Consider the following 52,819-nt stretch of genomic DNA (forward strand, 5'->3'; position numbering starts at 1 on the left):
TTTGTCGTAATTCACAAAATAAACAAGGAGGTTTTTATTTGGCAAGCCATCCACAAAATTCGGGATGACTCATGTTTTATGTTCTTCTAACAAGTATTCTATCTATGCTTGAGGGACATTCTCTTCCTCAGTAACAAACTGAATACCTTCGTATATATCATCTAAAGTAATTGATGTTTCTAAGGCTGGTAATTGAATTACGTCTGCCAATTTATCAAAAAAGTTAAATTCAAACGTTTGAGAATTTTCTTTTCGCTGATAAAATTCTACCAAAGCTGTATTTTGATGCACCATCAAATAATATTGTAGCGAAGGCAAAGCTGTATATTGCCTAAATTTTTTATTTCTATCTACCTCCTGTGTACTTTCAGAAAGTACTTCAACAATCAGTACAGGTTCTGTTACATGTCGAATATCTTTGATAGTATCAGAAGCTGAAACTACAACGTCTGGATAACGGTAAATTCTTCTTTCTCGAACAATAGTACGAACATCGTGTCCAAACATTCTGAATCCTTTTTTTCTCAAAGTTTTTTGCAAGGCTACAACGAAATTTTGGGCAATTTCATTGGCATCTAAGGTTTCTCCAGGCATAGGTATTAATATTCCATCTTCATACTCATGACGGATTTCTGAGTGATTCTCGATTTCGAAATACTCCTCAACGCTATATATTCGTGCTGAAACTTCTATTAAATCGCTCATTGTAGATGTTAATTAATGTTTTTAAAAACAAAAAAGTTTATGAATAATAAGAATGAGAGACATTACCTCAAAAACTTATCACTCATAAACTAAATTAATACTTTTTATCTATAAAGTCAATATCAACCTAAAACCACTGGCCCAGCTTGATTTATGCCCGATACATAACATTCAGAACCAATTCCTACTTTTGCAAATCCATCTTGCATGGCTTTGCCTACCCTATTTGCTGTAAATAAATCCTTCGACAATGCAAACATTGATGGCCCTGAACCAGAAATAGAACAGCCTAAAGCTCCATTATCTAAAGCGGCATTCTTCACGTCGTCAAACTGAGGAATCAAGATAGAACGAATTGGTTCAATGATAACATCCACCAAACTTCTCGAAATCAAATCATAATCTGGCAGCATAAAACCTGCCACCAAACCCGCTACATTTCCCATTTGAGTAATCGTATTTTTCAGAGAAATCTCACGCTTCAAAATATTACGGGCATCCTTCGTATTAACTTCTATATGCGGATGAACAATAGTAGCATATAATTCTTTTGGCGTACGCAATTGGATAATATCCAATGGGTCATACGAGCGAATGACAACAAAACCACCCATCAAACTTGGGCCGACATTATCAGCATGAGCAGAGCCACAGGCAATGAATTCGCCTTCCATCGCAAAAGGAAGTAAATCTTTTTGAGCTAAAGGCTTACCAAGTAATTCGTTTGCTGCAAAAACGCCAGCTACAGCCGAAGCCGCCGAAGAGCCTAAGCCAGAACCAAGAGGCATTAACTTTTTAAGCTCCATTTCAAACCCTTGCCCTTCTTCACCAATCGCTTCTAAAAATTTAATAATAGCAATACCAGCCGTATTTTTTTCAGCCGCCAAAGGCAAACGCCCTTCATCGCCTTCAATCTTTAAAATTTTGACACCCTTTGTATCAGATTTTCTTAATATGATTTCGTCGCCCGGGTTATCTACAGCAAAACCGAAAATATCAAAACCACAAGCCACATTCGCCACCGTAGCAGGGGCAAAAACTTTTATTGAATTTGTCATATAATCAAAGACCTACTTGTGTTAAAAGTTGATCTAATTCTTTTTCATGAATATTCTCTTGCTCACTTTTGTCATAAATCGTCAAGAGATAAATCGTTTCATTTACAATTTTCACACAAGTAATTACTCTTGCGCCACCTGATTTGCCTTTTCCTTTAGCTGTAATTGCCATTCTTACTTTATGGCAATCTTTACCTATTGAAACACCTTGAAAAGCATTCTCTTCTAAAGAGTCTAACAGTTTTTCAAAGTCCATATCAATTGATTTGTACTTTTTGAAAAGAGGCTTAAATACTTTTTTAAACGAGGGTAGAATAACAACTTTCATTAGGCCTCATTTCTAATTTCAGTTAAAAAATCTCGCGCAGACTGCAACTCAATCTTACCCTGCTGATGCAAATCAACTTGTACTAACGCTTCTTTTAAGTCCTTAACAAATTCTCTTTGTTCAGAAGTAAGTTGCTTTTTAGTCTTCTTAGTACTGCTGTCTTCCTTTACTTGGAAGTGCAAAGTCTTCGCTAATTCCTGAATTAACGTAATATGTTTGGGCTGAACATTTTCTAAAATAAGGTTCATAATCGTAAGATTTTAACTGTAATTAAGCCAAATAACTCCCAATCGCAACAATATCTGCAAATACGCCTGATGCCGTTACCTCTGCCCCTGCTCCTGGTCCTTTAATCACCAAGGGGCGGTCATGATAACGTTTTGTAGTGAATGAAATCACATTGTCAGCACCATCCATCATATAAAATGGATGTGTTTTTCCAATACTTCTTACACCTATCGTAATCTTATTGTTTTCCAATGTAGCGATAAATCTCAATACTTCTCCTTTTGCTTCGGCTTCGTTTACCATTCCTTCAAAATAACTATTAGATACTTCTAACTCCTTGAAGAAATCTTCTACCGTAGGTGCTGTTTCACAATTCTCTGGCAATAATTTCAAGATTTCTACATCTTCTGGTTCAAGACGTAAACCAATTTCTCTGCCTAAAATCAAAATCTTACGAGCTACGTCCATACCACTTAAATCTTCACGTGGGTCTGGTTCTGTATAGCCTTTAACTTTCGCTTCACGAACGATGTCGGCAAATTTTACGCCTGCTTTGAAATTATTGAAGATATAAGATAAAGTACCAGATAATACACCTTCTATCTTTTCAAACCTATCTCCCGACGCAATCAACCCTTGTAAAGTATTAATAACAGGTAAGCCTGCTCCTACATTTGTTTCATACAAGAACTTCACTCCTTTTTTCAAGGCTGTTCTATGCAATAGAGCATAGTCGTCATAACGACCAGAATTGGCTACTTTATTAGGTGTTACTACCGAAATATTGGCTTCGAATAAGCCTAAGTAGTAATTATGAATCTCTTTATTGGCTGTACAATCTGCAAAGATTGAATTAGGTAAATTTAATCTTTTTGCTTCTTCTACAAATGCCCATATCTCAGCAGGTTTTCCTTTTCCATCACGTTCTTCTTCCCAATTTTCCATCGGAATTCCTTGTGCATCAATCAGCATTTTCTTAGAATTCATGACTCCTACTAAATTTACCTTCAAGGCTTTGTATTTAGAAAGATAATTTTCTTGTCCTTGTATTTGTTCCAAGAGTGCTTTTCCTATCAAACCTGTTCCTACTAGGAAAAGGTTCAATGTTTTTGCTTGCGAGAAGAAGAAAGAATCATGGATAACATTCAATGCTTTTGAAATGTCTTTCTTCTCAATTACTACTGAAATATTTAATTCTGAAGACCCTTGGGCTGTCGCTACGATATTAATACCGTTCTTTCCTAATACCGAAAACAATTTACCACTGACACCCGTATGACGACGCATTCCCTCTCCTACCACGGCTATTACCGAAAGGTTTTCTTGAATGTCAATGCCTTCTACATCTCCATCAGCAATTTCAGTTTTGAACTCATTTTCTAATAACGCCTTTACTGCTACTGATGCAGAAGGTTCTATAGCAAAACAAATAGAGTGTTCAGAAGATGCTTGAGAAATCAGGATAACCGATATTTTGTGTTTTGCTAATACTGTAAATAGTTTAGCAGAAACCCCAGCCACACCAATCATCCCTGAACCTTGTAGGTTGACCAAAGCAAGATTATCAATCGAGCTGATACCTGTAATGATGTATTCAGACGATTCGGCAGTACGGTTAACAACCGTTCCGATAAAGTCTGTATTAAATGTATTTAAAACCCTGATTGGGATATTTTTTGTAAAAGCAGGTTGCAATGATGGTGGATAAATCACCTTTGCCCCAAAGTGGGTCAATTCCATTGCCTCCGCATAAGTAATCGTTGGAATGGTAAAGGCATTTTTCACCTTTCTAGGGTCAGCAGTCATCATTCCATCTACATCAGTCCAAATTTCAATTTCTGAAGCATTCAAAGCCGCCCCGAAGATAGAACCTGTATAATCAGAACCTCCACGCCCCAATGTTGTTGTTTCTCCTTTTTCGGTTGAACCAATAAAGCCTGTAATCAACTGAAGAGACCTTGTTTTTGAAAAATGTTCCTGAATCAGGCGATTGGTCACTTCAAAATTCACTGCTGCCATGCCAAAATTGGCATCAGTTCTTATTACCTTACGGGCATCTAAAAACTGACAGTCAACACCTTGAGCATGAAGAATTTCATGAATTAATGTGGTTGAAAGTCGCTCTCCAAAACTTACAATCAAGTCGGATGTTCGGGCAGAGATTTCACGAATCAAAGAAACACCTTTCAGTAAGTCTTCTAATTCATTAATAATGGTACGAATATTAGCAAATACTTTCGACTGAGATTTTACGTCAATTAATGCACGTACAACTGTGAAATGACGGTCTTCAATTCCCTTTACAATGTCGAAGTAAGATGTATCATTCGTAGAAGCTAAGTCTCCTGCTTTCAACAATTGGTTGGTTACCCCTCCCATTGCCGAAAATACGGCTGCAATTCTTTCCTCTTTAGCTTGCTTGCTTTTAATAATCCCTAATACTGCTTTGATACTTTCAGTAGTACCACAAGAAGTTCCTCCAAATTTTAAAACTTTCATAATGATTTAATTGATTGAGTGGTATGGGATGAATATTTCCTCCTATATTCACTCCGACTGCTTTACAACAGCAGGTTTTTTATTTGATAATTTTATGAGCGACAAATATACCAATACTCTACTAGTTTTAAAGAATAAAGGGCAGAATCTTACTTAGATTTATCGCGATTCTTGATAAAATTCATTCAAAGTGATTGTTGACTTGAATATTGTTTTGGTGTAACCTTAGAAAATTTCTAACCAATTGATTCCTTCTGATCATTTTCCAAAGCCATTTTCATTTATTAGGAGGTTGTAATGGTTATAAAAAAGAAAAAAGCTCCACATTGAATGTGAAGCTTTTCTGAAAATTTTATTTTTACACATTACTACCACTTATACGCTACAGTAAGTGATAACATTCTTGGTGCTATCGGATTCACAGAGTTATCGTCATGAATATTGTAGCTCATTTCATTTAGAATATTGGATACTTTCCCTCTCACTGAATACTTTTTGAAATTGTATCCGATACTTGCATCTATTTGTGTATAAGCATTTACTGCAATCAATTTAAAAGCATCGTTCGCAACAGTTAATCTTGTTGAGCGACCAGCAACTCTTTCTCCAAAATACATTGCTGTTAATCCAAGATTTAATCCTTTTAATTTAGTACCCGAGAAGGTATAATATATACTCGAATTGGCTGTATGATTTGGATTGTATCTTAATAAACTTCCTACTATATAAATATTACTTTTAGTATATTTTGTTTCGTTATAACTGTAACCAGCCATTAATGAAAACCCTAAAAATGGCTTACTTTTCAAATCAACTTCAACTCCTTGGCTAGTTACTTCACCTGCTAGCTCTTTGATATTAGTATTGCTATTAGCTTTACCGTCTTTATCAAACAATGCTGTTTGAGCCAAATTACTGTTTTTGATTTGATAAACCGTGACGTTTGCAGAAACTAAACCATTGAACAATTCATTTTTCATACCCAATTCTACTTGGTCAATCAATGATGGTTTCAAAGCTGTTCCATAAATATCAACACCAGTATTCAAGGTAAACGAATTTGAGTAACTACTGAAGAAAGCCATACGCTTGTTCGGTTGATATACCAAGCCTAAACGTGGAGAAAGGGCATCATCATAAGCAGAAGATTCTGCTGTTGCATTTGTTTTTACTGTAAGTACAGAACTTTTTGTTTCTTGATAGCTATAACGTAAACCAGCTAAGAATTTGAATTTATCTGAAAAACTTATCAAATCTTGTGCATAAACACCTACACGATTCACAGGTGCAGTAGTAATTGTAGTAGTTGCCAAGTTTGGTCTATCGCTACGTTTGTCGATAATTTCAGCACTAAATACATTGATGGTATCATAAACTGCTGAAGTAAATGATGTAGTTTTAGTGTTATAGCTATCAACATCAGAACCTATCAAAACATTATGTTCAATTTTCCCTGTTTTGAACTGCCCTGTTAAATCAACTTGCCCCATGAAATATTTTTCATCAACTTCAGACCGTTGGATACTTCTTACCAAGTTACCATTTGCTGCAATGGTAGTTGGGCGAGTTGTAGCAAATAATTCACTTTGATAAGCTCTATAAGCACCAGTTCCTGAAATTTTCCAGTTATTATTAATTTGATGATTGATGGTAACGTTAGCAGATTGTTGTTTAATGTCGAAATAGGACCATTTTACACCGATGAATTTTTCACGAGGTAAATCTGTAATAACATAATTAATAGCCCCAACACCAAAATCAGCAGTTCTACGGTCTTTCATATAGTCTCCCTCTACGATAATTTCAGTTTTATCACTCAATTTGAACAATAAAGAAGGATTAACATATACTCTTTCTGAATTTACATTTTCACGGAAACTATTCCCTTTTTCATAAGTACCATTGATACGATAAGCTACATTTTTACTTCCAAGTATAGAACCGTATAAGTCGACAGTGGGTTTATAAAAGTCATAAGAACCTAAACGCATTGAAACCGACCCACCCGATTCAAATTTTGGTTTTTTAGTTACTAAGTTTAAAATACCACCTGCTGCAACGTTTCCGAATAAGATAGCAGTACTTCCTTTCATGATTTCAATTTTTTCTATTGAAGACATTTCAGGTAAAGTTCCATTAAAATATCTAGCTCCATTTTTAAAAGTATTTGAACTTCCAAAAGCAAAACCACGTCCTGCAATTTCTTCTTGATAACCACCCGTATTCCCCATGATATACACGCCGTTGGCATTCATTAAGGCGTCACTTAAACGTAATACTTGTTGGCGTTCCAATACAGTTCTATCAATTGTGGCCACTGCTTGAGGTAAATCCATTGGTTTAATAGCAATTTTACCAATAGTTACGACTTTCTCATTTGCCGATTGTACACCCATTACAGTTACTTCAGATAGTTCATTTGACCCTTCTTCTAAAGAGAAATTAGTTTCACTTACTGCACCGGCTTTAACATTTACTTTACTTTCTAGGGTTTTAAGCCCTACAAATTGCATCACTAATGTTACTTGTCCAGCATTTATATTTTTAATGAGAAACTCGCCATCTTCGTTAGAGACGGCTCCTTGTTTTGTTTCCTTAATACTAATATTTACAAATTGAATGGGTTCGCCGCTTTTATCAGTTACTTTTCCTTTAATACTTCCAGTCTGAGCAAAAGAAACAGCACTTCCAGCAACTAAAAAAAGAATTACTAAGTAGAAAGATTTAATAGAGTTTTTCATGTTTATTATTTTATTTGGACTAATTCTAAGCATTTAATCAAAAAATATATTTGTGATAAGGGGTTTTGGCCAACAAAAAAAAATGACTAAGAAAATCCTTTTTTATCGGTTATGGATTATAAGAGTAGGTTTAGAGGCTATTTAAGATATTTTCTTCTAATGAGCATATCGCTTTCTTCAGCGCTCAATTGATTTGTGATTATTTACTGATGCAAAATTATAGTCTATTTAGACTAAATACAAACAAACGAAATAATTTATTTAGACTTAATTTAAACAATAAGCAATAACGTACTTTAAATCAATCATTTAATATCAAAATGAATTATAAATAATGATATAATCCTTACAATTTTAGCGTTTTCGGGAGATTAATTAACCCAAAATTAACCTACAGTTAACAAGCTTATTTTTTGTCGAACCTAGTTTTGCAGAAAAAAAAGAAATGAAAAGAACATTCCTATCCCTTTCCCTCTTACTAACAACCCTATTAATAAGTTGCAATAAAGATGAAGCAGAGTTTTTTGTAAATGAAGATGCTGCTACTTTTGCAGAAATAGGAAGCATTGATATTGGTGATGTTGGTGCGGCAGAGATTTCGGCCTATGACCCTCAAACCAAACGTTTATTTGTGGTGAATAATGGCACAGTCAATAAAATCGATGTAATTGATTTTGCTGACCCAACCAACATGAAAGTCATCAGTTCGATTAGCATGGCACCGTATGGTGGAGCAGTAAATAGTGTTGCGGTTTCAAACGGTAAATTAGCAGCAGCGATTGAATCACTGAATAAGCAAGAAAATGGTAAAGTAGCAGTATTTAATACAGCTGACTACAAGGAAGTAAAAGTAATTACGGTAGGTGCTTTGCCTGATATGATTACTTATTCACCAGATGGAAACTTGATTCTTACGGCCAACGAAGGAGAACCAGATGCTACTTATAAAAATGACCCTGTTGGTTCTATTTCAATTATTTCAGTAAATGATAATTATTCGGTAACAACGTTAGATTTTTCTGGTTTTGCAAGTCAGCAAACGGCTTTAATGGCTAAAGGACTTAGAATATTTGGCTTAAATGCTACTTTTGCGAAAGACATCGAACCTGAATATATTGCAGTAGCTGATGATTCAAAAACTGCGTGGGTGACACTTCAAGAAAATAATGCTATCGCAAAATTGAATCTTGAAACTAAAACGATTACGGCTATTCTTCCTTTAGGTTTCAAAGATTATGGTGTGGATGCGAATGCTGTTGATATTAGTGATAAAGATAATGTTATCGCACTTAGCAAATGGACTAATATAAAAGGAATGTATCAACCTGATGCTATCGCTTTTATGCAACATGCAGGAATTCCTTATTTATTTACAGCCAACGAAGGTGATGCTAGAGAATATGATGCTTTTTCTGAAATCAAAAGAGTAAGTGCGTTGAAATTAGATGCTACTGCTTTCCCAAATGCAGCTAATCTTATTAAAGCTGAAAAAGCAGGTAGATTAAACGTAACAACTACTTTAGGTGATACAGATGGCGATGGCGACTATGATTTTCTTTATTCTTTAGGCGCTCGGTCCTTCAGTGTTTGGAATGGTAATGACGGAGCATTAGTATTTGATAGCAAAAATGAGCTTGATACCAAAGTAATTGCTGTCCCTAATCTTTATGATGATACAAGAAGTGACGATAAATCTGTAGAACCAGAGGGCATTACAGTGGGTACTGTTGGTAACAAAAAAGTAGCCTTTATTGGCATGGAACGTGTTGATGCGGTAGCCGTTTATGATGTTACTATTCCGACAAGCCCCATATTTTTACAAATTTTGAAATGCGGAGATGCTCCAGAAGGCGTATTATTTATTCCTGCGAAAAATAGCCCTACCCAAAAAAGTTTGCTAGTAGTTAGTAGCGAAAATGATGGTGTAATCAAGGTTTATAAGCCAAATACCCTATAATTTTACTGAGTCTCTAAATATTTTTTATTAAAACCATACGTTTAGTTAAGGCTAAAAGTATGGTTTTTTTTATTTATTGTAATTAATATCGCCCATAATTAAACCCATTCGATAAAGTTTTTGTTTTATATTTATACTGTGCAAAAAAAATAGCACTCAATTTTCATCAATTCCAACTTAAATATGATTGGCTATCGTTTTTCAGAATATATTCCTCAGGAAGCCGAAGACGGCAAAAAAGCCAAATTCGACCAGCTCTTAGACATTTTTAATCAACTAGTTACCATGACTGCCGGCAATGTTTCAGAGGCTTTAACATGGTTGACTTCGTTAGATAAACAATATAACCTTACTGATAATTCATATGGAATAGCCGATTTTATTGATGACTTGAAATCAAAGGGCTATATCAAAGAAGAAAAAAATGAAGAAGGTGAGGAAGAACCAATCCTTACTTCAAAAGGTGAGCAAAGTATCAGAAAGCAGTCGTTGGATGAAATTTTTGGTAAATTAAAGAAAACAGGCTCAAACGGGAACCATAGAACGCCCTATCAAGGTACTGGCGACGAAAACAATACCGACCGCCGAGAGTTTCAATTTGGGGATGCGATGGACCAAATCGCGATGACGGAATCTATCAGAAATGCACAAATCAATAATGGTGTAGAAAACTTTATGTTGACGGAAAACGACCTCGAAATCGTTGATAAGGAATATAAAGCCCAGACTTCTACCGTTTTGATGATTGATATTTCACATTCGATGATTTTGTATGGCGAAGACAGAATCACGCCTGCTAAAAAAGTTGCGATGGCAATGGCGGAGTTGATTATGACAAAATACCCAAAAGATACTTTGGATGTTATTGTTTTTGGGAATGATGCTTGGCAGATTCAAGTAAGAGATTTACCCTATTTAGAGGTTGGCCCATATCATACTAATACTGTGGCAGGGTTAGAACTAGCCATGGATTTATTGAGAAGAAGAAAGAATAAAAACAAACAAATTTTTATGATAACCGACGGCAAACCTACTTGCTTAAAAGAAGGGATTCGTTATTATAAAAATTCATTTGGCTTAGATAAAAAAATACTAAACAAAACGTTAACCTTAGCGGCGCAGTGTCGTCGTTTAAAAATTCCAGTAACAACTTTTATGATTGCTCGTGACCAATATCTAAAGGAATTTGTACAAGAATTCACTAAGATTAATAACGGACGGGCATATTATTCTTCATTAAAAGGACTCGGAGAGTTTATTTTTGAAGATTATGAAAAAAACAGAAAGAAAGATGTGAGGTAATTTAGCTATTAGCTTTGAGCGGTAAGCTTTGAGATTTGTTGTTAATTAGTTTGGAAGTGAAATGTTTTCAAATTAACACATCTTCAAATTTTCAAATCACTAACACGTCCTTAAATCCCAAAATTTCAGAAATCATGAATTTAAAACCAATTTATATAGCCGCTGAAAAGCACGAATCGTATCTTCAATGCATAGACCATGAGGCAAAAGCTAAAATTTTGCCCTATAGAGCGCAAGGAGAGGCATTTTCAAGAGAATCGTCTGTAGTAAAATCCTATGATGACGAGACTTATGCAGAAGCATATTCGGAAGTAATTAAATTGAAATTGAAAGGACAAAATATACAAAATAGAGATGTTCTAGGTTTTATTGCTAATCGCAGTTATGGTTCAGCAATTTTAAATAAAAAGAACCTCTCTCACTTAAAATAAATCTCATTTTTCATAAGATACAACAGCATAATGTCATACAAAACAATCGATTCAACAGAACTGTTAAATATTCACACACTCGGTCAATTAAAAGCATCAGGCTACCAACCAAAATCAATAAAGGATGAATTAAGGGATAACTTAATCGTTAAAATTAAAAATAAAGAGAATGTTTTTGAAGGAATTTGGGGCTATGAAGACACCGTGATTCCTGATATTGAAAGAGCAATACTTTCGCAACACCATATTAATTTGTTGGGTTTACGTGGACAAGCCAAAACACGTATTGCCAGATTGATGGTGAATTTATTAGACGAATACATTCCTGTAGTAAAAGGTTCAGAACTGAATGACGACCCTTTACAGCCTCTTTCGCGTTTTGCGAAAGATTTAATCGAAGAACACGGTGATTTAACGCCTGTTAGTTGGATGCACAGAAGTGACCGTTATACTGAAAAATTAGCTACGCCAGATGTATCGGTGGCCGATTTGATTGGAGATGCCGACCCAATTAAGGCTGCAACATTGCGTTTGCCTTATTCGGATGAAAGAGTAGTTCATTTTGGGCTAATTCCACGCTCGCACCGTTGTATTTTTGTAATTAACGAATTGCCTGATTTACAAGCGCGTATTCAGGTATCACTTTTCAATATTTTACAAGAAGGCGATATTCAAATTCGTGGTTTCAAGATTCGTTTACCGCTTGATTTGCAATTTGTATTCACGGCCAATCCAGAAGACTATACTAATCGTGGTTCAATTGTAACGCCGCTGAAAGACCGTATCGACTCTCAGATTGTTACCCATTATCCAAAAACATTGGAAATTGGGAAAAAGATTACGTTACAAGAAGCAAAATTAAAAGGCGAGCAAGAAGAATTAGTAACGACCAACCATATCATGGACGATTTGATTGAGCAAATTGCTATTGAAGCGCGTTCATCTGAATTTGTTGATGCTAAATCTGGGGTTTCAGCACGTATGACTATTTCTGCTTATGAAAACTTGATTTCTGCTGCTGAAAGACGTGCATTATTGAATGATGAAGACAAAACGTATGTACGTGTAGCCGATTTGGTTGGTGTTATTCCAGCGGTTTGTGGCAAAGTAGAATTGGTATATGAAGGCGAAGTAGAAGGCCCAGTAATTGTAGCACAAAACCTGATTGGAAAAGCTATCAGAACACAATTTCTGAATTTCTTCCCAGACCCTGAGAAAATCAAGAAAGCTGCTAAGGATAAAGCTGGCAAAAACCCTTATAAACCAATTATTGATTGGTTTATGGATGGCAATGTCATGGATATTTTAAATGATTGTTCTGACAAAGACTATTCAGCTCGTTTGCGCACGATAGAGGGCTTGGATGAACTCATCGAAAAAGTTTATCCAGCCATGCAAGGCAGAGAAAAGCTGTTCATGATGGAATTTGTACTACACGGACTATCTGAATTTTCTATTATCTCTAAAAAGAATCTTGAAAAAGGGCTTCAATTTAAAGATTTGACAGATTCACTGTTCGATTTGGACAAATTCAAATTTGATGATGACGAAGAAGATTATAAGTAAGTAACGTTAAAAAGACTTGGCAAAATTGCCAAGTCTTTTTATCTTGCATTAGCTAAACAAATTGCTATTTATGGTCATAGCAGATAAAATACCTCAGAAAATAGCGCGCGTACGCAAGCCCAAAGAGATTCCAGACGCTCTCGTTTATGAAATTATAGACGGGCGAAAACTGTATTATAAAGGTTATAAAGAAGTTCTATCCAAAAAGAAAAAAATTGAAGATATTATGGGAGCGAGTGGTTTACAATCATTTATAATCCAATATTTACTGGGAATCCTTTATAGAAATATCAGTTTAAATCAATATTATTTTCTTACAAATGAGATTGGTACTCATATAGAACACAAGACTAATTTATCGGGTGATATTTATATCATTGAAAAGAAAAACCTTCCTCCTACTAAAATCAATAATCATTATATTGATGTTCCTCCTAAAATTGCGATTGAAGTTGACATAAGAATTGACCTTTCTGATGAGAAAGATTTTGATTATACTTTTACAAAAACCAATAAACTCTTAGAGTTTGGCACAGAAAAAGTAATCTGGATTTTCACAAAAACACAGAAAGTGGTTATTGCTATGAAAGACGAGGATTGGATTATTAGAGATTGGAATAAAGACATTGAATTATTAGACGGACACCTTTTTAATATCGGAAATTACCTTAAAGAACAAGGTGTAACATTATAAAAGATTGATTTTTACTAATCACTTATTATCTAATCACTCTATTATGCCTTTGGATGTGCCTGTTCATAAATCTTCTTAATTTTCTCCATTGAATTATGCGTGTACACCTGCGTAGCTGAAAGCGATGAATGACCCAATAAATCCTTGATTGCGTTCAAATCGGCACCATTATTCAACAGGTGTGTAGCATAAGAATGTCGTAAAATGTGTGGTGATTTCTTAGCAAGTGTTGTTACTAATGATAAATACTTTTTAGTAATTCGTTGAATCATCACGGGATAACTCTGTTCCCCCTTGTCGGTCACAATCAAAAAATCATTACCTAAACATTCAGAATTTTTATACGATTGATAAGCTTGTATTAATGATACCAATTGCTGATTAATCGGTATTATCCTTTGCTTATTCCGTTTTCCCAATACTGTTAGGGTTCGGTTATAGAAATCAATATCTCGCTCTTTTAAATCAATCATTTCTGACAAACGCATTCCTGTGCCATACAATAGCTCTAAAACAAGTTTATCACGTACACCAGCAAAATCTTCTGTAAATTCCACATCATCCAGTAGCGTATCTAATTCTGTTTCACGGACAAAAGAAGGAATTGTTTTCTGGGTTTTCATGGCTGAAACCTTAAACATCGGGTCTTTTTCAATGATTTTCTTCTGCAAAAGAAATTTATAGAAGGTTCTGAGCGTAGCTATCTTTCTATTGATTGAACGATTCTCCACTTTAGCCTCTGCCAATGAAACTATCCACGAACGAATCATCTGAAAATCTGCCAATTGAGGATGTTGAAAATCATAAGATTTACTTAAATATTCAGTAAACTGCTTCATATCTGTTCGGTAAGCCGTAACTGTATGTTCACTACTGCGCTTTTCAAACTGAATGTATTTAATGAAAAAATCTATAATTTCTGGCATCGATTTTCTTGGAGGTTAATAGATTTAACAACAATCCTTTGTTAGTAATCGCTTTGAGTGAATAATTTACAACAAAGCTAGTCTAAAAACAAAAGCGTCTGAACAAACATTGTTTATTCAGACGCTTTTTTATAATGCTGACGGTTATCGGCTTAATTCACGATTAAATTGATAACAAAATACTTCTGTTATTTGGAAATAAATCAATCTATGAACTATGCTTCTTCGTTACCGTACATTCTTTGTTTGTATGAAGCACGAATGATTTCAGTACGACGACCAACTGATGGTTTTTCGAATGCCGCACGTTTACGAAGTTGCTTTACAACGCCAGTTTTTTCAAATTTTTTCTTGAATCTTTTTAACGCTTTGTCGATTGACTCGTTTTCTTTAATATTGATAATCAGCATATTATTTGTTTGTTTAAAATCTTTTTTTGTAATAGAGGTGCAAAGATAAAACTTACTTCTTTAAATGTCAAGTTATTTAAGCAATAATTGCCTGATTGACGAATAGTTGAATACTCATTTTGTACTCAAAATACTACTCAATCTTCAAATTTTCACAATTGATTATTTTGTTTTAATTATATTTACCTGATTCATAAAGGTTATATCTTTAAAATACTAAGTATAGAAAACCATTAATATCCTTTTGATAAAAATGTTTTAACCTACTTACATAGGGCGTTTAAGGAAAAAAGAGTCTTAGTTTTAATTTTAAGTGAGAATATAACCAAATACTGATTTTAAAAAATTTATCTCAAAAAAGGATAAACCATACATGGCAAATGGTTAGGTTTATCTTATTATTTATCTTATCCAATTAATCAAACTATGACATTATTTATTATTTTCTTGTGTATCGGTCTTTTGGTACTTCTCATTACTTGGGGAAAACTCAATCCCTTTCTCGCTTTCTTAATTGTTTCTATCGTTGCAGGTATCACAACTGGCATTCCACTAAGCAGTATCGGGAAATCTTTGCAAAAAGGTGTGGGCGATATGCTAGGCTCATTGATTATCGTCATTGCTTTAGGGGCAATGTTAGGAAAAATTGTTGCTGAAAGTGGCGCAGCCCAGAAAATTGCTTCTGTAATGATGAAAATTTTCGGCAGAAAATATATTCAATGGGGGTTGGTGTGTACTGGTTTCATCATCGGGATTCCATTATTTTATAATGTAGGCTTCGTATTGATGATACCATTAATTTTTTCAGTAGTTAATCAATATAAGTTACCTGCCGTATACATTGGTTTACCAATGCTGGCTTCTTTATCGGTTGCTCATGGTTTTTTACCTCCTCACCCCTCTCCTGCTGCCTTGGTTGCTCAGTTTAATGCAGATATGGGGCTTACGCTGGTTTACGGTATCATCATCGCCATTCCAACGATTATCATTGCGGGGCCTATTTTCTCTTTGACATTGAAAAAAATCCCTTCAACACCTTTAGAGACTTTCCAAAGCAAAACCCTTCCGGAAGACCAATTACCAAGTACTTTAAATAGCTTTTTAACGTCACTTTTACCTGTAATCTTATTAGCCTCTACAACATTGATGTCTACCTTCTGGAAAGGAAGTGAATCAATGAAATCATTCGGCGTATTCATTGCCGACCCTTCTATCGTTATGCTTATTTCGGTAATTGTAGCCACTTTTACTTTGGGAAGAAACATGGGTACTTCTATGAAGAACATTATGTCTATCTACACCGAAGCTGTAAAAGATGTATCGATGATTGTCTTGATTATTGGTGGGGCTGGTGCTTTAAAGCAAATCTTGATAGATGGCGGGGTAAGTAATGAAATTGCCATTATTCTAAAAACATTACCTTTAAACCCATTGATTTTAGGTTGGTTAGTAGCAGCTATCATTAGGGTTTGTTTGGGTTCCGCAACTGTAGCGGGACTAACAACTGCTGGGATTATGGCACCATTGGTGGCTCAATCTGGTGTAAACCCTAATCTAATGGTATTATCAATTGGTGTTGGTAGTTTAATGTTCTCGCACGTAAATGACCCAGGCTTCTGGTTATTTAAAGAATATTTTAATTTGAGTATCAAAAATACAATTAAGTCTTGGTCGATAATGGAAAGTATTGTTGCCGTTGTAGGCTTGGCTGGTGTATTAATTCTGAATGCTGTTATCTAATAATTTCCATACTGGTATTAGCAATAAAACATTGCTAATACCAGTAAAATTAAAATTCTAATTCTTTAATTGAAGCATCTGCCATCAACCTCTTTACCAACTTAGCGTGCTTAGTGGAACGCCCTCTAACAGACCAATTACTAACTAAAATATTGTTTCGGATAATTTGTTTTTCTCTTTTAGCAATCAGGTCACAGTCTTCAAAAATAGCTTCTAATTTAATAAAAGCATCAGGGGTATAATCGCAAATGATTCGATAAGCATGCGTGCGACCGTATCTTTCCATGATAACTTCTAACTTCACGAAAAGTCCAAGTACTACATATACGACACTCGTTCCTAAGAAAGACAACAGGATATGTCCGTCGCCAATAGCCATTCCTAAAGATGCTGTTACCCAAATAATTGTTGCGGTAGTAAGCCCTTTTACTCGGTCATCCATTTTGAAAATCACGCCCGCTCCCAAAAAACCTATACCAGTTACCACATTGGCAGCAATACGGTCTGGAGAAGTATTGACACCCATTTTCTCTGATAAAATTGTATAAATGGTACAACCTACCGAAATCAAGGTAAAAGTTCGTAAACCCGCTGATTTACTTCTATATTCTCGTTCAAGACCAATCAAAGCCCCTACACCTGTAGATGCTAATATTTTGATGAAATCATCATTATAAAAAATATGTTGTAATAGAATTTCTATATCATCCATTTTTAGATAACATTTTATGTGCTTTTCTCTTTTTAGAAGTACGGTGTTTATAGTCGTTTGATAACACACTAATATTACCATCTACTTCTAAAATCGCTAAATCTACTTTTTCTACTTTTTCAACGCCGTGTTCACGAATAGCGGCATGAAGTTCGTCCAAAGTTAATCCAGATTTTTCTAAGGCATTCTCTTTTATTTCCCCTTGATAAACCAACATGAGGGGTTCACCTTGAATTAATTTGCTAATAGACTCGTGTTTGAACATTACCTTTTTCAAGACAAAGTTCATGACAAACAAACTGCCTGCGGCGGCAAAGCCTCCTAAAAGCGAGGTATCGTCTCCGACCATCGCATTTTGAACGGCATTAGAAATTAGCAAGATAAAGACTAAATCAATTACAGATAATTGAGAAAGCTCTTTTTTGCCAAACAAACGAATAGCCGCTACGATAAATACGTAAACGGCTATTGATTTTAAAGAAATAATAAGAAAATTCATTGTGAAATACGGCAAGCCATCAGCTTTGAACCTTTAATTAATATCATCTAGTACAATAAATGTCCTTTAATAAACTGACTTATTTATAACTTATCGGTTGCCATTACCATTCCAAGGTTCAAACGGGCTACAATATCATGGATTTTTGTCAAATCCTGAACTGTTCTATCTTTGGCTATTCTCAAAATTACGGTTTCAGAGCCTTTCTTTTTGGCTTCATCACCAAGGTATGTTTCCAGTTCTTCAAAAGGAACTGGATTATCATCTACAAAATAATTGTTGTTTTCATCAACTGTCAATCTGATATTTTCTTTCGTTGCCGTTTGTTGGGCGGTTGACGATTCTGGTAATAACAACTTGATGGCATCTGGACTAGCCAAGGTTGAAATCATCAAGAAGAACATCATCAAGAAAAAAAGTATATCTGCTAATGCGCCAGTTTCTACTTCAGATTGTTCACGAGTACGTTTTCTTATATTCATATATTTTCAACAATGAAGAATGAATGCTTAATTTTTGCAATCAGCCATTAAAAATTATTTAGTTGATGCTGGTTTATGCAAAATGTCTAAGAAATCAATCGCTGTAACTTCCATTTTATTCACAGCACGATCAATCATCGTAGTAAGAATGGTATAGAAAAAGTAAGCGATAATACCCACCATCAAACCTGTTGCCGAAGTAACCATTTTCTCGTAAATACCACTTGCAATAGTACTAATATCAATTTTATTGGCTACTGAAATATTATGGAAAGTACGAATCATCCCTGAAACAGTACCCAAGAAACCGAACATAGGGGCAATTTTAGCAATAGCTGAAAGAAAACCAAGGTTTTTTTCCATGTTATAAATCTCTACTCTTGCCGTATTTTCAATGGCTGTTTCTATATCACGAATAGGCGACCCTAAACGGTTCAATCCTTTTTCTAAGAGTCTAGCAATCGGGAATTGTGAGTTTTTACAATAAGCAATAGCCCCTTGTACATTGCCTACATACAACATTTCACGGATTGAAAACAAAAAGTTATTATCAAGTTTGGCAGTTTTACGGATATAAAAATATCTTTCCAAAAATAAAAATAAGGCAATAGCAAACAATATAAAAATTGGAATCATTACCCAACCTCCTTTTTCCAAGAGGTTCAAAATATTCATTTCTTGGTCAGCTTTTGTCGCTCCATTAGCAAGCGAAGTAGTTACAGAGTCTGGAGAAATAACGTTAGTTTGTAATAGGATACTTAGAAAGATCTGCATAGCTTTTACGGATTACGAAGAGTCAAGTTTAAAATTTGAGCTTGAATCGTTGAAAAAAAATGTTGGAGATTAATTAATTTTTAACAAGTTTAACGAAAAAAAATGACTTATGTGATATGCCTTATCTGAAAATTATTGGTTAATCAATAGCTTATAAAACCTTAAAATTCTCAGTATTAAAACATTATACAACTGTATGTTAGCAGGTATATAGGTCAGTTTTTTTCTTTAAAATGAGTGAAGTGCAAGCTGTTTGCTCAGTATTCCCTCCTTTAACGCAAAGTTCGATACTTTTATTTGATGAATATCATAACGTTTTAATACAAACTCTATCAAACAAACTGCTACTACAATCATATCTACCCGAAGTTCTATCATTCCAGCCAGCGCCATTCTTTCATCATGATTAGCCGAAACTATTTTCAAAAATGAATCATAAAATTCGGCAATGGGCAGGTCAAAAGAAACCTGTTCTGTGGGTGGTAAATGCCCAAAGGTCTTCATGAAATATAAGTCAATCAGGGTTTCGAATGATCCTGCTGAACCAATGACACAAATTGGTGCGTATTGATGCACAGCATTAGTTAATGGTAGCAATTTTTCTTCTAAATACTGCTTCAATAATTGTACTGAACGCGGTGTGATAGGGTCTGAAAGGAAAAACTTATCCATCAATCTTTGTCCACCTATTTCAAAACTCTGTTTCCAAAAAACTCTATCATGATTACAAATGATAAATTCAACCGACCCGCCACCAATATCAATAATCAACGACGTTTCTTTTCCAATCTGTGTCCCTAACTTTACGCCTTCATAAATCAATGCGGCCTCTTCTTCACCAGAAATCACATTGATACTGATGCCAGTTTCTGTAAATATTTCTTTACAAAATTCTTCTCCATTCCTTGCATTGCGAACAGCGCTAGTGGCAGTAGCAAAAATATTTTCAGTAGCTACTTCTTCATGAGTTAGTTTTTCCTGAAAGTACTTTAATGCTACAATGGCTCTTTGGATGCCTTCTGGCGTAATTACTCCAGATGAAATCCCTCCTAATCCAATTTTGGCGGCATAACTATCTTCATGTATCTTTTGGTATGAACTGCCTTCTTGGGCTACAATCAGTAGCTGAAAAGTATTTGTCCCTAAATCTATAAACGCTTTCTTTATCACTTTGTAATTGATTCTGATGATTTGGATTTACCTTTGTAACACAAATGTACATGAATGTTTTTATGTTAAAATTATTGTGATTCAAGAACCTAAAAATATCCTAATCACTGGCATTACTGGCTTGGTGGGTAGTTTTGTAGCTAAGCGATTCTTAAAGGCTGGCTATCAAGTAATTGGCTTAAAAAGAAGTACAAGCGACTTATCACTCATCAAAGAAATAGCTTCTGAAATCACTTGGAAAGATGGTGATATTTTGGATGTAATGTTTTTAGATGAATTAATGAGGGAGGTTGATTTGGTTGTACATGCTGCGGCAATTGTATCTTTTGCACCCAAAGACCGCGACATTATGTTTAAAACCAACATTGAAGGTACAGCCAATATTGTGAATAGTTGTATTTCGCATGGTGTAGAAAAAATATGTTTCGTTAGTTCAGTAGCGGCTATAGGCAGAAAAATTCCTATTGAAGCCAAGCATGAGTCTATCATTACGATTGATGAAAAAGCAACTTGGGAAGAAAGTCCATTGAATTCTAATTATGCTAAATCTAAATACTTGGCTGAAATGGAAGTCTGGCGAGGCTTTTCGGAAGGTTTGGCATCAGTGATTGTAAATCCTTCATTGATTTTAGGAGAAGCCGACTGGGGTAAAAGTAGTACGCAATTATTCAAATATGCGAATGAAGAACATTCTTTCTATCCTAAAGGCACCCTAAATTACGTAGATATCGTAGATGTAACCGAGAGTATTTTCCAGTTAATGACTTCAGATGTTTCTGGAGAAAGGTTTATTTTAAATAGTGGTTATGTTTCTTACAAAGATTTCTTTGAAAAAGTAGCCACCTTACTCAATAAAAAGCCTCCTAGAAAGTTAATAAGTAAATTTTTAACTGCCATTATTTGGCGGGTAGAAGCAGTAAGAAGTTATTTCACAGGAAAGGCTCCGTTAATTACCAAAGAAACGGTTTTGACATCAAGTCATCACTTTTATTATGCCAATGATAAAGTAAAAAACCAATTAGGTTTGAAATTCAAGGACTTGGATGAAACCTTAAACCGTATTTGTTTTGTTTTAAAAGCTAAATACATAGATAATACTAAATAGTTTTTAAATTAATAGTGTAGTAACAATGCTAGAAAGTATCGTAAAAATGTTTCATAAAAAGCTAAAATTATCCTATGATATATGTTAGTTAAATATAGAAACTAAGATGAATGTTACTATTCCAATTTTGGTAAATTAAAAGTTTTTTTATTATCTTAGCAATAAAGAGAGTTTGGCATAACCTAAAACATTTATCAATAATGTTGATAAATATTTTTCCAGCCACTGATAAACATCACCTCACCCCCTGCAATCAAATGATGGAACAAGATTTTGAAGACCGCCAAGAAGAGACACTGCATTCAGTGAGGCGTTTTGAGTCTATGCTCAAACGTAGGGAGAATTCTTTCTTTGACCTTGATACTTACGAGCAAATCGTTGAGCATTATATGGAAGAAGGTAAGATAGAAGATGCCATGCAAGCCTGTGACATTGCCCTTGAACAATATCCATATTCTTTAGAATTGATGCTCTGTAAGGCAGAATTACTAGCCAACCAAGGCAAGCATGATGAGGCCTTGGAAGTAGTAACGCAAGCTGAGATTTTCAATCCTTCGGATAGCGATACCATTTACCTGAAGAGTACTATTTATAACCTGAAAGGTGATTACCAAACTGCCATAGAACTCTTAACAGAGATTTTGGACATTGCCGAAGAGCGTGACGAAGTATATTTCCATATCGGTTTGGCTTATCAAAGCTGGGGTAAGCACCACAATGCTGTGGCCGCTTTTAAACAAGCGATTGAAGCCAACATCAAGAATGAAAATGCGCTATATGAGCTAGCCAATAGTCTGGACGAGATTGGTAAATTGGAAGAATCTCTGCCTTACTATCAGCAGTTTATTGATACTGACCCGTTCTCTGAAAATGCTTGGTACAATATTGGAATCGCTTATTCTAAGCTTGCAAAGTTTGAAGAGGCTGCCGATGCTTATGAATATGCCATTGCCATCAATGACAAATTTTCATCTGCTTATTTCAATCTAGGGAATTCGTACATGAATTTAAGCAATTGGCAAAAAGCGGAAGAGAATTATCGTTATTGTTTGGAACACGAAGACATTAGTCCCGAAGTGTATTGTTGCTTAGGGGCTAGTATTGAACGTCAAGAACGATTTTCAGAAGCCATCCATTATTACAAATATGCTATCCAGCTTGATGCTGAATGGGATGACGGGTATTTTGGTGTAGGCATTTGTTTGTGCGAAATGAAAAGATGGATAGAAGCTATTCATTTTATCAAAAAAGCACTGAGCCTTGATGACCAAAATGCTTATTACTGGTTAGCCTTGGCTGATGCTGAAACAAACTTAGGGAATATTACTTCTGGCATGGAAGCCTATCAAAAATCAGCTGAATTAGAGCCTATTAATCCAGAAGCATGGATTAAATGGTCAGCATTGGTTCATGAACAAGGTGATTTTGATTTAGCGGCTGAACTAATGGTATCTGCTATTGATATTATGCCCGAAGAAGCTGAATTGTATTACAGAGCATCTATCTATTTAATTAAGGCAGGTAAATACCAAGAAGCCTTTAATTATTTAGAAACAGCTTTGGTGCTTAGCTATGAAGGGCATGAATTAATGTTTGAATATTTCAAAAGCTTAGAAACACAAAAGACAATATTCAGGATTATTGAGCAATACAAAAAATAAAAGGCTAATCATAAAAAAGCAGGCTTTCAAATATTGAAAGCCTGCTTTTTTGTTGGAAAGTATTTGATACTATGCACAGAATTCGTCAAAAACCATTTCCAAATGTCCTGCAATCATTTCAGCCGAACGACCTTCGATGTGGTGACGTTCTACAAAATGAACCAATTCACCATCTTTAAACAATGCTACTGATGGAGAAGATGGAGGATAAGGTAAATGATATTCACGAACTTTTTGAGTCGCTTCTTGGTCAACACCTGCAAAAACTGTCACTAAATGTTCTGGTTTTTTAGCAGAGTTCCAAACAGCTTCTTTTACACCTGGACGAGCAGTACGAGCTGAACAACCACAAACTGAGTTGATAAATACCAACGTTGTTCCTTTTTCAGCCAATACTTGATCAACTTCTGTAGCTGATTTTAATTCTGTAAATCCTCCTTCTACGATGTCAGCACGCATTGGAGCTACTAAATGTTCTGGGTACATAATATAAAGTTTGAAAATTTGAAAAATAGTCAATTTGAAAATTGTCCTTCAAAGAAACACTTCAAATATGATTTTGTCTTGTAATAAAAAATATACCTAATGACACGCAATCATTAGTGCGGCAATCTGATTAAAAACACAATTACATAAAACCGAGTTCCAATTTGGCCGACTCAGACATCATGTCTTGTGAATATGGGGGATCAAAAGTTAATTCAACACTTACATCTGTTACACCTTCAATCTCACGAATTTTCTGCTCGATTTCAACAGGAATGGCCTCAGCCGATGGGCATGAAGGTGATGTTAAAGTCATCAAAATGTAAATATTGTTTACTGGAAAAATTTTAATATCGTAAATCAATCCTAGTTCATATACATCCACAGGAATTTCTGGGTCATATACGCCCTTTAATGCTCTGATTACCTCTTCTTTTAAATCTACTTCCGACATGATTTCTATCAATGATTATGAATTCTTACTATTTATTTTCTGAAAAACTAAGCCTTCAACCCGTAAGCAATAGCATAATTTTTCATTTGCTTTACCATTGAAGCCAACCCATTTGAACGGGTTTGAGCTAAATGCGAAGTCATTCCAATTTTATCAATAAAATACAAGTCAGCAGCAGTAATTTCTTCGGGAGTATGACCAGATAATACTCTGATTAACATATTCACCAAACCTTTTACGATGATTGCTTCAGAATCTGCTTCAAACAATAATTTATTATCTTCAAATTTAGCATTCAGCCAAACTCTACTTTGGCAACCCTTGATGATATTATCTTCTGTTTTTTGCTCTTCTGGCAAACCTTTTAACTTTTTACCCAAATCAATGATGTATTCATATTTATCTGCCCAATCGTCAAAAAGTGCAAACTCATCAATGATTTCGTCTTGTGTTTCGTTGATAGTCATAAATTATTTTGAATAATTTGTAAACAAGTTGATGCCCATTTACAAATTATAATAACATTTTCTTTACTCGATGAATACCTGCCACTAATCTATCAATCTCCTCTATCGTGTTATAAACCGCAAAAGAGGCTCTTGAAGTTCCAAGTAAATTAAATCTTTGCATCAAAGGTTGTGTACAGTGATGCCCCGTTCTTACGGCTATTCCTTGGTTATCAAGCAATACGCCAATATCTTGGTGATGTATTCCATCAATCACAAAGCTCAATACAGACACTTTTTTCTTAGCTTGACCGATAATTCTCAATCCTTCAATCTCAGATAATTGCTCGGTTGCATAGCTCAACAACATATCTTCATGTGCTGCGATGTTCTCTCTTCCCAGCGCATTAGCATATTCTAACGCTGTTTTTAGTGCTACTACATCCGCAATATTAGGCGTACCTGCTTCAAACTTATAAGGCAATTCGTTATAAGTAGTTTTCTCGAAGGTAACATCCTTAATCATTTCACCACCACCCATGTATGGAGGCATAGCATTCAAGAGTTCTTTTTTGCCATACAAAGCACCCATACCTGTTGGTCCGTATAATTTATGAGCCGAAAACGCATAAAAATCAGCATCCAAATCCTGCACATCTATGTTAAAATGTGAGGTAGCCTGAGCGCCATCAATTAATACTTTAGCACCATATTCGTGGGCTAAAGCAATAATTTCTTTTACAGGATTGATTGTTCCCAATGAATTAGACACATGGTTTACCGCTACTAGTTTTACTTTCTCAGAAAGTAAATTTTCATACGCTTCCATATCCAATTCTCCTTGTTCAGTGACAGGAATCACTTTTAGTGTTATTCCTTTTTCTTCACAAAGCATTTGCCAAGGCACAATATTGGAATGGTGTTCCATGCCCGACACAATAATTTCATCGCCTTCTTTGATAAATTTCCTACCAAAAGTACTTGCTACCAAATTAATTCCTTGGGTAGTTCCTGAAGTAAAGATAATTTCTTCCGTAGAAGACGCACCCAAAAATTCACGAACGGCTTCTCTTGAAGCTTCAAAGTCACGCGTAGCTCTTTCCGCTAGTGTGTGAATCCCTCTGTGAATATTGGCATTATCAAAATTATAATAATGAGCAATGGCATCAATAACGGCTGTTGGCTTTTGCGTAGTAGCAGCGTTATCAAAATAAACCAATTTCTTTCCATTAATTTCTTGTTCAAGAATAGGGAAATCAGCTCTTATTTTTTGTATATCTAAAATATCGGTCGTTATCATGGTTTCAATGGTGCTTTTTTTGCTTTAGCAAATCATCTTTCCAGCATTTCACCTCAACAAATGTTATGGTAAAATACTACTCTCCTGCGTATATTATCCCTGATAAATCTTATCAATAATCAATTCCTGTAAATATTCTTTAATCGCAGGAATTTGCATTTTATCAATCACTTCCTGAGCAAAAGCCAACATCAATAATGCTCTTGCTGAATCTTTTGAAATACCACGTGCTTGCATATAGAACAAAGCATCTTCATTCAATTGACCAGTAGTAGTACCATGTGAACATTTTACATCATCCGCCCAGATTTCCAATTGTGGCTTCGTGTTCATCGAAGCATTTTCAGACATCAATACGTTTTTACAAGATTGAAAAGCGTTTGTTTTCTGAGCGTCCTGACGAACAAATATTTTACCATTGAAAACCCCTACTGAGTTGTCTTTCAAAATACCTTTATACAACTCGTGCGATTCTGAATTTGGCTTAGCGTGGTCTACAACAGTATGATTATCAATATGCTGTTTTTTGTTTGGAATGTATAAGCCAAACATATTTGCTTCTGCATATTCACCATCAATTTTGATATTCAAGTTATTACGTACAAAACCACCATTGGCAGTTACTGTATTGGCAGTAAAAACTGATTTACCAGCTTGAAGTACCGATGTAGTACCAATGTGATAAGCTTTATCAGATTCGTTTTGAACTTTGTAATAGTGAACGTTTGCTTCTTCTTCTACCACAAATTCTGTTACAGCATTGGTAAACGAAGAATTATCACCCAATGAACGATAAGCTTCTGCAATTTGTACTTGTGAACGTTTGCCTACAACAATCAAATTTCTTGGTTGTGATGCTACATTTACATTACGGGCATCAGCGATGAATCTTAAAATAACTGGTTGTTCTACTATTTTATTAGCAGGAACATGCACAAAAATTCCGTTGTGAGCAAAGGCAGTATTCAATGCCGTGAAAGCATTGCTTGCTGAATCAGAATATTTATTAAAATACTGTTCAACTAATGCAGGCTCTTGTTTAACAGCCTCTGCAAAAGTTAAAATTTGTAATTCTGAACTTGGACTTACAATAGAAGAAAGCTCGGCATTGTAAACACCATTTACAAAGTAAAGTATATTACCTTCAAGATTAGGAATAGAAGAATCCGCTACATCTTGCGCTGAAAAATCAGAAGGAGCATTGAATTCAAATGCTTGATTAATCAAGTTTTTGACATTAGAATACTTCCATTCTTCGTGTTTTATCGTCGGAAAACCCAAGGTTTCAAACGTTTTCAAGGCTTGTTGACGAACTTGATGAACAGGAGATTTTGCTTCTCCATTCATGCGTCCTTCAATGGCTTGAAAGTCTGAAATCAATTGAGCCTTTAATGAATCTTTATTATCCATGTTAATAATTGATATTGATGCAGTATCGGTTGCCCAATGCGCAATAAAAATCTCTATTCAATTAAGCGATTGTTTCACCCAATTCTTCAGCATCTACTTCTGCCTTAATCCAGTCGTAACCTCTTTCTTCTAATTCTAAAGCTAATTCTTTAGTACCAGATTTTACGATACGTCCTTTGTATAATACGTGAACAAAATCAGGAACGATATAATCTAACAAACGTTGATAGTGAGTAACTACAATCACAGCATTGTCTGGAGATTTCAATTTGTTTACTCCTTCTGCTACGATACGAAGTGCATCAATATCAAGACCTGAATCTGTTTCATCCAAAATGGCTAATTTAGGTTCAAGTACCGCCATTTGGAAAATTTCATTTTTCTTTTTCTCACCACCAGAAAAACCTTCGTTCAAAGCACGGTTCAACAAAGATTGGTCAATATTTACATAAGCCATTTTCTGTTTGAACATCTTTAAAAACTGCACGGCATCCATTGGTTCTTCACCACGATATTTACGAATCTCGTTAACAGCCGTTTTCAAAAAGTTGGTTGTTGAAACCCCTGGGATTTCAACTGGATATTGGAAAGCCAAGAAAACACCTTCTGCTGCACGTTCCTCAGCTGCTAATTCTAATAAATCTGTTCCGTTAAAATCTACGCTTCCAGCAGTTACTTCGTAATCTTCGCGTCCTGCTAATACTGAAGCTAAAGTACTTTTACCAGAACCGTTTGGTCCCATGATTGCGTGTACTTCACCCGCTTTAACTTCAAGATTAATTCCTCTGAGGATTTGCTTCTCCCCAATTTTTGCCTGTAAATTGTCTATTTTGAGCATTTTATCTATTAATTTCTAAACCTTGATTTATGGGGTACAATTGTTTCGTTAGTTTAATAATTCCCAAATGGAGAAATCAAACACAATTTTCCCAATCATGATACAAAATTAAATATTGTATTTTTTAAATACTACACTTTATTTAGAACAACTCTAAGTAATTGAAAAAAGTTTGCTTATTACTATATTTTTAGCCTTTTATTAAGAATAAAATCTCAAGATGAAGTTTAAAATCAAGATGAACTGTTCAAAACTCATATTATTTTCTAAAAAAATTATTCATTAAAAACAGGGTTTAAATTCAATAGGGTATGTTTTCAAAATTACCTTTCAAAACAGGCTTGACATTGCTAAAAAATTATGAGTACTTGCGAGAAATCAGATTTTATTAATCATTGTTTATGGAAAATCTCATCCAAGTTTCTTCTGAATTAGGCACACTTAGGCGATTGCTCATTCATAGTCCAGATAGCGGTTTAGGGAAAGTAGTGCCTTCAAAAGCACAAGACTGGCTTTTTGAAGACATTGTGCATTTAGATACAATGCGTCGTCAGGAATATGATTTTTATGTAAAAACCTTGCTCTATTTTCTTGACCCTGATAAAATTAAAGGTAAATTAGCTGCTATTGATGCTGATAAAGACCGTAACTTCTTTAAACCCGACCATCCTGAATATTTCAATTCAGATAAAGTAATAGAACTTCAAAAATTATTATCTGATATTTTAGAGGATAATTTAGTGAGGATGAAGCTAGTAGCGGCGGCCTGTGCGATAGAGAAAGAATGGTATAGCACGCATGATGAACTATACAACCTCCCTCCTATCGAATTAGCAAAAACCTTGATTTCGGGTAGTACGCCTTCCGGAGAAATGCTTTTCCCGCCTATCCCTAATTTTATTTTTACGCGTGATATTGGCATTACGATTAACAACCATATTTTACTGAATCGTCCCAAAAAACAAGCCCGTACACGTGAGGCTTTATTGGTTCAGTATATCTTCTTCAATCATCCCATTTTTGAAGATGTTCGCAAAAATCTTATCGAAATACCCGATAACGAAACGCTTTTCTTGTTACCAGAATACGAAGCTAACGAAGCACAAACGACGTTGGAAGGGGGCGATGTAATGATGGTAGCCAAAAATCATTTATTGATTGGCATTTCAGAAAGAACCACCGTAAATGCGGCTAAGCAAGTCATTAAGATTCTGTTTGAAAAGAAGATAGTAGATAAAATTACATTGGTCAAAATCCCGAACAAACGTGATTATATGCATATTGATACCGTTTTTACGCAAGTAAAACGTAATATGTGGGTATTGTTGGGTTCGTTGGCTAAACCACAACTACAAGCAGAAGATGAGGTGTTGATTAAAGCAGGCTTGTTACCTTCCAAAAAAGCAGAACAAGTACATATCGTTCAGTTCCGTCGTGGAGAGGCACATGAGCCTCGTGAAATAGCTAGTTTAGAGGAGTTATTAACCGAAATTTCTATTTACGACCTCGGTGTTCAACCCTTAGATGTGAAATTTATCTATTCTGGTAATAATGAATTTCCTTTTGGCGCCCGAGAACAGTGGACAGACTCTTGTAATTTACTGGCTGTAAAAGAAGGGGTTGTGATTGGCTATGATAGGAATGATAAAACCCTTGAGGCTTTTAGAGAAATGGGGTTTGAAACCATCAAAATGGAAGATTTATTAAATGATTTTGAATCAGGAAGGCGTTCGCCCGAAACGGTTCAAAATACCTTTATTATGCTTCCATCGGCTGAGTTATCCAGAGCAAGAGGTGGCTCGCACTGTATGTCGATGCCCATTTTAAGAAGTGAACTATCATCGTAAATTGATTAAGCCATGCAAAATCAGACTACTGCTCATATTTTAATGATTCGTCCTGTTCGTTTTGGTTTTAATGAACAAACTGCCACTTCCAATGCTTTTCAAAACCAAGCTTTTGGCAAAGAAACACAAGCAACTTCACAAGAAATTGCCTTAAAAGAATTTGATGAAATGGTGGCACAGCTTCGAAAAGCTGGTGTAGATATCATTGTTGTGGAGGATACCGCAAACCCACACACGCCTGATTCTATTTTCCCTAATAATTGGATTTCATTTCATAGTGATGGAACAGTTATCCTCTATCCAATGCAGGCTGAAAACAGACGCTTAGAACGTAGACAGGATATTATCAATAGCCTTCAAGAAAGATTTTATGTGAACAAAAGAATCGATTTATCTTCTTTTGAAAAGGATAATAAATTCTTGGAAGGAACAGGTTCAATGGTGCTCGACCGCAAGAATAAGATTGCCTATGCCTGTATTTCGCCTAGAACTAATCAGGATGTATTGTCAGAATTTAGTGCAAAAACAAATTATACAATAGTGTCTTTTGAAGCGGTAGATGGCAATGGGAAACAGATTTATCATACCAATGTATTGATGTGTGTAGGGGATATGTTTTCGGTGGTATGTTTAGATGCTATCAAAAATTTAGATGAGCGACTTACCTTACGAAATGCCTTAGAACAACATGGTAAAAGAATCATAGAAATATCGTTGGAACAGATGAATAACTTTGCTGGTAATATGTTAGAAATAAGGAGTTTGCAAGGTGATAAAATTTTAGTAATGTCTGATGCAGCTTATTATTCACTAACACCTAAGCAAATTGCTACGCTTGAAGATTATACCACTATTCACCATTTTGACTTATCGATGATAGAAGGAAATGGCGGAGGGTCTGCTCGTTGTATGATGGCTGAAGTACATTTGCCTTTGAAATAAATTGTATTTTATCTCAATATTGGATTCAATACAGCGTGCTTTCTATGAACTTTCCGATTAACTTTGCCGTTATAAAGATTAAAATAGGAAATAATTTTCATAAAGATATGGTAACCATCACAGAAATAGCAGCTAACAAAATCATAGAATTGCGTCAGAAAGAAGGACTTACGAGCGACTTTAACGTTAGAGTTGCTGTGGAAGGCGGAGGATGTTCTGGATTAATGTATAATCTTGATTTTGCTTCTCAACCGCAAACTACTGATATGGTGTTTGAAGACAAAGGAGTAAAAATCATGGTTGATAAAAAATCGATTTTATACTTAGCAGGGACAGAACTTGACTTTTCAGATGGCTTGAACGGTAAAGGTTTTCAATTCAAAAACCCTAATGCTACCCGTACTTGCGGATGTGGCGAAAGCTTTTCAGTTTAAAAACCAAATTTTCGCTTTTGCTTTGTGGGGATTGTTTTAGCATTTGAAATAGTCTCAGAGATAGCTTTCATCGTTATTTCTGAGACTATTCCTTTTAAGCACTCCGGGTCTTTTGAAAGAAGCTGTTTAATTTCTTCATAACTTCTTTCTTGAATTTTAGAACAATCAATAAATGAATCGTGGTCGATAAATCCATGATTCTTGGCATCAATTGGTACATGAAGACCCTTCAAATCCTCTGTTTTGAATACATTTGGATTAATTTCTGAATTAATAAAAACCGTTCCAAGTAAAACTTTATCGCTCGAAAAACCCACAATGATAAATCGTTTAATTTTAGGTGGTTTAGTATCCTTTACGAATACTCTAATAATTGCACCTTTTTGAACATTTCTTTCAGCAAAATCATCTCGGTACGACTGCGGAAAGAAGTCGCTTAAATCCGTCATACAAAAGATAAATTTTCATTTTCTACTAAAAAAGAAATATATTGAAGCATTTCTTTACTTGCTCCACCCGATTCAGCAATGTCTAAAACATCCATTTCATCATTTATATTGGCTCTATTCCAAGCCAAATCATGTGACTTTTCAGATAATTCATTAAAAGACAAGTACTTGTTTTTTTCTAATGATTCATCCAAACATTCCAACTCAGATTCAGAAATCCCCTCAATATCAGGGTCAACTTTGGCAACAATAATTTTATCCGCCTTCACCTCAAAGTAGTCAGAAAAGCTAATGTTATTTTTAACAATTCCATCTATTAATTTACCCAAGCCACTTCTAATATTGCCTAATTCATTGTAAATAGTAGAAGGAACTGGTCCATGTTTCATTGCAATATAACTATCTCCAACGATGGGGCGACCAAACCTAACCAAATGTTCTTGCTCTGCAAAATACAAAATTTTAAAGACACGAAGAAAGTCTGCTCTCTCCAATTTTTTAGTAATGTACAACAAAACAGAAGTACATTTCTCTCTATCGAATTTGAATTGTTGCATAATTCTATCATATTTTATTGATAATACAAATCTAAAAAGAAAACTTTAAATTCATTTATATACTATCCTTATCTTAAACAATTAATATTTTTAATTAATTCTATTGAATTAAAAAATTAAACCACCCAATTATACTCTCAAAATAATCTAATATTTTCATGAAAATTCATAATTTTGCTTTGCATTTAAAAATTTGTTTATGATTTACTCAAGAATCGTAGGTATCGGACATTACGTACCTGAAAATATTATCAGCAATCAATATTTAGAAACTTTAATGGACACCTCCGACGCTTGGATTACCGAACGAACTGGTATTAAAGAACGTAGATATTTTACAGCTGGCAAAGATACCAATGCTTCAATGGCCACCGAAGCAGCCAAAATAGCGATAGAACGCGCTGGAATTACACCAGAAGATATTGACTTTATTGTATATGCGACCATCACACCCGATTATTATTTCCCAGGTCCTGGGTTTGTGATGCAGAGAGAATTAGGGATACAAAGTGTGGGGGTATTAGATATCCGCGATCAATGTTCTGGTTTTATTTATGCGTTATCGACTGCTGACCAATTCATTCGCTCGGGGATGTATAAAAATATCTTGGTGATTGGTGCTGAGGTGCAATCTACTTTCCTAAACCCTACTAACGAAGGCAGAGGCGTTGCCGTAATTTTTGGTGACGGTGCGGGTGCGGTAGTATTACAAGCCACTGAGGATGAAAACCATAGAATACTTTCAACGCATTTGCACGCTGATGGCAGATATGCAGAGGATTTATATGTAAAAGAACCAAGTAGTAGTAGCAGTGGGGGCAGATTCTTTGATAATCTAGTAAAAGACAAAAACTCAGGTGATGTTATCATGAATGGTAATGCCGTTTTCAAGCATGCTATTGTGCGTTTTCCAGAAGTAATACGTGAAGCATTAGATAAAAATGGACTTAAACCTGAGGAGATAGATTTATTGGTGCCACATCAGGCTAATTTAAGGATTTCAGAATATGTTCGTCAACAGATGGGGCTTTCGGAAGATAAAGTAATGAACAATATTCAAAAATATGGCAATACTACCGCTGCTTCTATTCCAATAGCCCTTTGCGAAGCATGGGAAACTGGGCGAGTAAAGGATGGAGATTTAATTTGTCTCGCTGCTTTTGGTAGTGGCTTTACTTGGGGTTCAGCCTTAATTAGATGGTAATAAAAAAGCCTCAAACTAACGTTTGAGGCTTTTTTATGTTTATTTCTTTTCGAATTCTCTGTGATTTGCCATTTTGAATAAATCCTCTTTCGATAAAGATTTGAAATATTCATAGGTAATCTTCAAGCCTTCTGAACGACTCACTTTTGGTTCCCAACCTAAAATAGCCTTCGCTTTTGTAATATCTGGTTTACGTTGCTTAGGATCATCTGTTGGTAATGGTAATGAGATTAACTTTTGCTCTGTTCCTGTCAATTTGATGATTTCTTCTCCGAATTCTTTGATAGTGATTTCATCTGGATTACCAATATTTACTGGTTGTGCATAATCACTCAATAACAAACGATAGATACCTTCAACCAAGTCATCTACATAACAGAATGCTCTTGTCTGTGAACCATCTCCAAACATCGTTAAATCTTCGCCTCTTAAAGCTTGACCGATGAATGCAGGCAATACACGGCCATCATTCAGACGCATTCTTGGGCCATAAGTATTGAATATACGTACAATTCTTGTCTCTAAACCATGAAAAGTATGATATGCCATCGTCATTGCTTCTTGGAAACGTTTCGCTTCGTCATAAACACCACGAGGGCCAACTGGATTCACATTACCCCAGTATTCTTCTGGTTGTGGGTGAACTGTTGGGTCACCGTATACTTCAGAAGTTGAAGCAATCAATACTCTTGCATTCTTTACTCTGGCTAATCCTAAACAATTATGAATACCCAATGAACCTACCTTTAAGGTTTGAATTGGAATTTTCAAATAGTCAATCGGAGAGGCTGGTGAGGCAAAGTGAAGGATATAATCTAATTCACCCGGAACGTGGATAAATTTAGAAACATCATGATGATAAAATTCAAAATTAGGTAGTTTGAATAAGTGTTCGATATTCTTCAAATCACCTGTAATCAAATTATCCATGGCTATAACATGGAATCCTTCTTTGATAAATCTATCACAAAGGTGAGACCCCAAAAATCCTGCTCCACCTGTTATTAATACTCGTTTCATATTTTTATATAGTTAGTGATTTGTGAATTAGTGATTGAGTGATTTTTTAGAAAATTAATGCTTTGTATAAAATCACTCAATCACAACTCACTCAATCACAATTATTTGACTGTATCTCTACCAATTGAATAATAAGTATATCCTAGTTCTTTCATTTGATCTAATTCGTATAAATTACGACCATCGAAGATTACTTTATTCTTCAACAACACTTCCATTACCTCAAATTCTGGTGTACGGAACTGTGGCCACTCTGTCATAATCAATAACGCATCCACATCTTTGATAGCTTCATAAGGACCTTTTGTATAAGTAATCGTATCACCAATTACTCCCTTCACGTTCTCCATTGCTTCTGGGTCAAAGGCTTTTATAATAGCTCCTTCTGCTAGCAATTCTTTGATATTATACAACGCTGGTGCTTCACGAATATCATCAGTATATGGTTTAAAGGCTAAGCCCCACATCCCAAATACTTTCCCTTTCAAATCTCCACCAAAATGTGCTTTGATATGCGGTATTAATCTCGTCTTTTGGTCTTCATTTACTGTCATTACGGCTTTCAATATTTGGAAGTCATAACCAGAGTCTTTTGAAGTTTTCTCTAAAGCCTGAACGTCTTTAGGAAAACAGCTTCCGCCGTAACCAATTCCTGCGAATAAGAAACGCTTACCAATTCTTGAATCAGTACCAATTCCTCTACGAATATCATCTACGTTTGCTCCTACCATTTCGCATAGGTTAGCAATTTCGTTCATAAACGTAATCTTGGTTGCCAAGAATGCATTAGCGGCATATTTAGTCATTTCAGCTGAACGTTCGTCCATGAAAATAACAGGGTTACCTTGACGTACTAACGGAGCATATAATTTTGTCATTACTCCTTTTGCCTTTTCTGAACTCGTTCCGATTACCACACGGTCGGGTTTCATAAAGTCTTCTACAGCAACACCTTCTCGTAAGAATTCTGGATTTGATACTACATCAAACAAATCTGTTGAAGCATTTTTAGCAATAGCTGCATGTACTTTCTCTGCTGTTCCTACTGGTACTGTACTTTTATCAATTACTACTACGTATTGATCTAAAATAGGACCTAAATCATTAGCAACCTTTAAAATATACTTTAAATCAGCTGAACCATCTTCACCTGGAGGTGTTGGTAATGCTAAGAAAATCACTTTGGCATCTTTGATTCCTTCGGCTAAATCTGTCGTGAATTTCAAACGCCCTTCTGCTGTATTTCTATTAAATAAAACATCAAGACCTGGCTCATAAATAGGAATGATGCCATTTTTCATCTTTTCAACTTTCTTTGCATCGATGTCTACGCAAACTACCTGATTTCCTGTCTCTGCAAAACAAGTACCTGTTACTAAGCCTACATATCCAGTTCCGACTACTGCTATCTTCATACGTTTTTGTATTTTTTATTTAGATTGGTAATTTAGTTTATTTTAATCAAATTCTACAAAATAAACTAACTAAAAGTATGCCATTTTGTTATTTCAAAAACCTTTTTCATTGTTTTACCCCTGCAATTACTCCTCCAACACTGCCGTTAGGCTCGAGGATACTTAATATATCTGCAACGGTTGGTGCAATATCGGAAATATTAGTTCTTGTAGTGGTTTCTCCAGCTTTCACGCCCCAACCAAAAAACAATAATGGTACGTGCGTATCATATCTATAGGGAGTACCATGCGTTGTCCCAGTTTTATATCCACTAAACCAACTTGGGTTTAACACCACAGAAATATCACCACTACGTTTAGTATTATAGCCATTTTTGAGAAATTTCAACTGATAATCTGGTAAAGTACTATTCCCGATATTATGAAAGTCAACAACGTCGGCTACTTCATCATGTTTCAACAAAGTTTCTCTAACTACCTCATATACTTGTGAAAATGACAATTTCTTTTCACTTAACAAAGCATAATTCAAATATAATTGAGAATTGTCCTCTGCTTTTATAAAATCACCTTCGCCAAAAGCTGCTTTCAACGCCGCTTTTATTTCAGCAGTTGCTTTTGAACGTTCATATATCCCAGCAGGTAATTTATTTGCTTGCCAGAATCCTGGAATATCCGCTACGCCATGATCTGCACTTAAAAATACTAAATAATTGTTCTTGCCGAGTGTTTTATCTAAAGTCGTTAAGATTTCAGCAATATCCTTGTCTAATCTCAAATAGGTATCTTCTGCTTCTATTGAATTTGGTCCAAATGAATGCCCTACGTAATCTGTTGATGAAAAACTAACTGTTAAGAAGTCGGTTTTAGGACCTTTCCCTAGATTCTCATTTGCTAAAGCTGCCAAAGCAAAATCTTTCGTCAAGGTATTTCCAAAAGGCGTTGTTCTTAGTACTTCTAGTAAATTTACGCCTGCTCTACCTACTAATTCATGCGGAAAAACTGGACTAGTTTCACCCGCCAATTTACTTTCAAAGGGTTGATTATCCATTGAACTCTCTGTATACTGCTCAATTGGCAAAAGTGTTTTCCAGCCCTCAGCCATGTATTTCAATGGCATTTTTTTAGCATTAAAATCTTTTACCCATTGTGGTAATTCGTTCATATAGAAGGTTGAGGTAATCCAAGAACCATCTTTAGAATCAAACCAGTAAGCACCATTGGCTGTATGTCCTGCTGGTAAGATTGCGCCTCTGTCTTTCAATGAAATACCTATCGTTTTTGATTGGTATGCATTGGCAATCTTTAGTTGGTCAGTAATGGTAGAAACTAATAAGTTTTTAGGAGACATCAATCCTGCTTTAGAGTCTGCCCCTACTGTTTTTACAGTAGAGTCCTCCACGCAATATACTGAACGATTATATTTTTGGTCAAACCATTCGTTCCCTACGATACCGTCAATTGCAGGAACAGAACCTGTAAAAATAGCTGCATGCCCAGCCGCTGTAACCGTTGGAGCATAGTCGTAGTGGTTGTTTCGACAGTTAAACCCTTCATTCATTAGTCTTTTGAAACCACCCGCACTATATTTATCATAATAGCGATATAAATAATCATAACGCATCTGGTCTACTACAATACCTACTACTAATTTAGGTTTTGCTAAGGTTGTTGACGTTGTTTGAGTTTTTGGTTTCTGAGCAAAAGAAGCTGTCAGAGCGAAGAAAAGTACAATGGACAAGATATTTTTTGAGACCATGATGAAGGTTTTTTTCACAAAGGTAGTGATGTGAATGATGAATGAAATTATAGAAACATGAAATTTTAGACAAATAAGGGTAAATCTTTTAGAAACTCAAGATTCATATTTTCCCAATCTGTTTTACAACAATGATATACCATTCCGTTAGTAATGGTCAGGAATTCTGCCTTTAATACTTGGTTATACTCCGCTACCTGACTAAAAACCTGTTGACTAAGTGGAATATAGGGAGCCTTACACTCGATAATCATCTTTAATTTACCGTCTCTCCCAAACACTTGGATATCTGTTCGTTTGAGTAGTGTATTATATTTTAAAGAACTTTCTAATTTGATTAAACTTTTAGGATAGTGATAATGGTTGATTAAAAAATGAACGAAGTGTTGGCGAACCCATTCTTCGGGTGTTAGCATAATATATTTGCGTCTGAGGATATCATATATATAGATTTTTTCATCAACTTTCCTTAATTTGTAATCGTATGATGGGATGTTTAGATTTTCCAAGATTGTTGATTGAATTTTTATTTGAAAAAATTAAGGATAATACAACGCTACAAATAAATTGACTAACCGCTCATTTTTAATCACAAATTAAAACCAAATTTATGAAAACAAAACAAGAAATAGTAGAAAATTGGCTTCCTCGGTATACGGGAATGAAACTGAATGAATTTGGTCAGTATATTTTATTGACTAATTTCAGTAATTATGTAACGATGTTTTCGGAGCAATTCTCTGTAGAAATCAAAGGGAAAGATAGACCAATGTTAACTGCTACTGCCAACAACATTACAATTATCAATTTTGGAATGGGTTCACCGATGGCTGCTACCGTAATGGATTTACTGTCAGCTATTGAGCCTAAAGCCGTTTTGTTTTTAGGCAAATGTGGCGGTTTAAAGAAAAACCTTGGCTTAGGAGATTTGATTTTACCGATTGCTGCCGTACGTGGAGAAGGAACCTCTGACGAATACATGCCTAAAGAAGTACCTGCTTTACCATCTTTCCGCTTGCAACGTTCAGTTTCATCCATGATTAAAAAACATGAATTAGATTACTGGACTGGCTTAGTGTATACTACCAACAGACGAGTATGGGAACATGATGAGGCTTTCAAACAGTACCTCACTGATATTCGTGCTATGGCGATTGATATGGAAACGGCTACTATTTTTACAGCTGGTTTTGCCAACAAAATTCCTCATGGAGCTTTACTATTGGTTTCGGATAATCCAATGACACCCGAAGGTGTAAAAACAGAAGAAAGCGATAAAAAAGTAACTACCAATTTTGTAGAAAAACACTTACAAATTGGCATAGATTCTTTGGTAGAATTAGCAGTCTCTGGCGAATCAGTAAAACATTTAAGGTTTGAGTAAAGGTTTGAGTTTTTGCTGTTGATACAGGAAAATTACCTCCACAAGCGTTTAAAACGCTTGCGGAGATTCTTGAATCATCTAGCAACTCACAAACAAACAGTTATTGATTTAACAGCTATACCTTTACCACCCACCATAATTTTTGTAATCTTATCGTGTTGTATTGATAAATCTGCTATAATTAAGCTTCTTGAGGGTTCATTCATAAACCAGCCTTGTTCAATCAACATGTATGTTTTTTTAATTCCTATTACGTCGTATAAATAACACGCTAATGGCCCTGCTGCCATTCCTGTTCCTGCCTCCTCCTCTATCCCATATCTTGGTGCAAACATCCTTGTGGTGGCATCTCTTTCAGCCCTGCTTGCTTCTGTACAAAAAACATAAAATCCTATTAAGTCAAGCTCATCACTTATCTGGCTGATTAAATCAAAGTTTGGTTGAATGTTTTTTAGAATGGTATGATTAGCCACAGGTACGATGATAAAAGAATTGCCCGTATTAACTTTTAAGATGGGAGCATTCGTTAATAAATCATTTTCATTTAAACCCAAGGATTTTAATATATCGACTTTAAGGTACTCGACGTCAGTATATATCGGCGAGCGCTGTTCCATAAATGCCAAATCGCCTTGTATAAGAATTTCTCTTTTACCATCAATCGTTTCTTTAGATGAATGGGGGGTATTAATCTTGCCTAATTGAGATAAATAAGAAAAAGTAGCGATGGTAGCATGCCCACAATGAGCAATTTGTCGAGTAGGGGTAAAGAAGTCAAGTTTAAAATCAGCTGAATTTGAGTTTGAAACAAAGGCTGTTTCTGATAACCCAACTTTGCTAGCAATCTTTAGCTTTTGTTCATTGTTAAGATTGTCAGCCTCTAATACTACTCCCGCAGGGTTCCCTCCTTTTTCATTATCCACAAAGGCGTTTAGGATTTTTACGGTGATGTTTTGAAAATTGTCCATGTTGAAATTTATTTTGATTGTTACATTTTACAATCAATGGACGAGGAGGTCATTTAAAAGACGCAAAAAATTATAATTATTTTCGCGGAGATTGATAGGATAGAATATTCCCTTTGCTATCAAGCTCTACATTACTACACTCTAAAATTTGTTCTTTCAATTTCTCTTTAGCTCTTTGCACACGCGTTTTTGCACCAGAATAAGAGATGCCTAATTCATCAGCAAGGGCGATTTGGGAGTAATCTTGAAAAGCTGTTAGTAAGATTACTTGCTTATATTTCTCGGGTAATTTACTTATTTTAAGGTTAATACAATTACTTAATGATGCATATAGCGGTTCGTCATAGTCCTGTTCGGCTAAATCAATATCATTTATTTCAACGGCTGCATGATGTTTTCGAAAATGATCTGCAACAGCATTCCTCGTTATTTGATATACCCAAGAAGTAAGTTTAGAAGTATCTACAAGTGTATGTATATTAAGGTGGATTTTCAAAAAAACATCTTGAAGAATATCATTACTGGTATCAAGGTCTTTTACTTTGCCTTGAATAAAACGTTTTAATTCTTGATGGAAGTCTATCCAAACCTCCTGAATTTGATTCTCCATTGTTATAAACTTTATATCGTTTTACAGACAGTACCCTACTCATTAATCATCACTAATTTCTTTCCTCTAGTTTCATTACTCTCCATCATTTGGTGTCCTTTTTGAACAGTTTCTACACTCAAATTGCCTATGATATTAATATCTATGGGTGAAATAATGCTATCGTTTATTTTATTAAAAATTTCATTTAATGCGCTACCATAAAATGCCGTATCATTGCTATTCCCTGTTAAGCTATACGCAAAATTAGCAACATTAATGATGGTGGTGGCTTTGTCAAATAATGTTTCTCTGGCCTGTTCAGTAGCCAAAAATGTTACATCAACGTATACTCCATGAACTTGCAAAAGGTTAGCACATACTTCCGACATTTTGCCTCCTACTAAATCAATACAATACTCAAATTTACCATTTACACCCTTTGATTGTATCTTTTCAAAAAAGGCTGGTTCATGATAATTGATAATATTATCAGGGTTCAGTCCTAATAAGATTAATTGGTTTTTACTATCTTCATTTCCTGCGGTTGTAATCAATTCATTATTCCCATTTGCTAAAAGAAGTTTTATCAATAGCGTACCTACTCCACCCGCACCTCCACTGATGAAAATAGGTTTTTCTTTGGGAATATTTGCTCGCTGAAAACATTGCAGGGCTGTCATACCTACCATTGGTAAGGCAGTTGCTTGAGCAAATGATAATAAGGCTGGAGTTTTAGCAACCAGTTGTTGAGGAATACTAATAGACTCGGCATAAGTACCATTTGAGGCTAAACTTCCAACATAAGCAGTTATATTATCCCCAACAGCAAATCCAGTAACGTGCTCTCCTATTTGACTAACAATTCCCGATAATTCACGACCAAGAATAGGTGATTTTAACAATTTACTTTCAGTAGACCCTTGACGCATCTGATAATCAATTGGATTAAACGCTGTAGCCTTAATCTTTACTAGGATATCATTTGAAGTAACTATTGGTGTATCAACCTCAGCCAATTCAAAATTATCAACACTTCCAAAACCTTTTAAAATAACTGCTTTCATCATGTAAGACTAATATTTTTTTTATCCGCTCTATTATTCAATCCAACATACTCCTATTGAATAGGTTTTTGCTTTGCCACTAATCAATACTCTATCGCCTTTATCTACGCAATACAAAGTGCCTTGTCTTTCAGAAAGCTGTAGTGCTTTCATCTCTTTTTTATTAAGTTGCTCGCTCCAATAGGGTATTAATGAACAATGTGCTGATCCTGTAACAGGGTCTTCTAAAATAGAAGATTGCGATGTAAAATATCTTGATACAAAATCGGCATTAGTGCCTTTAGCCGTAACAATTACGCCACCAGGGTCTAAGTTAATCGTATCAAAAGTTTGTCTATCAATCATCATATCTTTGATTGCTTGTTCTGTTTCATAAACCAATACATAGTCTCTTGCTTTAAATACGTAAAGGGGCTGAATACTGATAGATTTTTGAATAATTTCAGGTAAAACAGCAGGTATGGGCTTTCTAGAAGGGAAATCTAAGGTATAAATATCATCATGGTTTGTAACTATTAATGCTCCGCTTAGTGTATCAAAGACAATGTTTTCTTTGCGGTAATTAAGTATTGTTTTCAAAACATGAGCACTTGCTAAAGTAGCATGTCCGCATAAATCCATTTCAATTTCGGGTGTGAACCAACGTAAATGAATCCTGTCTCCCATATCAACAAAAAAGGCTGTTTCTGCTACAGCATTTTCTTTAGCTATTTTCAGCAGAACTTCGTCCGCTAACCAAGTATTTAGAGGAACAACACAAGCTGGATTTCCCCCAAAAATACGGTCTGTAAATGCATCTATTTGATATAATTCAAGTTTCATTTTGTAGTTAATTTAATAAATTGTGATTTGTGATTGAATGAATTAGTGATTTTAATCTAGCGCATTAATTTAAAAAATCACTCAATCACTAATTCACTCAATCAGTCAATCACTCTTCACCTATTCATTTAACAAAAAAGAGCTATTACTCAATTAATATGAGTAACAGCTCAGAGAGAATCATCGTTCATAAAGTTTATTCAATACGCTCGCAGTGATGCCCCATATTGCTTAATATTTCTATGATACTGGTTGAACAAAAACTATGTCCTTGAATCCTTAAAATCTTGTCACAATCGTCAAGGTCAAAATTAATTTTCAGATGAGGAAATGATATTTTCAATAAGTTTAATATCTCCTCTGATGCTCGCTTATTGCTCACACTGGTTTTGAATATTTCTATTGAAACGTATGTCATCCTTAATAAAAGTTTATTAATCAATCTGGTTTAGCCACGCTTTTATTACTGTTTTCAAAGCGTTTTCTTTTGTTTTTACTTCCTCTATTGTTGTGAATTTAGCAATTTTTCTAGTATCAGCAAACTTCCCTTCCAGCAATCCTGATGAGTCGTTAATCATCGAACCCGTCGGAAATACTAATAATACGCTATCATTTTTATGCAGATTAAACACCACGATATCTCTCTTATATTCCTTAGGGTCAAACGGTTGCATCTTTCCAGAATAGTAAAAGCTTGGTGAGTTCCATTTTATTTGTTCAGCAATTTCCTTGTCAGTCGACAAAACGATTGTTCTCAATAGTTGAACAACTTCTTTTAAAGGATGCTCAAGTGCTTCAAAATATGCTATTACCAGTTCAGCCTCTGAAGGTTTAGGTCTTTTTGCCATTGTCTTGGTTAAAGTTTAGTCCTTGTTTATATAAGGCATTTCGTAGTAGATTGTTTTCTCTATGACAAACCTTTGAGGTCATTTCTTAGCCGCTTTTTCCAGATTCTCTTGTACTCTGAACTGAACGATTTTAGTAATCAAGTCATTAGGCAAAGGTTGGTCGAGTGGAAACTGCACTGCTCCTTTAGAGCTTTTATATCCAGCAATTTCTTCTTGAAAATTGCTAATGCCAGAAGATGCTGGATAAAACCCTATGTGGTTTTTATAGCCTGCAAAATGTACCACGTTTCCTTTTAAATAAAAAGTAGGCATGGCATAACTAATTTTTTCTGTCGCTTCAGGAGCAGCCATGCTGATTGTTTGGCGAATTTCCCTCAAAAGTACTTGCGTTTCTTCAGGGAAATCCGCAATGTATTCATCAATGTTGTTTACGGCTTTCATGGATGTTTTATTTACTTTCAAGAATCCTTTTTAAGTTCCCAAGACTTATGTCAATATCTTTCTCTAGGTTCTTTTCGATGCCTATTAATAAAAAAATATTCATAGGATATTTCATTCCGCTACTGGCCCCCCATGTTACTTTTGTTTCATTAGCAGAAATAGCTTCTGTAACAAAGGGCGTATTAGCAATTGCTTCAAATGGTTTTTTAAAGCGTACCTCTAAATCCAAACTTTTGTTTTCCTCAATACCCGTTATTTCCTGCTCACCCATGCCAGCTTTTTTATTGCCTTCCCAAACATAAATAAAACCTACGGTTCCATCTGTGCCTGTAAAAGTTTTTTTCATATTAGGGTCTGTCATTACCCATTTACTAAAATAGTCTTGGTTTTTGATATGTCTTAAGTAATAAAATACTTCGTCGACAGGCCTATTAATAACAATGGTTCTACTTATAGCATAACCCTTTTTAGTAAATAAGCCAATAATCAGCAATAAAGCGATTAATCCAAAAATGATATACAGAATAATAAACAATATGCTCATAGGACTATCTATTAAAGTTGTGGACTTTGTAATTTATGGTAGCTGAAATATGACACTAATAATACGGCTAATACTACTACTGGCATCAAAAGCATCCCACTAAAGCCATCAACGGCCCATAAGCTAATAGTAGCAAAAATAATATCGAACACAAAACCTGCATAAGCCCATTCTTTAAGTGTCTTAGGAACCTGAGGGATTACTAATGCCAACGAACCCACTATTTTAAAGATATTCAAGGCCACTCCGAAGTATTGTGGATACCCTAAATGCTTTATGCCTTCTTTTGCCATTTCAGTGTGGCCAGTCAAAGCAGGCATGACACCAAAAAATAAGAATATTACTGCTGTACTAATCCAAAAGGTAATTTTTGTGCTTTTCATAATGATAGTATGTTTAATTGTTAGTTCTTTTTGTAATGTAGTAACCATTGGTTACCAAACTTATCTGTTAAATCTCCAAATAATGTACCCCAAAAACTTTGGGCAATAGGGTAAGTTTGTGCGCCTCCAAGAGAGAGTTTTTGATAACATTCTTTCATTTCTGTTTCACTATCACAATGCAACATTAATGACACGGCATTGCCTTTTTTTAATCCATCCTCACCTAACATATCAGACCCCATAATAACTAATCCATTTCTGGTAAGCGTGCCATGTAGAATACAAGCCTTCATGCGGTCAGGCATTTTTTCAGCGTTGGGGTGTTCTCCTAATGTTTGAAAAAAAAGTTCTCCACCCAAACATCGCTGATAAAAAGTCATTGCTTCCCTACAATTACCGTTAAAACTTAAATAAACACTAATCGTTGACATTTAAGATACTTCATTTTAAAAATGGAAGGTGTGCTAATATAATAACAAACAGCCCAAAACACAACATAATCAACTACATATCAAGCATTTAATAACACATCAATATCAAGTTTTCGCATTTTGAACACTTCTTGCATTACTCTTTGTCCTTTTTCGGGGTCACTCACCAATTTCCCAATCATTGAAGGCACTACTTGCCACGACACCCCGAACTGGTCTTTCAACCAACCACACATGCTTTCTTCTCCTCCTTTGGTAAGGCTATTCCAATAGTAATCAATTTCACTTTGTGTATCACAGTTAATTACAAAAGACACTCCTTCATTAAAGGTATATTGATGATCGCCCGGACCATCCATCGCAATCATTGGGCTTTTTCCGAGTGTAAATTCTGAATACAACACTTTTCCTGCATTCGCATCTTCCTGTCCATAAGGCAAGAGTAGATCAATCGTACCACCTTCAAAAACTGATGTATAAAACTTAATAGCTTCTTCGGCTTTACCAAATTGTTTATTAGTAAATAAAAACGAGGGTCTTATTATTTGCTCAGTTTGTCCTTCATTACCTATGCTCACTTGCCATGTTACGCCGTATTGGTCTTGTAACCACCCATATCGTTTACTCCAAGGATAAGTATCAATAGGCATCAAGGCTTTACCACCTTCAATCAATTGAGTCCATACTTCGTCTACTTCTGCGATAGTAGTACACGTAACAAAAAATGAAATAGAAGGATTAATCTTAAACATTGGGCCACCATTCAGTCCCATGAATTTTGTTCCATTCAATTCAAAAGTTACGACCATCGGATTTTCAGCCGTGATTTTGCTACTTTTAAAAATTGAACTATAAAAGGTAGCAGCGGCTTTAGCTTGTCCGTCAAACCATAAGCATGAAATAAGAGCGTCAGTATACATTATAATGTTGTTTAGTTTTGTTCAACATACTTTTTAAAATTATCAAGAATCGCTTGCCATCCACCTTTTTGCATTTCTACAGGATTTTCATTTTCAGGGTCAAACGTCTCAGTTACTTTTACGCCTTCTCCTGTTTCTTCAAATTGTACACTTACTTCTCTGCCATCTCCCATAGCATATTCTATGGTTTCCAAGTCTTTTATTTTGGTATAAATCCATTCAAAATCAAAAGAAAAGCTACCATCTTTTGCAGCCATCACTGTTTTGCTTTTTCCTCCTTCTCTAAAATCACTTTCAGCAGCTGGCGCATGCCAATCGTCTGAAGCAAAACACCAATTGATTACATGTTTGGGGTCATTAAATGCTATCCACACTTTTTCTAATGGAGCATTTACGGTAACTTCTACGGTAATTTTTGCTTTTGTTGTACTTTCCATGTTACAAGGTTTTTATGTGAAATATTGATGATACAAATGTGCAAAAGCTTTTTCTAAATTAAGTATACAAAAACGACAAATGAAGGGTAATTTACGACAAACTATTTTTCTATATTTGTGTTATGAAAAAAGTAGCCATTTTAGTTCCTGATCATGCCGCTATTCATGTGATAGCTATCTCACGCTTTATGTTTGAAACTGTAAATCAGTTTCTTATCGGTTCGGGCAAAGACAAACTGTTTGACGTTAAGCTAGTAGGACAACGCAAACAAATGAAATTAATTGATGGACCTTTTATGGTTGATCCTGACTTGCTCATGAAAGATGTCAGTGAGACAGACTTAATCATTATTCCACCCCTATCAGGGAGCATACACGAAGGTATTTCGGCTAACAAAAACACGATAAATTGGATTATTGCACAACATCAAAAAGGCTCGGAGGTAGCCTCGCTTTGTGTGGGTGCTTTTTTATTAGCTGCTACTGGTTTGGTCGATGGTAAAAAGTGTTCTACGCATTGGGGCTTTACAGAGGAATTTAGGAATATGTTTCCGTCAGTCATTTTGCAAGATGGCAAAATTGTGACGGACGAAGACGGTATTTATTCAAGCGGGGGCGCGAATTCTTGTTGGAATTTATTACTGTACCTTATTGAAAAATATACTGACCGTGAAACAGCTATCCTTACCTCTAAGTTTTTTGCGATAGACATAGACCGCACTAGTCAATCATCCTTCGCAATGTTCAAAGGACAAAAAGGACATAATGATGATGCCATCAGAACAGTGCAAGAGTATATCGAACAGAATATCGAAGAAAAACTTACGGTAGAAGAATTAGCCGAGAAAGTATCCATGGGACGAAGGAGCTTTGAACGGAGATTTAAATTGGCTACTAATAATTCTGTACTGGAATACATCCAACGGGTTAAGATTGAGGCGGCCAAAAGAAGCATAGAAAGTAGCCGTAAGAATATTAATGAAGTAATGTTTGACGTTGGCTATACTGATACAAAAGCTTTTAGAACTACCTTTAAAAAAATAACGGGTCTTAGTCCTGTTGAATACAAGAATAAATACAATAAAATTGGGGTAGAGTAAACCTGTAAACCTTTAACCGAGAAGCAATGAAAAGATTCAATAAAATAGTACCAATTGCTACTATTCTCACTGGCGCATTATTCACCTTACAAAGTTGTAATTATGCGAAATCTAACCAACAAGTAGTAGTTTCTGATGATTGTGGTATGAATTGGAAACTCATTAAAGCAGGCGACGCTGTGCCAAAAGGCGGATTGAATGCTTGTTACATGAAAGTAGTTATTCCGAATTATCCCATGCAGGGCGAGAGCAAATTCATCAGTAATTTAAAAGACAGGGTGCGTGCTTCTATCCACATTGATTATGATTACTCTATTATTAACCCGCTTGCATTTATCAAACAAGCAAAATATTTAGGGAAAGCCAATTCGGATGCTGACGACGATGAAGCCTTGAATAATTCAGCATTTGAAGGTGCCGAAAATATGGTCATTGACAAGAGAATAAAGGATGTAGCAAAGGATATTTTTTTAGACCAAGATATTGTAGAGCTTGACCAAGCTGAGATAGAAAATCAATTACTGATTGCGAGTAATAAAGTACTAGAACCTTTAGGCGTTCATTTGAATTTTATCACATTGACATTTGATTTGGACGAGCAGACACGCCAAGCCATCGACGTATCAACAGCCATGAAAATTTACGAGAGCAAGTCTTTACAAGAACTTGGCAAGCAAGTAATGATTCAAAGAGCGGGAGCAACAAAAATAGTGGTTGAAAGTAAACCTGATACTCCTCCAGTAAAAGAATAAAATAGTGTTTCAAGTATGATTCATCCCGAATTTTTCTTTTAAATAATGAGTTTTAGAGGTTTTGTTTGTATTAATCTTAGTCCTTACTTTTCTTGTCTTGAAACAAGAAAAGTAACAAAAGAAATTCAAGAATTCCTAAACTCGCTACCGCTCAAACAGTAGGAATTCATTATTCATCAATCATAAAAAGCAATCGAAAAACTAATTTATACCGCTTTTGGAGATTTAAAAAATTTGGGATGACTCATGTTTGAATGAGTTAATTTTTAGGTCGCTTGATAACTCAGTGACATTAAGTAACTTTGTCCTAATGAAAATACTTTGTTTTATATTATCTATCTATATTCTTGTACTGTCGGCCATGCCGTGTTGTACGGATGATAATTGTGCGGACGAGGTAACATCTGAGCAAGTGGCTAACAATTCTCAGGATAATCAGGATGATTGTGATAATTGTTGTTCTCCTTTTCTTACTTGTGGCGCTTGTGTGGGATTTACTTTTTCAACGCAAGTTTTTAGCTTCGAGCCTACTACAAAGTTTATTGAAAACACTAGCTTAACCCCTTCTTTCAAAGTCCTTTTTGTAGACTACTTCATCGCTACCATTTGGCAACCGCCAAAAATAAGTTAATGTATCGTTAAGACGAATTCCTTACTAAAACAAGGAATCAATCCTTCTTTTACCATTCATTCACTTAAAATTCATCAAAATGCAAAAATTAATTTTGCCTTTCTTGGCAATCTTATGCCCCTATATAGCCTTTAGTCAAAATACTTTCAAAGCCACGATAAAAGATGCTGACACCAAAGAACCTTTATTTGGAGCAACGGCCACAGTGCAAGGCACTACAAACGGCGCAAGTTCAGACGAAAGTGGGCTTATCACTATCAAAAATATCCCTAATGGCAAGCAAGTAGTTAGGTTTTACTTTGTAGGTTATCAAGAAAGAATAGACACGTTAAATTTTCCTTATTCTCTGACCGAACCCTTAGAAATCCTGCTAATGACGGAAAACGAAGAAATGGAGGAAGTAATCGTTACTTCAACACGTTCTAATAAAAATATTGAAGATATTCCGACTAGAATAGAGACTATTTCGGGAGAAGAATTGGAGGAAAAAGGCAATATGAAGCCTGGTGACATTAGGATGATGCTCAATGAAACGACAGGTATCCAAACACAACAAACCTCCGCTACTTCTTATAATTCTAGTATTAGGATTCAAGGGCTTGATGGGAAATATACACAGATTTTAAGAGATGGTTTGCCTCTGTACGCAGGGTTTTCAGGAGGATTAGGCTTATTACAGATAGCCCCCCTCGACTTATCGCAAGTGGAGGTTATCAAAGGAGCCTCCTCTACACTCTATGGTGGCGGAGCAATTGCAGGCTTAGTAAATTTGATTGCTAAAAAACCACAAGAGAAAAGAGAATTGAGCTTTTTACTGAATGGCACATCAGCATTAGGACTTGATGCAAGTGGATTTTATAGTCAACAGTTTAAAAAAGTGGGAACAACGGTGTTTATTTCCTACAATGCAGGAACACCTTACGACCCTGCCAATATTGGATTAACAGCGATTCCGAAGTTTAAAAGATATACTGTGAACCCTAAACTGTTTGTGTATTTTAACGATAAAACAACCTTAAACATTGGCGTAAATACTACCATTGAAGACCGTATTGGTGGAGATATAGTCTATATCAAGAACAACAGCAATAAAGCAAACAGCTTTTTTGAAATCAATAAAACCAATCGTTATAGTACTCAACTTGGAGTTGACCATCAATTGAATGAAAAATCAAAAATCTCCTTTAAAAATAGCATAAGCTACTACGATAGAAGTATAGAAATTCCAACATTTAAATTTTCAGGTGTGCAGGTTGCTTCATTTAGTGAACTAACGTATAGTCATAGAGAAGAAAAACAAGAATGGATTACGGGGCTAAACCTTTGGACGGACAAGTTTAATCAACATAAATTTGACACCCAACAATTAGTTGATTATCAGCACACAACTTTAGGAGCATTTGTGCAAAATACTTGGAATACTACTGAAAAATTGACCCTAGAAACTGGTCTAAGAGGTGATTATCAAACTGAATATGGCTTTTTCCTGTTACCAAGAATTTCAGCACTTTTAAAAGTCAATCCAACGTTTACTATGCGCTTAGGCGGAGGAATGGGTTATAAAACGCCTACCGTTTTTACAGAAGATGCTGAACGGATACAATTTAAAAATGTGTTGCCGATTGATATTTCTAAAACAAAAGCAGAGGAATCTATCGGAGGTAATTTTGATTTTAATTACAAAACTCCACTTACAGAAGACCTGTCCTTATCAATCAATACGTTGTTTTTTTACACACAAGTAAAAAATCCGTTAGTACTTGAATCAACTGCTACTGGCTTTTATGAATTTCAACAGCCCAATGGTTTTATCGATACGAAAGGAATAGAAACAAATGTAAAATTGACGTATAATGATTTTAAGCTTTTTATAGGCTATACGTTAGCTGATGTAAAGCAACATTATAACGGAAACACTACTCAATTTCCATTGGTGGCTCAACATCGTTTAAACAATGTGTTGATGTATGAGATAGAAGATAAATTGAAAATTGGTTTAGAAAGATATTATTTCAGTCCTCAAAAGCTAAATGATGGAACGATTGGGAAAGCCTATTGGATTACTGGCTTAATGGTTGAAAAGCTTTGGGAAAATTTCTCTGTTTTCGTGAATTTTGAAAACTTTTTAGATACTCGCCAAACGAAGTTTGATACTATTTATACAGGTTCCATTAGCAATCCTACGTTTAGAGATATTTATGCACCTGTAGATGGGTTTGTAATCAATGGAGGCTTAAAAATAAGGTTATAATTTTTTTTCTATTAGCCAGTGACTTAAGTCACTGGCTAATAGAAAAAAATAGTATTTAACAATCCTATCTCATTCAGCGAAAATCTTAAGTGCCTCATCGTCCTTTAGTTGGACAATCTGCTCCTTTAGTTTTTTCTTTAAATCGACTATTATTTTAGCATATTGCTTATCGTTATACAGATTTTTTAGATTCTTAGGGTCATTTTTGATGTCATATAGTTCCCAGAAGTTTTTCTCGCCATAGAATCTAGCCAATGTATAGCGTTCTGTACGGAGACCAAAATGGGGATAGACATGATGTGGCTGTGGATATTCATAATAATGGTAATAAGACTCGCTTTTCCAACCACTGGTTTTACCTATAAGAAGTGGTAAAAACGAATGTCCTTGAAATTCATCAGGAATCTTCGTCTTCATGATATTCAACAAAGTTGGTGCCCAATCCACGTTTGATACCACTTGATTTACTTTCGTTCCTGCTTTCACTACCCCAGGATAGCGTATGACAAAAGGCGTTTTGAGGGATTCTTCATAAATAAAACGTTTATCAAACCAGCCATGTTCGCCTAAATAAAAACCTTGGTCTGATGTATAAATCACTACTGTATTTTTAGATAACCCAGTTTTATCAAGGTAATCGAGTAATTCACCAATATTACGGTCTAGTGATTTGCCAGTTGAAAGATAATCACGCATATAACGTTGGTACTTCCATTCGGTCAACGCCTTGCCTGTCAATTTTTTGGCTGCAAATTCAGCTCCAATTTTATCATAGTATGCCTTGAACTGACTTTTTTGTTCAGGTGTAAAACGATTGTACGACGACCACGCACCCTTACTATCATAATCAGCATCTACTTTTAAATCTTCTTTAAGCAACATTGTTTTCTCGATACTCATATCTTGGTCTTGTGCAGCAATACGTCCTTTATATGTATCATAAAAAGTACTTGGCACTGGGAAAGTCACGTTATCATAAGCACCTAAATCTTGTAAAGAAGGCAACCACGAACGATGCGTAGCTTTATGCCCTACTACCATAAAAAATGGTTTATTCTTATCTCTACCCTCAAGCCATTGTTTTGAAAGTTGGGTTATTACATCCGTCACATAACCCTCATGTCTATGTGTTTCGTTTTTTGAATTAACAAAATCTGAATTGTAATAACTGCCATGCCCCGGTAAAATATTCAGATAATCAAATCCATGCGGAAGTGTACCAAGGTGCATTTTACCAATCCAAGCAGTCTGATAGCCATTTTTCTGTAGTTCTTCTGGAAAAACATGCTGACTAATATCAAATTGTTTTTCATTGAACTTATAGCCGTTAATATGGCTATATTTACCTGTCAACAAAGTAGCTCTACTAGGCCCACAGATTGAATTTGATACCACATTATTGTACAAAATTGCCCCTTCGCGAGCAATGCGGTCGATATTGGGTGTTTTGGCTAATTTACTCCCATACGCACTGATTGCCTGAGATGTATGGTCATCTGAAATAATAAATATTACATTGGGTTGATTTTGTGCCAATACTACATTGGAAAAAAAACATATTATAACGAACAAAACAATTTTCATAGTGCGATGATACAATATTGAACATACATTAGATTTATGACGAATATACTATTTTTGTTTAGCACAATAATTATATCGTTGTTTTTTCATGACCAATTCAGTATTACAGGGACATATT

54 protein-coding genes are annotated in these 52,819 nt (G+C 35.3%); 17 read left to right on the plus strand and 37 right to left on the minus strand.

Annotated elements, in window-relative coordinates; translation table 11 throughout:
* Nucleotides 1-102: 102 nt before the first annotated feature.
* From AC07XN_RS03440 to AC07XN_RS03465, 6 genes are all read right to left on the minus strand, one after another.
* On the minus strand, nucleotides 103-705 hold the full coding sequence (locus AC07XN_RS03440) for a Uma2 family endonuclease (protein ID WP_494742041.1): 603 nt from the start codon (nucleotides 703-705) through the stop codon (nucleotides 103-105).
* A 122-nt stretch (nucleotides 706-827) separates the two neighbouring features.
* Nucleotides 828-1,763, minus strand: coding sequence for a homoserine kinase (locus AC07XN_RS03445; RefSeq protein WP_309920202.1), 936 nt, complete (start codon nucleotides 1,761-1,763; stop codon nucleotides 828-830).
* Nucleotides 1,764-1,767: 4 nt separating this feature from the next.
* Nucleotides 1,768-2,091: a type II toxin-antitoxin system RelE/ParE family toxin gene (locus AC07XN_RS03450; RefSeq protein ID WP_494742042.1), complete on the minus strand. Its 324-nt coding sequence runs from the start codon at nucleotides 2,089-2,091 to the stop codon at nucleotides 1,768-1,770.
* Complete coding sequence (locus tag AC07XN_RS03455; RefSeq protein ID WP_494742043.1) at nucleotides 2,091-2,339, minus strand: hypothetical protein; 249 nt, start codon at nucleotides 2,337-2,339, stop codon at nucleotides 2,091-2,093. Before AC07XN_RS03455 ends, AC07XN_RS03450 begins: the two co-directional genes overlap by 1 nt.
* 22 nt (nucleotides 2,340-2,361) lie before the next feature.
* Nucleotides 2,362-4,818 (minus strand): bifunctional aspartate kinase/homoserine dehydrogenase I, encoded by a 2,457-nt coding sequence (gene thrA, locus AC07XN_RS03460; protein ID WP_309920211.1) that lies wholly within the window; start codon nucleotides 4,816-4,818, stop codon nucleotides 2,362-2,364.
* Nucleotides 4,819-5,186: 368 nt separating this feature from the next.
* The gene (locus tag AC07XN_RS03465) at nucleotides 5,187-7,559 is read right to left on the minus strand and encodes a TonB-dependent siderophore receptor (RefSeq protein ID WP_494742044.1); all 2,373 of its coding nucleotides are present in this window, start codon (nucleotides 7,557-7,559) and stop codon (nucleotides 5,187-5,189) included.
* 445 nt (nucleotides 7,560-8,004) lie between these two features.
* Between AC07XN_RS03465 and AC07XN_RS03470 the strand changes: the two genes are divergently transcribed.
* From AC07XN_RS03470 to AC07XN_RS03490, 5 genes are all read left to right on the plus strand, one after another.
* Nucleotides 8,005-9,516: a choice-of-anchor I family protein gene (locus tag AC07XN_RS03470; RefSeq protein WP_494742045.1), complete on the plus strand. Its 1,512-nt coding sequence runs from the start codon at nucleotides 8,005-8,007 to the stop codon at nucleotides 9,514-9,516.
* A 183-nt stretch (nucleotides 9,517-9,699) separates the two neighbouring features.
* Complete coding sequence (locus AC07XN_RS03475) at nucleotides 9,700-10,818, plus strand: vWA domain-containing protein (RefSeq protein WP_309920219.1); 1,119 nt, start codon at nucleotides 9,700-9,702, stop codon at nucleotides 10,816-10,818.
* 134 nt (nucleotides 10,819-10,952) lie between these two features.
* Nucleotides 10,953-11,249, plus strand: a complete 297-nt coding sequence (locus AC07XN_RS03480; RefSeq protein WP_309920222.1) for a hypothetical protein — start codon at nucleotides 10,953-10,955, stop codon at nucleotides 11,247-11,249.
* Between the two features lie 30 nt (nucleotides 11,250-11,279).
* Nucleotides 11,280-12,815 (plus strand): P-loop NTPase family protein, encoded by a 1,536-nt coding sequence (locus AC07XN_RS03485; RefSeq protein WP_494742046.1) that lies wholly within the window; start codon nucleotides 11,280-11,282, stop codon nucleotides 12,813-12,815.
* A 70-nt stretch (nucleotides 12,816-12,885) separates the two neighbouring features.
* Complete coding sequence (locus AC07XN_RS03490; protein ID WP_494742047.1) at nucleotides 12,886-13,509, plus strand: Uma2 family endonuclease; 624 nt, start codon at nucleotides 12,886-12,888, stop codon at nucleotides 13,507-13,509.
* 41 nt (nucleotides 13,510-13,550) lie between these two features.
* On the opposite strand, the gene AC07XN_RS03495 is transcribed toward AC07XN_RS03490, so the two are convergent.
* Together AC07XN_RS03495 and rpsU are read right to left on the minus strand one after the other, a co-directional pair.
* Nucleotides 13,551-14,435: a phage lytic cycle repressor MrpR family protein gene (locus tag AC07XN_RS03495; RefSeq protein WP_309920230.1), complete on the minus strand. Its 885-nt coding sequence runs from the start codon at nucleotides 14,433-14,435 to the stop codon at nucleotides 13,551-13,553.
* Between the two features lie 215 nt (nucleotides 14,436-14,650).
* A complete protein-coding gene (rpsU, locus tag AC07XN_RS03500; protein WP_309920232.1) occupies nucleotides 14,651-14,845 on the minus strand; it encodes a 30S ribosomal protein S21 in 195 nt (64 codons plus the stop codon).
* 426 nt (nucleotides 14,846-15,271) lie between these two features.
* Between rpsU and AC07XN_RS03505 the strand changes: the two genes are divergently transcribed.
* The gene (locus AC07XN_RS03505) at nucleotides 15,272-16,585 is read left to right on the plus strand and encodes a gluconate:H+ symporter (RefSeq protein WP_494742048.1); all 1,314 of its coding nucleotides are present in this window, start codon (nucleotides 15,272-15,274) and stop codon (nucleotides 16,583-16,585) included.
* Between the two features lie 49 nt (nucleotides 16,586-16,634).
* Here AC07XN_RS03505 and AC07XN_RS03510 read toward each other — a convergent pair whose 3' ends face one another.
* The 5 genes from AC07XN_RS03510 to AC07XN_RS03530 form a co-directional block, all read right to left on the minus strand.
* Nucleotides 16,635-17,297: an MgtC/SapB family protein gene (locus tag AC07XN_RS03510; RefSeq protein WP_494742049.1), complete on the minus strand. Its 663-nt coding sequence runs from the start codon at nucleotides 17,295-17,297 to the stop codon at nucleotides 16,635-16,637.
* Nucleotides 17,290-17,796 carry a DUF421 domain-containing protein gene (locus tag AC07XN_RS03515; RefSeq protein WP_494742050.1) on the minus strand — a complete coding sequence of 169 codons (507 nt, stop codon included), beginning with the start codon at nucleotides 17,794-17,796 and terminating at the stop codon, nucleotides 17,290-17,292. The genes AC07XN_RS03510 and AC07XN_RS03515 overlap by 8 nt, the downstream gene beginning before the upstream one ends.
* Before the next feature lie 83 nt (nucleotides 17,797-17,879).
* On the minus strand, nucleotides 17,880-18,278 hold the full coding sequence (locus tag AC07XN_RS03520) for an ExbD/TolR family protein (RefSeq protein WP_309920244.1): 399 nt from the start codon (nucleotides 18,276-18,278) through the stop codon (nucleotides 17,880-17,882).
* A gap of 54 nt (nucleotides 18,279-18,332) precedes the next feature.
* The gene (locus AC07XN_RS03525) at nucleotides 18,333-19,052 is read right to left on the minus strand and encodes a MotA/TolQ/ExbB proton channel family protein (RefSeq protein ID WP_309920246.1); all 720 of its coding nucleotides are present in this window, start codon (nucleotides 19,050-19,052) and stop codon (nucleotides 18,333-18,335) included.
* Between the two features lie 228 nt (nucleotides 19,053-19,280).
* A complete protein-coding gene (locus tag AC07XN_RS03530; RefSeq protein WP_494742051.1) occupies nucleotides 19,281-20,222 on the minus strand; it encodes a Ppx/GppA phosphatase family protein in 942 nt (313 codons plus the stop codon).
* A 76-nt stretch (nucleotides 20,223-20,298) separates the two neighbouring features.
* Here AC07XN_RS03530 and AC07XN_RS03535 point away from each other — a divergent pair, with 76 nt between their 5' ends.
* Both AC07XN_RS03535 and AC07XN_RS03540 read left to right on the plus strand, forming a co-directional pair.
* Nucleotides 20,299-21,327: an SDR family NAD(P)-dependent oxidoreductase gene (locus AC07XN_RS03535; protein ID WP_309920251.1), complete on the plus strand. Its 1,029-nt coding sequence runs from the start codon at nucleotides 20,299-20,301 to the stop codon at nucleotides 21,325-21,327.
* A gap of 257 nt (nucleotides 21,328-21,584) precedes the next feature.
* Complete coding sequence (locus tag AC07XN_RS03540) at nucleotides 21,585-22,988, plus strand: tetratricopeptide repeat protein (protein ID WP_309994609.1); 1,404 nt, start codon at nucleotides 21,585-21,587, stop codon at nucleotides 22,986-22,988.
* A 69-nt stretch (nucleotides 22,989-23,057) separates the two neighbouring features.
* Here the strand turns inward: AC07XN_RS03540 and AC07XN_RS03545 are convergent, their stop codons facing one another.
* The 6 genes from AC07XN_RS03545 to sufC form a co-directional block, all read right to left on the minus strand.
* Nucleotides 23,058-23,474: a BrxA/BrxB family bacilliredoxin gene (locus tag AC07XN_RS03545; RefSeq protein ID WP_309920256.1), complete on the minus strand. Its 417-nt coding sequence runs from the start codon at nucleotides 23,472-23,474 to the stop codon at nucleotides 23,058-23,060.
* 142 nt (nucleotides 23,475-23,616) lie between these two features.
* A complete protein-coding gene (locus AC07XN_RS03550; RefSeq protein WP_309920258.1) occupies nucleotides 23,617-23,928 on the minus strand; it encodes a DUF59 domain-containing protein in 312 nt (103 codons plus the stop codon).
* 47 nt (nucleotides 23,929-23,975) lie between these two features.
* Nucleotides 23,976-24,395, minus strand: coding sequence for a SufE family protein (locus AC07XN_RS03555; RefSeq protein WP_309920260.1), 420 nt, complete (start codon nucleotides 24,393-24,395; stop codon nucleotides 23,976-23,978).
* A gap of 46 nt (nucleotides 24,396-24,441) precedes the next feature.
* Nucleotides 24,442-25,674, minus strand: a complete 1,233-nt coding sequence (locus AC07XN_RS03560) for a SufS family cysteine desulfurase (protein ID WP_494742052.1) — start codon at nucleotides 25,672-25,674, stop codon at nucleotides 24,442-24,444.
* A 93-nt stretch (nucleotides 25,675-25,767) separates the two neighbouring features.
* Nucleotides 25,768-27,084 carry a Fe-S cluster assembly protein SufD gene (gene sufD / locus AC07XN_RS03565; protein WP_494742053.1) on the minus strand — a complete coding sequence of 439 codons (1,317 nt, stop codon included), beginning with the start codon at nucleotides 27,082-27,084 and terminating at the stop codon, nucleotides 25,768-25,770.
* A 61-nt stretch (nucleotides 27,085-27,145) separates the two neighbouring features.
* Entirely contained in the window at nucleotides 27,146-27,922 is a 777-nt protein-coding gene (gene sufC / locus AC07XN_RS03570) for a Fe-S cluster assembly ATPase SufC (protein WP_309920269.1), read from the minus strand.
* 401 nt (nucleotides 27,923-28,323) lie between these two features.
* Between sufC and AC07XN_RS03575 the strand changes: the two genes are divergently transcribed.
* The 3 genes from AC07XN_RS03575 (at nucleotide 28,324) to AC07XN_RS03585 (ending at nucleotide 31,145) form a co-directional block, all read left to right on the plus strand.
* Nucleotides 28,324-29,769 (plus strand): arginine deiminase family protein, encoded by a 1,446-nt coding sequence (locus AC07XN_RS03575; protein WP_494742054.1) that lies wholly within the window; start codon nucleotides 28,324-28,326, stop codon nucleotides 29,767-29,769.
* A gap of 12 nt (nucleotides 29,770-29,781) precedes the next feature.
* Nucleotides 29,782-30,711: a citrulline utilization hydrolase CtlX gene (ctlX, locus tag AC07XN_RS03580; protein WP_494742055.1), complete on the plus strand. Its 930-nt coding sequence runs from the start codon at nucleotides 29,782-29,784 to the stop codon at nucleotides 30,709-30,711.
* A 107-nt stretch (nucleotides 30,712-30,818) separates the two neighbouring features.
* The gene (locus AC07XN_RS03585) at nucleotides 30,819-31,145 is read left to right on the plus strand and encodes a HesB/IscA family protein (RefSeq protein WP_184131079.1); all 327 of its coding nucleotides are present in this window, start codon (nucleotides 30,819-30,821) and stop codon (nucleotides 31,143-31,145) included.
* On the opposite strand, the gene AC07XN_RS03590 is transcribed toward AC07XN_RS03585, so the two are convergent.
* A complete protein-coding gene (locus AC07XN_RS03590; RefSeq protein WP_494742056.1) occupies nucleotides 31,142-31,594 on the minus strand; it encodes a hypothetical protein in 453 nt (150 codons plus the stop codon). The two genes, AC07XN_RS03585 and AC07XN_RS03590, sit on opposite strands and share 4 nt — an antisense overlap.
* Entirely contained in the window at nucleotides 31,591-32,151 is a 561-nt protein-coding gene (locus tag AC07XN_RS03595; protein ID WP_494742057.1) for a Panacea domain-containing protein, read from the minus strand. The genes AC07XN_RS03590 and AC07XN_RS03595 overlap by 4 nt, the downstream gene beginning before the upstream one ends.
* A 199-nt stretch (nucleotides 32,152-32,350) precedes the next feature.
* Here AC07XN_RS03595 and AC07XN_RS03600 point away from each other — a divergent pair, with 199 nt between their 5' ends.
* A complete protein-coding gene (locus AC07XN_RS03600; protein WP_494742058.1) occupies nucleotides 32,351-33,355 on the plus strand; it encodes a beta-ketoacyl-ACP synthase III in 1,005 nt (334 codons plus the stop codon).
* 39 nt (nucleotides 33,356-33,394) lie between these two features.
* Here the strand turns inward: AC07XN_RS03600 and AC07XN_RS03605 are convergent, their stop codons facing one another.
* The 4 genes from AC07XN_RS03605 to AC07XN_RS03620 all read right to left on the minus strand — a co-directional run bounded on the left by AC07XN_RS03605 (nucleotide 33,395) and on the right by AC07XN_RS03620 (nucleotide 37,965).
* Nucleotides 33,395-34,375, minus strand: coding sequence for a UDP-glucuronic acid decarboxylase family protein (locus AC07XN_RS03605; RefSeq protein WP_323248188.1), 981 nt, complete (start codon nucleotides 34,373-34,375; stop codon nucleotides 33,395-33,397).
* Nucleotides 34,376-34,476: 101 nt separating this feature from the next.
* Nucleotides 34,477-35,790 (minus strand): UDP-glucose dehydrogenase family protein, encoded by a 1,314-nt coding sequence (locus tag AC07XN_RS03610; protein ID WP_309920283.1) that lies wholly within the window; start codon nucleotides 35,788-35,790, stop codon nucleotides 34,477-34,479.
* A gap of 106 nt (nucleotides 35,791-35,896) precedes the next feature.
* On the minus strand, nucleotides 35,897-37,567 hold the full coding sequence (gene pafA / locus AC07XN_RS03615) for an alkaline phosphatase PafA (protein ID WP_494742059.1): 1,671 nt from the start codon (nucleotides 37,565-37,567) through the stop codon (nucleotides 35,897-35,899).
* A gap of 47 nt (nucleotides 37,568-37,614) precedes the next feature.
* A complete protein-coding gene (locus tag AC07XN_RS03620) occupies nucleotides 37,615-37,965 on the minus strand; it encodes a type I restriction enzyme HsdR N-terminal domain-containing protein (protein ID WP_309920286.1) in 351 nt (116 codons plus the stop codon).
* Between the two features lie 194 nt (nucleotides 37,966-38,159).
* On the opposite strand from AC07XN_RS03620, the gene AC07XN_RS03625 reads away from it, so the two are divergent.
* On the plus strand, nucleotides 38,160-38,933 hold the full coding sequence (locus AC07XN_RS03625; RefSeq protein ID WP_309920289.1) for an AMP nucleosidase: 774 nt from the start codon (nucleotides 38,160-38,162) through the stop codon (nucleotides 38,931-38,933).
* Between the two features lie 86 nt (nucleotides 38,934-39,019).
* Here AC07XN_RS03625 and AC07XN_RS03630 read toward each other — a convergent pair whose 3' ends face one another.
* The 11 genes from AC07XN_RS03630 to AC07XN_RS03680 all read right to left on the minus strand — a co-directional run bounded on the left by AC07XN_RS03630 (nucleotide 39,020) and on the right by AC07XN_RS03680 (nucleotide 46,383).
* Entirely contained in the window at nucleotides 39,020-39,901 is an 882-nt protein-coding gene (locus AC07XN_RS03630; protein WP_494742060.1) for a PhzF family phenazine biosynthesis protein, read from the minus strand.
* A gap of 76 nt (nucleotides 39,902-39,977) precedes the next feature.
* Nucleotides 39,978-40,511, minus strand: coding sequence for an RNA polymerase sigma factor SigZ (sigZ, locus tag AC07XN_RS03635; RefSeq protein ID WP_494742061.1), 534 nt, complete (start codon nucleotides 40,509-40,511; stop codon nucleotides 39,978-39,980).
* 35 nt (nucleotides 40,512-40,546) lie between these two features.
* Nucleotides 40,547-41,560, minus strand: a complete 1,014-nt coding sequence (locus AC07XN_RS03640; protein WP_494742062.1) for an NADP-dependent oxidoreductase — start codon at nucleotides 41,558-41,560, stop codon at nucleotides 40,547-40,549.
* A gap of 30 nt (nucleotides 41,561-41,590) precedes the next feature.
* Nucleotides 41,591-42,379, minus strand: coding sequence for a PhzF family phenazine biosynthesis protein (locus AC07XN_RS03645; RefSeq protein ID WP_494742063.1), 789 nt, complete (start codon nucleotides 42,377-42,379; stop codon nucleotides 41,591-41,593).
* A gap of 434 nt (nucleotides 42,380-42,813) precedes the next feature.
* Nucleotides 42,814-43,227 carry a DUF1801 domain-containing protein gene (locus AC07XN_RS03650; protein ID WP_309920303.1) on the minus strand — a complete coding sequence of 138 codons (414 nt, stop codon included), beginning with the start codon at nucleotides 43,225-43,227 and terminating at the stop codon, nucleotides 42,814-42,816.
* A gap of 78 nt (nucleotides 43,228-43,305) precedes the next feature.
* Complete coding sequence (locus AC07XN_RS03655) at nucleotides 43,306-43,689, minus strand: iron chaperone (RefSeq protein WP_494742064.1); 384 nt, start codon at nucleotides 43,687-43,689, stop codon at nucleotides 43,306-43,308.
* Entirely contained in the window at nucleotides 43,676-44,212 is a 537-nt protein-coding gene (locus AC07XN_RS03660; RefSeq protein WP_494742065.1) for an SRPBCC family protein, read from the minus strand. Before AC07XN_RS03660 ends, AC07XN_RS03655 begins: the two co-directional genes overlap by 14 nt.
* 11 nt (nucleotides 44,213-44,223) lie before the next feature.
* Complete coding sequence (locus tag AC07XN_RS03665; protein ID WP_494742066.1) at nucleotides 44,224-44,595, minus strand: DoxX family protein; 372 nt, start codon at nucleotides 44,593-44,595, stop codon at nucleotides 44,224-44,226.
* A 20-nt stretch (nucleotides 44,596-44,615) separates the two neighbouring features.
* Nucleotides 44,616-45,026 carry a VOC family protein gene (locus AC07XN_RS03670; protein ID WP_309920313.1) on the minus strand — a complete coding sequence of 137 codons (411 nt, stop codon included), beginning with the start codon at nucleotides 45,024-45,026 and terminating at the stop codon, nucleotides 44,616-44,618.
* Between the two features lie 80 nt (nucleotides 45,027-45,106).
* Nucleotides 45,107-45,946, minus strand: a complete 840-nt coding sequence (locus tag AC07XN_RS03675; RefSeq protein WP_494742067.1) for a VOC family protein — start codon at nucleotides 45,944-45,946, stop codon at nucleotides 45,107-45,109.
* Nucleotides 45,947-45,957: 11 nt separating this feature from the next.
* Complete coding sequence (locus AC07XN_RS03680) at nucleotides 45,958-46,383, minus strand: SRPBCC family protein (protein ID WP_494742068.1); 426 nt, start codon at nucleotides 46,381-46,383, stop codon at nucleotides 45,958-45,960.
* Between the two features lie 122 nt (nucleotides 46,384-46,505).
* Between AC07XN_RS03680 and AC07XN_RS03685 the strand changes: the two genes are divergently transcribed.
* From AC07XN_RS03685 to AC07XN_RS03700, 4 genes are all read left to right on the plus strand, one after another.
* The gene (locus tag AC07XN_RS03685) at nucleotides 46,506-47,483 is read left to right on the plus strand and encodes a GlxA family transcriptional regulator (protein ID WP_309920320.1); all 978 of its coding nucleotides are present in this window, start codon (nucleotides 46,506-46,508) and stop codon (nucleotides 47,481-47,483) included.
* A gap of 26 nt (nucleotides 47,484-47,509) precedes the next feature.
* The gene (locus AC07XN_RS03690) at nucleotides 47,510-48,235 is read left to right on the plus strand and encodes a hypothetical protein (RefSeq protein WP_494742069.1); all 726 of its coding nucleotides are present in this window, start codon (nucleotides 47,510-47,512) and stop codon (nucleotides 48,233-48,235) included.
* A 310-nt stretch (nucleotides 48,236-48,545) separates the two neighbouring features.
* Nucleotides 48,546-48,866, plus strand: a complete 321-nt coding sequence (locus AC07XN_RS03695) for a DUF6660 family protein (RefSeq protein ID WP_494742070.1) — start codon at nucleotides 48,546-48,548, stop codon at nucleotides 48,864-48,866.
* A gap of 79 nt (nucleotides 48,867-48,945) precedes the next feature.
* Complete coding sequence (locus AC07XN_RS03700; protein WP_494742071.1) at nucleotides 48,946-51,117, plus strand: TonB-dependent receptor; 2,172 nt, start codon at nucleotides 48,946-48,948, stop codon at nucleotides 51,115-51,117.
* A gap of 69 nt (nucleotides 51,118-51,186) precedes the next feature.
* Here the strand turns inward: AC07XN_RS03700 and AC07XN_RS03705 are convergent, their stop codons facing one another.
* On the minus strand, nucleotides 51,187-52,701 hold the full coding sequence (locus AC07XN_RS03705; RefSeq protein ID WP_494742072.1) for a sulfatase family protein: 1,515 nt from the start codon (nucleotides 52,699-52,701) through the stop codon (nucleotides 51,187-51,189).
* Nucleotides 52,702-52,819: the final 118 nt, after the last annotated feature.

The sequence above is a fragment of the Arcicella sp. GW458-12-2-14-TSB2 genome, assembly GCF_059423785.1.

What these genes read in the sequence shown, in the direction of transcription:
- AC07XN_RS03440 (WP_494742041.1), bottom strand. Translation starts at nt 705, where the DNA reads ATGAGCGATTTAATAGAAGTTTCAGCACGAATATATAGCGTTGAGGAG.
- AC07XN_RS03445 (WP_309920202.1), bottom strand. Translation starts at nt 1,763, where the DNA reads ATGACAAATTCAATAAAAGTTTTTGCCCCTGCTACGGTGGCGAATGTG.
- AC07XN_RS03450 (WP_494742042.1), bottom strand. Translation starts at nt 2,091, where the DNA reads ATGAAAGTTGTTATTCTACCCTCGTTTAAAAAAGTATTTAAGCCTCTT.
- AC07XN_RS03455 (WP_494742043.1), bottom strand. Translation starts at nt 2,339, where the DNA reads ATGAACCTTATTTTAGAAAATGTTCAGCCCAAACATATTACGTTAATT.
- thrA (WP_309920211.1), bottom strand. Translation starts at nt 4,818, where the DNA reads ATGAAAGTTTTAAAATTTGGAGGAACTTCTTGTGGTACTACTGAAAGT.
- AC07XN_RS03465 (WP_494742044.1), bottom strand. Translation starts at nt 7,559, where the DNA reads ATGAAAAACTCTATTAAATCTTTCTACTTAGTAATTCTTTTTTTAGTT.
- AC07XN_RS03470 (WP_494742045.1), top strand. Translation starts at nt 8,005, where the DNA reads ATGAAAAGAACATTCCTATCCCTTTCCCTCTTACTAACAACCCTATTA.
- AC07XN_RS03475 (WP_309920219.1), top strand. Translation starts at nt 9,700, where the DNA reads ATGATTGGCTATCGTTTTTCAGAATATATTCCTCAGGAAGCCGAAGAC.
- AC07XN_RS03480 (WP_309920222.1), top strand. Translation starts at nt 10,953, where the DNA reads ATGAATTTAAAACCAATTTATATAGCCGCTGAAAAGCACGAATCGTAT.
- AC07XN_RS03485 (WP_494742046.1), top strand. Translation starts at nt 11,280, where the DNA reads ATGTCATACAAAACAATCGATTCAACAGAACTGTTAAATATTCACACA.
- AC07XN_RS03490 (WP_494742047.1), top strand. Translation starts at nt 12,886, where the DNA reads ATGGTCATAGCAGATAAAATACCTCAGAAAATAGCGCGCGTACGCAAG.
- AC07XN_RS03495 (WP_309920230.1), bottom strand. Translation starts at nt 14,435, where the DNA reads ATGCCAGAAATTATAGATTTTTTCATTAAATACATTCAGTTTGAAAAG.
- rpsU (WP_309920232.1), bottom strand. Translation starts at nt 14,845, where the DNA reads ATGCTGATTATCAATATTAAAGAAAACGAGTCAATCGACAAAGCGTTA.
- AC07XN_RS03505 (WP_494742048.1), top strand. Translation starts at nt 15,272, where the DNA reads ATGACATTATTTATTATTTTCTTGTGTATCGGTCTTTTGGTACTTCTC.
- AC07XN_RS03510 (WP_494742049.1), bottom strand. Translation starts at nt 17,297, where the DNA reads ATGGATGATATAGAAATTCTATTACAACATATTTTTTATAATGATGAT.
- AC07XN_RS03515 (WP_494742050.1), bottom strand. Translation starts at nt 17,796, where the DNA reads ATGAATTTTCTTATTATTTCTTTAAAATCAATAGCCGTTTACGTATTT.
- AC07XN_RS03520 (WP_309920244.1), bottom strand. Translation starts at nt 18,278, where the DNA reads ATGAATATAAGAAAACGTACTCGTGAACAATCTGAAGTAGAAACTGGC.
- AC07XN_RS03525 (WP_309920246.1), bottom strand. Translation starts at nt 19,052, where the DNA reads ATGCAGATCTTTCTAAGTATCCTATTACAAACTAACGTTATTTCTCCA.
- AC07XN_RS03540 (WP_309994609.1), top strand. Translation starts at nt 21,585, where the DNA reads ATGATGGAACAAGATTTTGAAGACCGCCAAGAAGAGACACTGCATTCA.
- AC07XN_RS03545 (WP_309920256.1), bottom strand. Translation starts at nt 23,474, where the DNA reads ATGTACCCAGAACATTTAGTAGCTCCAATGCGTGCTGACATCGTAGAA.
- AC07XN_RS03550 (WP_309920258.1), bottom strand. Translation starts at nt 23,928, where the DNA reads ATGTCGGAAGTAGATTTAAAAGAAGAGGTAATCAGAGCATTAAAGGGC.
- AC07XN_RS03555 (WP_309920260.1), bottom strand. Translation starts at nt 24,395, where the DNA reads ATGACTATCAACGAAACACAAGACGAAATCATTGATGAGTTTGCACTT.
- AC07XN_RS03560 (WP_494742052.1), bottom strand. Translation starts at nt 25,674, where the DNA reads ATGATAACGACCGATATTTTAGATATACAAAAAATAAGAGCTGATTTC.
- sufD (WP_494742053.1), bottom strand. Translation starts at nt 27,084, where the DNA reads ATGGATAATAAAGATTCATTAAAGGCTCAATTGATTTCAGACTTTCAA.
- sufC (WP_309920269.1), bottom strand. Translation starts at nt 27,922, where the DNA reads ATGCTCAAAATAGACAATTTACAGGCAAAAATTGGGGAGAAGCAAATC.
- AC07XN_RS03575 (WP_494742054.1), top strand. Translation starts at nt 28,324, where the DNA reads ATGGAAAATCTCATCCAAGTTTCTTCTGAATTAGGCACACTTAGGCGA.
- ctlX (WP_494742055.1), top strand. Translation starts at nt 29,782, where the DNA reads ATGCAAAATCAGACTACTGCTCATATTTTAATGATTCGTCCTGTTCGT.
- AC07XN_RS03585 (WP_184131079.1), top strand. Translation starts at nt 30,819, where the DNA reads ATGGTAACCATCACAGAAATAGCAGCTAACAAAATCATAGAATTGCGT.
- AC07XN_RS03590 (WP_494742056.1), bottom strand. Translation starts at nt 31,594, where the DNA reads ATGACGGATTTAAGCGACTTCTTTCCGCAGTCGTACCGAGATGATTTT.
- AC07XN_RS03595 (WP_494742057.1), bottom strand. Translation starts at nt 32,151, where the DNA reads ATGCAACAATTCAAATTCGATAGAGAGAAATGTACTTCTGTTTTGTTG.
- AC07XN_RS03600 (WP_494742058.1), top strand. Translation starts at nt 32,351, where the DNA reads ATGATTTACTCAAGAATCGTAGGTATCGGACATTACGTACCTGAAAAT.
- AC07XN_RS03605 (WP_323248188.1), bottom strand. Translation starts at nt 34,375, where the DNA reads ATGAAACGAGTATTAATAACAGGTGGAGCAGGATTTTTGGGGTCTCAC.
- AC07XN_RS03610 (WP_309920283.1), bottom strand. Translation starts at nt 35,790, where the DNA reads ATGAAGATAGCAGTAGTCGGAACTGGATATGTAGGCTTAGTAACAGGT.
- AC07XN_RS03620 (WP_309920286.1), bottom strand. Translation starts at nt 37,965, where the DNA reads ATGCTAACACCCGAAGAATGGGTTCGCCAACACTTCGTTCATTTTTTA.
- AC07XN_RS03625 (WP_309920289.1), top strand. Translation starts at nt 38,160, where the DNA reads ATGAAAACAAAACAAGAAATAGTAGAAAATTGGCTTCCTCGGTATACG.
- AC07XN_RS03630 (WP_494742060.1), bottom strand. Translation starts at nt 39,901, where the DNA reads ATGGACAATTTTCAAAACATCACCGTAAAAATCCTAAACGCCTTTGTG.
- sigZ (WP_494742061.1), bottom strand. Translation starts at nt 40,511, where the DNA reads ATGGAGAATCAAATTCAGGAGGTTTGGATAGACTTCCATCAAGAATTA.
- AC07XN_RS03640 (WP_494742062.1), bottom strand. Translation starts at nt 41,560, where the DNA reads ATGATGAAAGCAGTTATTTTAAAAGGTTTTGGAAGTGTTGATAATTTT.
- AC07XN_RS03645 (WP_494742063.1), bottom strand. Translation starts at nt 42,379, where the DNA reads ATGAAACTTGAATTATATCAAATAGATGCATTTACAGACCGTATTTTT.
- AC07XN_RS03650 (WP_309920303.1), bottom strand. Translation starts at nt 43,227, where the DNA reads ATGGCAAAAAGACCTAAACCTTCAGAGGCTGAACTGGTAATAGCATAT.
- AC07XN_RS03660 (WP_494742065.1), bottom strand. Translation starts at nt 44,212, where the DNA reads ATGAGCATATTGTTTATTATTCTGTATATCATTTTTGGATTAATCGCT.
- AC07XN_RS03665 (WP_494742066.1), bottom strand. Translation starts at nt 44,595, where the DNA reads ATGAAAAGCACAAAAATTACCTTTTGGATTAGTACAGCAGTAATATTC.
- AC07XN_RS03670 (WP_309920313.1), bottom strand. Translation starts at nt 45,026, where the DNA reads ATGTCAACGATTAGTGTTTATTTAAGTTTTAACGGTAATTGTAGGGAA.
- AC07XN_RS03675 (WP_494742067.1), bottom strand. Translation starts at nt 45,946, where the DNA reads ATGTATACTGACGCTCTTATTTCATGCTTATGGTTTGACGGACAAGCT.
- AC07XN_RS03680 (WP_494742068.1), bottom strand. Translation starts at nt 46,383, where the DNA reads ATGGAAAGTACAACAAAAGCAAAAATTACCGTAGAAGTTACCGTAAAT.
- AC07XN_RS03685 (WP_309920320.1), top strand. Translation starts at nt 46,506, where the DNA reads ATGAAAAAAGTAGCCATTTTAGTTCCTGATCATGCCGCTATTCATGTG.
- AC07XN_RS03690 (WP_494742069.1), top strand. Translation starts at nt 47,510, where the DNA reads ATGAAAAGATTCAATAAAATAGTACCAATTGCTACTATTCTCACTGGC.
- AC07XN_RS03695 (WP_494742070.1), top strand. Translation starts at nt 48,546, where the DNA reads ATGAAAATACTTTGTTTTATATTATCTATCTATATTCTTGTACTGTCG.
- AC07XN_RS03700 (WP_494742071.1), top strand. Translation starts at nt 48,946, where the DNA reads ATGCAAAAATTAATTTTGCCTTTCTTGGCAATCTTATGCCCCTATATA.
- AC07XN_RS03705 (WP_494742072.1), bottom strand. Translation starts at nt 52,701, where the DNA reads ATGAAAATTGTTTTGTTCGTTATAATATGTTTTTTTTCCAATGTAGTA.